The organism is Ancylobacter vacuolatus (assembly GCF_030813595.1).
In the GTDB taxonomy this organism is placed as follows: domain Bacteria; phylum Pseudomonadota; class Alphaproteobacteria; order Rhizobiales; family Xanthobacteraceae; genus Ancylobacter; species Ancylobacter vacuolatus.
In genome coordinates this window covers 172,710-223,259 of record NZ_JAUSUH010000009.1, presented here as the reverse complement: position 1 = coordinate 223,259, position 50,550 = coordinate 172,710, and the positions used below count along the sequence as shown (strand labels likewise).

At 68.8% G+C, this 50,550-nt stretch carries 49 protein-coding genes and 1 pseudogene (1 of these 50 cut by a window edge); 30 read left to right on the top strand and 20 right to left on the bottom strand.

All coding sequences use genetic code 11. The features are described from left to right. From J2S76_RS18180 to J2S76_RS18150, 7 genes and pseudogenes are all read right to left on the bottom strand, one after another. Positions 1-302: pseudogene (locus J2S76_RS18180) on the bottom strand (carbohydrate ABC transporter substrate-binding protein); the annotation flags it as partial. Positions 303-359: 57 nt separating this feature from the next. Then, a complete protein-coding gene (locus tag J2S76_RS18175; RefSeq protein WP_018388772.1) occupies positions 360-677 on the bottom strand; it encodes a DUF2160 domain-containing protein in 318 nt (105 codons plus the stop codon). Between the two features lie 11 nt (positions 678-688). Then, a complete protein-coding gene (locus tag J2S76_RS18170) occupies positions 689-1,510 on the bottom strand; it encodes a carbohydrate ABC transporter permease (RefSeq protein WP_131833585.1) in 822 nt (273 codons plus the stop codon). Continuing rightward, positions 1,507-2,409 carry a carbohydrate ABC transporter permease gene (locus J2S76_RS18165; RefSeq protein WP_307062707.1) on the bottom strand — a complete coding sequence of 301 codons (903 nt, stop codon included), beginning with the start codon at positions 2,407-2,409 and terminating at the stop codon, positions 1,507-1,509. Before J2S76_RS18165 ends, J2S76_RS18170 begins: the two co-directional genes overlap by 4 nt. Next, positions 2,409-3,512 (bottom strand): ABC transporter ATP-binding protein, encoded by a 1,104-nt coding sequence (locus J2S76_RS18160; RefSeq protein ID WP_307062705.1) that lies wholly within the window; start codon positions 3,510-3,512, stop codon positions 2,409-2,411. The genes J2S76_RS18165 and J2S76_RS18160 overlap by 1 nt, the downstream gene beginning before the upstream one ends. Positions 3,513-3,523: 11 nt before the next feature. Continuing rightward, positions 3,524-4,633, bottom strand: coding sequence for an ABC transporter ATP-binding protein (locus tag J2S76_RS18155; RefSeq protein WP_307062703.1), 1,110 nt, complete (start codon positions 4,631-4,633; stop codon positions 3,524-3,526). Then, positions 4,630-6,180 carry a glycerol-3-phosphate dehydrogenase gene (locus J2S76_RS18150; RefSeq protein ID WP_307062702.1) on the bottom strand — a complete coding sequence of 517 codons (1,551 nt, stop codon included), beginning with the start codon at positions 6,178-6,180 and terminating at the stop codon, positions 4,630-4,632. The genes J2S76_RS18155 and J2S76_RS18150 overlap by 4 nt, the downstream gene beginning before the upstream one ends. A 462-nt stretch (positions 6,181-6,642) precedes the next feature. On the opposite strand from J2S76_RS18150, the gene J2S76_RS18145 reads away from it, so the two are divergent. The 25 genes from J2S76_RS18145 (at position 6,643) to J2S76_RS18025 (ending at position 32,915) form a co-directional block, all read left to right on the top strand. Beyond that, positions 6,643-7,965, top strand: a complete 1,323-nt coding sequence (locus J2S76_RS18145; protein WP_307062700.1) for an ABC transporter substrate-binding protein — start codon at positions 6,643-6,645, stop codon at positions 7,963-7,965. A gap of 344 nt (positions 7,966-8,309) precedes the next feature. Further along, a complete protein-coding gene (locus J2S76_RS18140) occupies positions 8,310-9,278 on the top strand; it encodes a carbohydrate ABC transporter permease (protein WP_307062697.1) in 969 nt (322 codons plus the stop codon). After that, positions 9,275-10,243, top strand: a complete 969-nt coding sequence (locus tag J2S76_RS18135) for a carbohydrate ABC transporter permease (protein WP_307062695.1) — start codon at positions 9,275-9,277, stop codon at positions 10,241-10,243. The genes J2S76_RS18140 and J2S76_RS18135 overlap by 4 nt, the downstream gene beginning before the upstream one ends. Continuing rightward, positions 10,240-10,461 carry a hypothetical protein gene (locus J2S76_RS18130; protein WP_307062693.1) on the top strand — a complete coding sequence of 74 codons (222 nt, stop codon included), beginning with the start codon at positions 10,240-10,242 and terminating at the stop codon, positions 10,459-10,461. Before J2S76_RS18135 ends, J2S76_RS18130 begins: the two co-directional genes overlap by 4 nt. Before the next feature lie 4 nt (positions 10,462-10,465). Next, on the top strand, positions 10,466-11,578 hold the full coding sequence (locus tag J2S76_RS18125) for an ABC transporter ATP-binding protein (RefSeq protein WP_307062691.1): 1,113 nt from the start codon (positions 10,466-10,468) through the stop codon (positions 11,576-11,578). Then, positions 11,571-12,587 (top strand): ABC transporter ATP-binding protein, encoded by a 1,017-nt coding sequence (locus tag J2S76_RS18120; protein WP_307062689.1) that lies wholly within the window; start codon positions 11,571-11,573, stop codon positions 12,585-12,587. The genes J2S76_RS18125 and J2S76_RS18120 overlap by 8 nt, the downstream gene beginning before the upstream one ends. A gap of 64 nt (positions 12,588-12,651) precedes the next feature. Further along, the gene (locus tag J2S76_RS18115) at positions 12,652-14,286 is read left to right on the top strand and encodes a dihydroxyacetone kinase subunit DhaK (RefSeq protein WP_307062687.1); all 1,635 of its coding nucleotides are present in this window, start codon (positions 12,652-12,654) and stop codon (positions 14,284-14,286) included. 5 nt (positions 14,287-14,291) lie between these two features. Beyond that, positions 14,292-14,906: a dihydroxyacetone kinase subunit DhaL gene (gene dhaL / locus J2S76_RS18110; protein WP_307062685.1), complete on the top strand. Its 615-nt coding sequence runs from the start codon at positions 14,292-14,294 to the stop codon at positions 14,904-14,906. Further along, a complete protein-coding gene (gene dhaM / locus J2S76_RS18105; RefSeq protein WP_307062682.1) occupies positions 14,903-15,304 on the top strand; it encodes a dihydroxyacetone kinase phosphoryl donor subunit DhaM in 402 nt (133 codons plus the stop codon). The genes dhaL and dhaM overlap by 4 nt, the downstream gene beginning before the upstream one ends. Further along, positions 15,304-15,651, top strand: coding sequence for an HPr family phosphocarrier protein (locus J2S76_RS18100; RefSeq protein WP_307062680.1), 348 nt, complete (start codon positions 15,304-15,306; stop codon positions 15,649-15,651). The genes dhaM and J2S76_RS18100 overlap by 1 nt, the downstream gene beginning before the upstream one ends. Then, positions 15,635-17,362 carry a putative PEP-binding protein gene (locus J2S76_RS18095; protein ID WP_307062679.1) on the top strand — a complete coding sequence of 576 codons (1,728 nt, stop codon included), beginning with the start codon at positions 15,635-15,637 and terminating at the stop codon, positions 17,360-17,362. The genes J2S76_RS18100 and J2S76_RS18095 overlap by 17 nt, the downstream gene beginning before the upstream one ends. Before the next feature lie 2 nt (positions 17,363-17,364). Further along, positions 17,365-17,775, top strand: coding sequence for a hypothetical protein (locus tag J2S76_RS18090; protein ID WP_307062677.1), 411 nt, complete (start codon positions 17,365-17,367; stop codon positions 17,773-17,775). 108 nt (positions 17,776-17,883) lie between these two features. After that, a complete protein-coding gene (locus J2S76_RS18085) occupies positions 17,884-18,873 on the top strand; it encodes a dihydroxyacetone kinase subunit DhaK (RefSeq protein ID WP_307062675.1) in 990 nt (329 codons plus the stop codon). A 97-nt stretch (positions 18,874-18,970) separates the two neighbouring features. Then, positions 18,971-21,121, top strand: a complete 2,151-nt coding sequence (locus J2S76_RS18080) for an FUSC family protein (RefSeq protein WP_307062672.1) — start codon at positions 18,971-18,973, stop codon at positions 21,119-21,121. Further along, a complete protein-coding gene (locus J2S76_RS18075) occupies positions 21,121-21,354 on the top strand; it encodes a DUF1656 domain-containing protein (protein WP_307062670.1) in 234 nt (77 codons plus the stop codon). The genes J2S76_RS18080 and J2S76_RS18075 overlap by 1 nt, the downstream gene beginning before the upstream one ends. Next, positions 21,351-22,217, top strand: coding sequence for an efflux RND transporter periplasmic adaptor subunit (locus J2S76_RS18070; RefSeq protein WP_307062668.1), 867 nt, complete (start codon positions 21,351-21,353; stop codon positions 22,215-22,217). Before J2S76_RS18075 ends, J2S76_RS18070 begins: the two co-directional genes overlap by 4 nt. 75 nt (positions 22,218-22,292) lie before the next feature. Then, positions 22,293-23,009 carry an FCD domain-containing protein gene (locus tag J2S76_RS18065; protein ID WP_307062666.1) on the top strand — a complete coding sequence of 239 codons (717 nt, stop codon included), beginning with the start codon at positions 22,293-22,295 and terminating at the stop codon, positions 23,007-23,009. Between the two features lie 641 nt (positions 23,010-23,650). After that, positions 23,651-24,673, top strand: a complete 1,023-nt coding sequence (locus J2S76_RS18060; RefSeq protein WP_307062664.1) for a Bug family tripartite tricarboxylate transporter substrate binding protein — start codon at positions 23,651-23,653, stop codon at positions 24,671-24,673. Between the two features lie 191 nt (positions 24,674-24,864). Then, the gene (locus J2S76_RS18055; RefSeq protein WP_307062663.1) at positions 24,865-25,374 is read left to right on the top strand and encodes a tripartite tricarboxylate transporter TctB family protein; all 510 of its coding nucleotides are present in this window, start codon (positions 24,865-24,867) and stop codon (positions 25,372-25,374) included. A gap of 27 nt (positions 25,375-25,401) precedes the next feature. Then, entirely contained in the window at positions 25,402-26,931 is a 1,530-nt protein-coding gene (locus J2S76_RS18050) for a tripartite tricarboxylate transporter permease (protein ID WP_307062661.1), read from the top strand. Between the two features lie 77 nt (positions 26,932-27,008). Then, the gene (locus J2S76_RS18045; RefSeq protein WP_307062659.1) at positions 27,009-28,232 is read left to right on the top strand and encodes an iron-containing alcohol dehydrogenase; all 1,224 of its coding nucleotides are present in this window, start codon (positions 27,009-27,011) and stop codon (positions 28,230-28,232) included. A 15-nt stretch (positions 28,233-28,247) separates the two neighbouring features. After that, complete coding sequence (locus J2S76_RS18040; protein WP_307062657.1) at positions 28,248-29,759, top strand: NAD-dependent succinate-semialdehyde dehydrogenase; 1,512 nt, start codon at positions 28,248-28,250, stop codon at positions 29,757-29,759. 168 nt (positions 29,760-29,927) lie between these two features. After that, positions 29,928-30,713: a GntR family transcriptional regulator gene (locus J2S76_RS18035; protein ID WP_307062655.1), complete on the top strand. Its 786-nt coding sequence runs from the start codon at positions 29,928-29,930 to the stop codon at positions 30,711-30,713. Positions 30,714-30,945: 232 nt separating this feature from the next. Then, the gene (locus J2S76_RS18030) at positions 30,946-32,133 is read left to right on the top strand and encodes a CaiB/BaiF CoA transferase family protein (protein WP_307062653.1); all 1,188 of its coding nucleotides are present in this window, start codon (positions 30,946-30,948) and stop codon (positions 32,131-32,133) included. After that, on the top strand, positions 32,133-32,915 hold the full coding sequence (locus J2S76_RS18025; protein WP_307062651.1) for an enoyl-CoA hydratase: 783 nt from the start codon (positions 32,133-32,135) through the stop codon (positions 32,913-32,915). Before J2S76_RS18030 ends, J2S76_RS18025 begins: the two co-directional genes overlap by 1 nt. Positions 32,916-32,927: 12 nt before the next feature. Here the strand turns inward: J2S76_RS18025 and J2S76_RS18020 are convergent, their stop codons facing one another. Then, on the bottom strand, positions 32,928-33,638 hold the full coding sequence (locus J2S76_RS18020; protein ID WP_307062649.1) for a GntR family transcriptional regulator: 711 nt from the start codon (positions 33,636-33,638) through the stop codon (positions 32,928-32,930). Positions 33,639-33,928: 290 nt separating this feature from the next. On the opposite strand from J2S76_RS18020, the gene J2S76_RS18015 reads away from it, so the two are divergent. Genes J2S76_RS18015 through denD form a run of 3 tightly spaced genes read left to right on the top strand, consistent with a single transcriptional unit; the run spans position 33,929 to position 37,385 of the window. Continuing rightward, positions 33,929-35,335: an NAD(P)H-dependent oxidoreductase gene (locus J2S76_RS18015; protein WP_307062647.1), complete on the top strand. Its 1,407-nt coding sequence runs from the start codon at positions 33,929-33,931 to the stop codon at positions 35,333-35,335. A gap of 28 nt (positions 35,336-35,363) precedes the next feature. Beyond that, a complete protein-coding gene (locus J2S76_RS18010; protein ID WP_307062644.1) occupies positions 35,364-36,371 on the top strand; it encodes a 4-hydroxythreonine-4-phosphate dehydrogenase PdxA in 1,008 nt (335 codons plus the stop codon). A 33-nt stretch (positions 36,372-36,404) separates the two neighbouring features. After that, entirely contained in the window at positions 36,405-37,385 is a 981-nt protein-coding gene (denD, locus tag J2S76_RS18005) for a D-erythronate dehydrogenase (protein WP_307062642.1), read from the top strand. Positions 37,386-37,415: 30 nt separating this feature from the next. On the opposite strand, the gene J2S76_RS18000 is transcribed toward denD, so the two are convergent. From J2S76_RS18000 to J2S76_RS17975, 6 genes are all read right to left on the bottom strand, one after another. After that, on the bottom strand, positions 37,416-38,741 hold the full coding sequence (locus J2S76_RS18000) for a hypothetical protein (RefSeq protein WP_307062640.1): 1,326 nt from the start codon (positions 38,739-38,741) through the stop codon (positions 37,416-37,418). Between the two features lie 203 nt (positions 38,742-38,944). Next, the gene (locus J2S76_RS17995; RefSeq protein ID WP_307062638.1) at positions 38,945-39,103 is read right to left on the bottom strand and encodes a hypothetical protein; all 159 of its coding nucleotides are present in this window, start codon (positions 39,101-39,103) and stop codon (positions 38,945-38,947) included. Positions 39,104-39,247: 144 nt separating this feature from the next. After that, complete coding sequence (locus tag J2S76_RS17990; RefSeq protein ID WP_307062636.1) at positions 39,248-39,439, bottom strand: hypothetical protein; 192 nt, start codon at positions 39,437-39,439, stop codon at positions 39,248-39,250. Positions 39,440-39,508: 69 nt separating this feature from the next. After that, the gene (locus J2S76_RS17985; RefSeq protein ID WP_307062634.1) at positions 39,509-39,691 is read right to left on the bottom strand and encodes a hypothetical protein; all 183 of its coding nucleotides are present in this window, start codon (positions 39,689-39,691) and stop codon (positions 39,509-39,511) included. A 66-nt stretch (positions 39,692-39,757) separates the two neighbouring features. Next, positions 39,758-39,934, bottom strand: coding sequence for a hypothetical protein (locus tag J2S76_RS17980; RefSeq protein ID WP_307062632.1), 177 nt, complete (start codon positions 39,932-39,934; stop codon positions 39,758-39,760). Positions 39,935-40,019: 85 nt separating this feature from the next. Continuing rightward, positions 40,020-40,169 carry a hypothetical protein gene (locus J2S76_RS17975; RefSeq protein WP_307062631.1) on the bottom strand — a complete coding sequence of 50 codons (150 nt, stop codon included), beginning with the start codon at positions 40,167-40,169 and terminating at the stop codon, positions 40,020-40,022. Positions 40,170-40,452: 283 nt separating this feature from the next. Here J2S76_RS17975 and J2S76_RS17970 point away from each other — a divergent pair, with 283 nt between their 5' ends. Further along, positions 40,453-41,523 (top strand): nucleotidyltransferase family protein, encoded by a 1,071-nt coding sequence (locus J2S76_RS17970; RefSeq protein ID WP_307062629.1) that lies wholly within the window; start codon positions 40,453-40,455, stop codon positions 41,521-41,523. A 127-nt stretch (positions 41,524-41,650) separates the two neighbouring features. Next, positions 41,651-42,892: an ArsB/NhaD family transporter gene (locus tag J2S76_RS17965; protein ID WP_307062627.1), complete on the top strand. Its 1,242-nt coding sequence runs from the start codon at positions 41,651-41,653 to the stop codon at positions 42,890-42,892. Between the two features lie 46 nt (positions 42,893-42,938). Here the strand turns inward: J2S76_RS17965 and J2S76_RS17960 are convergent, their stop codons facing one another. The 6 genes from J2S76_RS17960 to J2S76_RS17935 form a co-directional block, all read right to left on the bottom strand. After that, positions 42,939-45,305 carry a Tex family protein gene (locus tag J2S76_RS17960; RefSeq protein WP_307062625.1) on the bottom strand — a complete coding sequence of 789 codons (2,367 nt, stop codon included), beginning with the start codon at positions 45,303-45,305 and terminating at the stop codon, positions 42,939-42,941. A gap of 108 nt (positions 45,306-45,413) precedes the next feature. After that, positions 45,414-47,132 (bottom strand): nitrilase-related carbon-nitrogen hydrolase, encoded by a 1,719-nt coding sequence (locus J2S76_RS17955; RefSeq protein ID WP_307062623.1) that lies wholly within the window; start codon positions 47,130-47,132, stop codon positions 45,414-45,416. Between the two features lie 140 nt (positions 47,133-47,272). Further along, positions 47,273-48,265, bottom strand: a complete 993-nt coding sequence (locus tag J2S76_RS17950; RefSeq protein WP_307062621.1) for an acetamidase/formamidase family protein — start codon at positions 48,263-48,265, stop codon at positions 47,273-47,275. Positions 48,266-48,297: 32 nt separating this feature from the next. Further along, entirely contained in the window at positions 48,298-49,011 is a 714-nt protein-coding gene (locus J2S76_RS17945; RefSeq protein WP_307062619.1) for an ABC transporter ATP-binding protein, read from the bottom strand. Beyond that, positions 49,004-49,759, bottom strand: coding sequence for an ABC transporter ATP-binding protein (locus J2S76_RS17940; protein WP_307062617.1), 756 nt, complete (start codon positions 49,757-49,759; stop codon positions 49,004-49,006). Before J2S76_RS17940 ends, J2S76_RS17945 begins: the two co-directional genes overlap by 8 nt. Continuing rightward, positions 49,759-50,550, bottom strand: the 3' portion of a protein-coding gene (locus J2S76_RS17935; protein WP_307062616.1) for a branched-chain amino acid ABC transporter permease. The gene runs 285 nt beyond the window's last position; the window shows 792 of its 1,077 coding nt (coding positions 286-1,077); its start codon lies beyond the right edge, outside the window — the gene reads right to left on this strand; its stop codon occupies positions 49,759-49,761. Before J2S76_RS17935 ends, J2S76_RS17940 begins: the two co-directional genes overlap by 1 nt.

Here is a 50,550-nt window from a genome sequence, read left to right as displayed (position 1 = left end):
TGGGTGAGCTTGATCCCGGTGATCTCCGAGAACGCCTTGGCGAGAACCTTGGCCTCGTATTCATGCGTGGTGATGGTTTCGGAGACGACGTTGATCTCCATGCCCTTGAACGGTTCGGCAGCCTTGATGAACCATTCCATCTCCCGCATCTGCTCGTCCTTGGAGAGCGTGGAGGGCTGGAATTCGCTGTCGATCCACTTCTTGGCGGCAGCCTCGTCCGCGCGGACGGGTGCGGCGAAGGCAATCAGCGCCATGGCGCTGGCGGCCAGCAGAAGCCGGCCTCGGCTCTTAGACGGCAACATGGGTCTTTCCTCCCGTTTCTTCCCAGAATTCCGCGGCTTGTTGCCGCTTAGGCGAATTCACACGAGGCGGAACACCGCCAGCGCGTAGACAAGGCAGAGCGCGAGCGCCCAGCCGAGATTGGGTCCCACCAGGGCAAGCCAGGCGAGATTGATGAAGGCGCTGCCGAGCAGCGTGATGAACAGCCGGTCGCCGCGCGTGGTGGGAATGCCCAGCACGCCGACGCGGGCACGCTCGGGCCGCCAAAGCGCCAGCACGGTAAAGATGGCGAGCAGGCCGGCGATGACGGCGAAGAACGCCGCCGTCGGCCAGGTCCACGCCATCCAGGCGGTGTTCTCGGCGAGGGTTTCCAGGAACGGGGCGGGGGCGTTTTCCATGGCGTCCTCCCTCACACCCGCCCGAGGGCGAAGCCCTTGGCGATGTAGTTGCGCACGAACCAGATCACCAGCGCGCCGGGAATGATGGTCAGCACGCCGGCGGCGGCGAGCAGACCCCAGTCCATGCCAGCGGCGGAGACGGTGCGCGTCATCGTCACCGCGATCGGCTTGGCGTTGGTGGCGGTGAGGGTGCGGGCCAGCAGCAGTTCTACCCAGGAAAACATGAAGCAGAAGAAGGCGGCCACGCCGATGCCGCTCGCGATCAGCGGCATGAAGATCTTGATGAAGAAGCGCGGGAAGGAATAGCCGTCGATCGCCGCCGTCTCGTCGATCTCGCGCGGCACGCCGGACATGAAGCCTTCCAGGATCCACACCGCCAGCGGCACGTTGAACAGGCAGTGCGCGAGCGCCACGGCCCAGGGGGTGTCGAACAGGCCGATGGCGGAATAGAGGTTGAAGAAGGGCAGGGCGAACACCGCCGGCGGCGCCATCCGGTTGGACAGCAGCCAGAAGAACAGGTGCTTCTCGCCGACGAAGCTGTAGCGCGAGAACGCATAGGCCGCCGGCAGCGCCAGCGTGATCGAGATGATGGTGTTCAGCGCCACATAGGTCAGCGAGTTGATGTAGCCCGAATACCAGCTCGAATCGGTGAATATCTTGATGTAGTGCTCGAAAGTGATCTCGTTCGGCCACAGCGAGACCGTCGTGTTGATCTCGAAATTGGTCTTCAGGCTCATATTGACGAGCCAGTAGATTGGCAGGATCAGGAAGGCGAGGTAGAGCGCCATGACGAAGGCGCCGGCGCGCGAGGAGGGCTGCGAGGTCGAGCTCATGCCGGGTTCTCCTCGTGCCGGCGCTCGGTGCCGGCGTTCGTCATCACCGTATAGAACACCCAGCACAGGGCGAGCACGATGAGGTTGTAGACTAGGCTCATTGCCGCCGCCTTGCCGAGGTCGAACTGGCCCAGCGCGATCTTCACGAGGTCGATGGAAAGGAAGGTGGTGGCGTTGCCGGGGCCGCCGCCGGTGAGCACGAAGGGCTCGGTGTAGATCATGAAACTGTCCATGAAGCGCAGCAGCACGGCGATCAGCAGCACCCGCTTCATCTTCGGCAGCTGGATGGTGGTGAAGATCGCCCAGCGCGAGGCGCCGTCGATGCGGGCCGCCTGATAGTAGGCGTCGGGAATGGACTTCAGGCCGGCATAGCACAGCAGCGCGACCAGGCTGGTCCAGTGCCAGACATCCATCACCACGATGGTGATCCAGGCAGCCAGCGGGTCGCCCGTATAATTATAGTCGATGCCGAGCGCGTTGATCGCCCAGCCGCCGAGGCCGATATCGGCGCGGGCGAAGACCTGCCAGATGGTGCCGACCACGTTCCACGGGATCAGCAGCGGCAGCGCCATGATGACCAGCGTCGCGGCGACCTTCCAGCCGTCGCGCGGCATGGACAGCGCGACCAGGATGCCGAGCGGCACCTCGATGGCGAGGATGATGGCGGAGAACAGCAGGTTGCGCCACAGCGCGTCGAGGAAGCGCCCGCCAAGCTCGGTCGTGGGGTCCAGAAGTTCCTGGAACCAGCCAAGGCCGTTCCAGAAGAACTGGTTATTGCCGAAGGTGTCCTGAACCGAATAGTTCACCACCGTCATGATCGGCAGGATGGCCGAGAAGGCGACGATGAGGAACACCGGGGCGACCAACAGCCAGGCGGCATTGTTGACGGGCTTGTCCATCACGCGTCTCCCTCGCGGCCGGCGGCTTCGCCGGGCACCAGCACGCCATCGGCATAGATGTGGATCTGCCGGGGATCGAGGGTGAGGCCGGCGCTGTCACCATCGAGCGACAAGTCCTCTGGCACCATGGCGGCGGCGGGATTGCCAGAAATCTCGATGCGGGCGATGCGGGCGCGCCCGATATCCTCGATGCGCGTCACCTTCACCGGCAGGCCGGTGCCGGGCGCGGCGAGCGTGGCGAATTCCGGCCGCACGCCGAGTTCGATCCGCTCCCCCGCCGGTAGGGCGGCATAGCCGCGATCGAGCGCAATGGCGACATCGCCCACATGCGCCGTGCGCCCCGCGACCCTTGCCGGCAGCACGTTCATGCCCGGCGAGCCAATAAAATGGCCGACGAATGTGTGGGCCGGCCGCTCGAACAGCTCTTCCGGCGTGCCGGTCTGCACCACGGCGCCGTCATGCATCACCACCACCGTATCGGCGAAGGTCAGCGCCTCGGTCTGGTCGTGCGTCACATAGATCATCGTCAGGTCGAGCGCGCGGTGCAGTTCCTTCAGCGAGGAGCGCAGCTGCCATTTCAGATGCGGGTCGATGACGGTCAGCGGCTCGTCGAACAGGATGGCGGCGACATCCTCGCGCACCAGTCCGCGCCCCAGCGAGATCTTCTGCTTGGCGTCGGCCGTGAGGTTCGAGGCCTTGCGGTCCAGCACCGAGGTGAGGTCCAGCCGGCTGGCGATTTCCTCGACGCGGCGAGCGATGGCCTCGCGCGGCATCTTCCGGTTCTTCAGCGGGAAGGCGAGGTTCTCGCGCACGGTCATCGTGTCGTAGACGACCGGGAACTGGAACACCTGCGCGATGTTGCGCGCCTCGGTCGGCAGCCGCGTGACGTCGCGGTCGTCGAACAGGATGCGCCCGCGCGTCGGGATCACCAGGCCGGAGATGATGTTGAGCAGCGTGGTCTTTCCGCAGCCGGAAGGGCCGAGCAGCGCATAGGCGCCACCCTGCCGCCAGACATGGTTGATTTCCTTGAGCGCATAATCCTGCGGGCCGCGCGGATCGGGCCGGTAGGCATGGGCGAGACCGTCGAGCGTGATGCTGGCCATGGTGCTCTCCCTCAGGCGGCCGCGGCGTCGCGGGTGGGCGCGATGGCCTGTCCGTCGGCGCCAAACAGCAGGATATGGCGGGGGTCGATCAGCACCTCCACCGGCGCATCGGGCTCCAGCCGCCGCACGCCGGCAACGAGAGCGGTGAGGCGCTCCTGGCCCATATCCATGTGCAGGAAGCTCTCCGAGCCGGTGACCTCGGTCACGGCGATGGTGGCGCCCAGCCGGATGAGGCCGTTTCCGGTGATGCGCTCGGCGGTGGCGATATCCTCCACCCCCAGATGGTGGGCGCGCACGCCGATCGTGTAGACGCCGTTCGGCACCTGCGCGAGGGGGCCGCTGGCCGGCAGCACGGTGCCGTTCTCCATCAGCACCGTATGGCCCTGCTTGGTCACGCGCAGCGCGTTGAGCGGAGGGTCGGAGAATACCCGTGCGGTGGCGAGATTGGCCGGCCCGCGATAGACTTGGGCGGTCGGGCCGAACTGCGTCACGGCACCCTCCAGCAGCGTGGCGGTGTGGCCGCCCAGCAGCAGGGCCTCGGTCGGCTCGGTGGTGGCGTAGACGAACACAGCGCCGGTGGAGGCGAAGATGCGCGGCAGTTCTTCCCGCAGTTCCTCGCGCAGCTTGTAGTCGAGATTGGCCAGAGGCTCGTCGAGCAAAACGAGATCGGCGCGCTTCACCAGCGCACGGGCGATGGCGGTGCGCTGCTGCTGGCCGCCCGACAATGCAAGCGGGGTGCGCTGCAGATAGGGGTCGAGCTTCAGCAGCTTCGCCGCGCTGAGAACACGCGCCTCGATTTCCGCCCGCGGCAGGCCGGCCACGCGCAGCGGCGAGGCGATGTTCTCATACACCGTCAGCGAGGGGTAGTTGATGAACTGCTGGTAGACCATGGCGACGCTGCGCTTCTTCACCGACAGGCCGGTGACGTCGCGTCCCTCCATCCGCACGCGGCCGGAAGTGGGAGCGTCGAGCCCGGCCATCAGCCGCATGAGGCTGGTCTTGCCGGCAAGGGTGGCGCCGAGCAGCACATTGAGGCTGCCACGCTCCAGCCGCAGCGAAACGTCCTTGATGAAGGGTACGCCGCGCACGCGCAGCGAGACGTGATCGAGTTCGAGCGTCATTGCGCAACTCCCCGCAGCGAGGCCGGCGATGCGCCATGCAGGGCGCTCTCGGCCATGAAGGCGTCGAGCGCGGCGGTTTCCTCGGGCGAGAAGCGCAGGCCGAGCTTGGAACGCCGCCATAGCACATCCTCGGCGGTGCGGGCCCATTCCTCGCGCATCAGATAGCGCACTTCTGCCTCGGTGAGGTCGGCGCCGAATATGCGGCCGAGATCGTGCGCGGAGCGGGCGCCGTCGAGGATACGCATGGCGCGCGTGCCATAGGCGACAACCAGGCGCCGGGCGAGATGCTCGTCGAGCCAGGGATGGGCGCGCAACAGCTGGGCGACCACGCGCGGCTGGTCGTGGACGCCGAAATCGCCGCCCGGCAGGGGTGCGGTGCCGGTCCACGAGGCCTTGGAGGCGCCCGGCAGGAAGGGCGCCAGCTTCTGCATCGCGTGCTCGGCCAGGCGACGATAGGTGGTGATCTTGCCGCCGAACACGGACAGGACCGGCACGCGGCCGTCCTTTTCGTCCAGTTCGAGCACGTAGTCGCGGGTGGCTTCCTGCGCCTTGGAGGCGCCGTCGTCATAAAGCGGGCGCACGCCGGAATAGGTCCACACCACGTCGCCCGGCGTCACCGGCTGGCGGAAATACTCGCTCGCGGCGGCGCAGAGATAGGCAATCTCCTCCTCGCTCGCCACGGGCGGGCTCGGCGTGCGGCCGAAGTCGCGGTCCGTGGTGCCGATCAGGGTGAAATCCTGCTCATAGGGAATGGCGAAGATGATGCGCCCATCCGCATTCTGGAAGATATAGGCGCGGTCATGCTCGTAAAGCCGGGGCACGACGATATGGCTGCCCTGCACGAGGCGGACATTAGCCGGCGAGTTGGCGCGCAGCACATGCGCCAGCACCTCATGCACCCAGGGGCCGGCGGCATTGACCAGCACGCGCGCATTGACGACGCGGCGCGTTCCGTCCTCGTCGAACTCGATGCGCCAGTGCTCGGCCTCGCGGCTCGCCGAAATGACGCGCGTGCCGCGGCGGATGTCGGCGCCGCGCTCGGCGGCATCAAGCGCGTTCAGAACGACGAGGCGGCTGTCCTCGACCCAGCAGTCGGAATATTCGAACGCCCGCCGATAGCCCTCGCGCAGCGGCCGGCCGGCGGGATCGCGGGTCAGGTCCAGCGAGCGGGTGGCCGGCAGCAGCTTGCGCCCGCCGAGGTGATCATAGAGGAACAGGCCGAGGCGCAGCAGCCAGGCGGGGCGCAGGCCCGCATGGTGCGGCAGCACGAAGCGTAGCGGGCGAATGATGTGCGGGGCGATGGCCCACAGCACTTCGCGCTCGGCAAGGGCCTCATGCACGAGCCGAAACTCGTATTGTTCGAGATAGCGCAGCCCGCCATGGATCAGTTTGGTCGAGGCGGAGGAGGTGGCGCCGGCGAAATCGCCCTGTTCCAGGAGCACGACCGACACGCCTCGGCCGGCGGCGTCGCGGGCGATGCCGCAACCATTCACCCCCCCGCCGATGATCGCAAGGTCGTAACTCTCGTCCAACGTGCGAGCGTTCAAGGCGCGTCTCCCGGTGCGCTTCTTTAGGTCAGCAGCGCTTTCGTTTTTATGTTCATATTGACGCTATACGAAACCATTTTGGGCCGCAATAGCGCAAAATCGAAAGAAGTGAACCTTCGTTTAGGTGCAATGCAGCAATATCATGGCTTTTCTGGCATGCCAGCCGCCCTTTTCTTGCGGCGGTCAGGGCTCCGCGGCGCGCGGCGGGAGGGTCAACATGAAATCCTCTCCGCCCCAAGCCCATCAGGGCAGGCTTTCCCTTGAGTTGCGAGGCCTGTTCCCTGCCGGCGAGAATGGATCCTAGCGGTTGCAGCGCACCGCCGCACTGCAGCAACGAATTGCTCTTGTCATGTTGAGCAAAGCGAGCAAAGCTAAACATAAAGCTAAATCGTGCCGGCGCGCAGCGCGCCCGGCGTGAGCCTTGAAAGGGGCAGAAAGCCCCTCGTTCTCTGGGAGGAGAGCATGCTGAAGAAGTGGATACCCCTTCTCGGGGCGACGGCCGTTTGCGCGCTGATGTCCGTGCCGCAGGCGGCGAAGGCCGAACAGCTCACCCTGTGCTGGGCGGCCTGGGACCCGGCCAATGCGCTGGTCGAGCTCTCCAAAGACTTCACCACCAAGACCGGCATCGACATGAAGTTCGAGTTCGTCCCGTGGACGAGCTATGCCGACCGCTTCCTCAACGAGCTCAACTCGCGCGGCAAGCTGTGCGACCTCATCATCGGCGACAGCCAGTGGGTCGGCGGCGCGGCGGAGAACGGCCATTATGTGAAGCTGAACGACTTCTTCGCGAAGGAAGGCATCAAGATGGATGACTTCGTTCCCGCGACCGTCGTTGGCTACTCCGAATGGCCCAAGAACACGCCAAACTACTGGGCGCTGCCGGCGATGGGCGACGTCGTGGGCTGGACCTACCGTAAGGACTGGTTCCAGCGGCCGGAGATCCAGAAGGAATTCAAGGCAAAGTACGGCTGGGATCTCGACGCGCCGAAGACCTATGACCAGCTCAAGCAGATCGCCGAATTCTTCCAGAAGCGGCAGATCGACGGCAAGACCGTCTATGGCGCCTCGATCTACACCGAGCGTGGCTCGGAAGGCATCACCATGGGCGTGACCAACGTCCTCTATGATTGGGGCTTCATGTATGACAACCCCAAGAAGCCCTACGACATGCAGGGCTATGTGAACTCGCCGGACGCGGTGAAGGGCCTCGAATTCTACAAGTCGCTTTATGATTGCTGCACGCCGCCGGGCGCCTCCAACGTCTACATGGTAGAATCGGCCGACGCCTTCAAATCCGGTCAGGTGGCGATGCAGATGAACTTCGCCTTCACCTGGCCCGGCCTCTACAAGGACGAAAAGGTCGGCGGCGACCGTATCGGCTTCTTCCCCAACCCGGCGGAGAAGTACCATTTCGCCCAGCTCGGCGGGCAAGGCATTTCGGTCGTGTCCTATTCCGACAAGCGCGACGCGGCGCTGCAATACATCAAGTGGTTCGCCCAGCCGCAGGTGCAGGCCAAGTGGTGGCAGCTCGGCGGCTATTCCTGCCTAAAGGCGGTGGTCGATGCCCCCGACTTCAAGACCAGCCAGCCCTACGCGCCCGCCTTCCTCGAATCGATGGCGATCGTGAAGGATTTCTGGGCCGAGCCCTCCTATGCCGAGCTGCTGCAGGCGATGCAGAAGCGGGTGCATGACTATGTCGTTGCCGGCAAGGGCACGGCGAAGGAAGCGCTCGATGGTCTGGAGAAAGACTGGACCGAGATCTTCAAGGAAGACGGCAAGATCTGACGCCGCCTCTCAACGGGCATCGGCTTGGGGCCAGTGTGCTTCGAGGCGCGGGGCGTGCCCGCTCCGCGTCATGCAAGACGCGCAGGCGCAGAGCTGCATCCTTCTGAGGCGCGCGGGAAGCGGCCTCGAAGGACGCAGGAGCCCTCCGCGCTCCTTCCCGCCAGAGCGCGATCCGATCAGACTGAACTCATCTGATCGGTAAATCGCCCTCTCACTGCAAGAGTGAGAACGCGCTATCCGATCCGCTTGCGATGCACGCGGATCGGCGCGGGCTCCAGACAGCGACCCGGCCGCTTGCCTGCCGGACCGGGGCGCCCTTCTCGCTGACCAAATCGGATGCGGCCGTGACCATTTCCAACCCTTCTCTTGCCGACAAGGCCGCCGAGGCGGCTGCGCGGGCGACGCCGGACGGCGTGGTGGTGCGGGTGCGGGCGCTGTCGGACCGGGCAATCGCCTGGCTCTTCATCGCACCCACCATCGTCCTGCTGCTGGCGATCAACATCTTCCCGCTGTTCTGGGCGATCTACCTGTCCTTCACGAATTTCCGCGCCAACCGGCCCAATGCCGAGGTCAAGAATGTCGGGCTCGGCAATTACTCGCGGGTGCTGAACGACCCCGACATCTGGGCGTCGATGCAGACCACGGCGCATTTCGTCTTCTGGACCATCCTTTTGCAAACGGTGATCGGCTTCGCGCTCGCCTATCTCATCGACCGAAAGTTTCGCGGCCATGCGTTCTGGACGACGCTCATCCTCATTCCGATGATGCTGTCGCCGGCGGTGGTCGGCAATTTCTGGCGCTTCCTCTATGAGCCGCAGATCGGCCTGTTCGCCTATGCTGTCTCGTTCCTGACCGGCATCCCCACCTCCGATATCCAGATGCTCGGCAGTGTGAACCTGGCGCCCTGGGCGATCATCATCGTCGATACCTGGATGTGGACGCCCTATGTGATGCTGATCTGCCTCGCCGGGCTGCGTTCCATCCCCGACTACATCTACGAGGCGGCGGAGGTCGACCGCGCCTCGAACTGGCGGCAGTTCTGGTCGATCACCGTGCCGATGGCGCTGCCCTTCATCATGCTGGCGGTGCTGTTCCGCGGCATCGAGAACTTCAAGATGTTCGACATGGTGAACCTGCTCACCGGTGGCGGACCCGGCTCGACCACCGAGGTCGCCTCGATCACGCTGAAGCGTGACGCCTTCGAGGCCTGGGCGACCGGTCGCTCCTCGGCCTTCGCCATCGTGCTGTTCGTCGCGGTGTTCGGCCTTGCCAACATCTACGTCAAGGCGCTCAACAGGGTGAAGCAGCGATGAGCCCGGCCAAGACAACCACCGTCAACACCGCCCATTCCGTCGTCGAGCCGAGCTCCCGCTCCAAGCGCATCGCCGCGACGCTGGTGATCGTCTACGCGCTCGTCACCATGCTTCCGCTCGTATGGATCTTCCTCACCTCGATCAAATCGCCGCCGGATTCGATCTCCTATCCTCCGAAGATCCTCTTCACCCCGTCGATCGAGGGCTATTGCAACCTGTTCACCACCCGCACGCGGCAGACGCCGGAATACATCGCCTCGCTGCCTGCGCCCGACGGGGTGTGCGACGCCGTCACAAGGCAGCGCAACATGGTGATCGCGGGACCTTCCAACTTCCTGCCGCGTTTCACCAATTCGCTGATCATCGCCTTCGGCTCGACCTTCCTCGCCGTGGGGCTCGGTACGCTGGCGGCCTATGGTTTCTCGCGCTTCAAGGTGCCGCTGGCTGACGATCTGCTGTTCTTCATCCTGTCCACCCGGATGATGCCGCCCATCGCCGTCGCCATCCCGATCTACCTGATGTACCGCCAGCTCGGCCTGTCGGACACCGCGCTCGGCATGATGCTGCTCTACACGGCGGTGAACGTCTCGCTCGCCGTCTGGCTGCTCAAGGGCTTCATCGACGAGATCCCGCGCGAATATGAGGAGGCGGCGATGATCGACGGCTATTCGCGTCTGCAGGCATTCCGCAAGGTGGTGCTGCCGCAGGCGACCACCGGCATAGCGGCGACCGCCATCTTCTGCCTGATCTTCGCCTGGAACGAATACGCCTTTGCCTCGCTGCTCACCTCAGGCAGCGCCCAGACGGCGCCGCCCTTCATCCCCACCATCATCGGCGAGGGCGGGCAGGACTGGCCGGCGGTGGCGGCGGGCACCACGATCTTCCTGGTGCCGATCCTCGTCTTCACCATCCTGCTGCGCAAACAGCTCCTGCGCGGCATCACCTTCGGGGCGGTGCGCAAATGAGCGATCCCCTCCTCACTCCGCAAAGCCCGGCTCTGCCGCCGCGCCGCCGCCCCTTCTTCCTGCGGCGCGGACCGATGGAGGCGGTGGCCGTAACGGTAATCGGCCTCGGCTTCCTCATGCTGTTCCAGCCCTTCGCGCTGGTGCTCTACACCTATTCCCTCGTCACCCTTCTCGCCGGCACGTTCATGTTCATGATCGTGTCCAAATTCCCGGAGTAGGCGCATGGCCGAGATCAGGGTCGAGCATCTGCGCAAGGCGTTCGGCGAGTTCGTCGCTGTGCAGGATTCGAGCTTCACCGTCGAGGATGGCGAGTTCCTCGCCTTGCTGGGCCCTTCGGGCTGCGGCAAGACCACCACGCTGCGGATGATCGCCGGGCTGGAGCTGCCGACCGGCGGCGCCATCCGCCTCGCTGGCGAGGACGTGACCTACAAGCGCGCCAGCGAGCGCGACATCGCCTTCGTGTTCCAGCTCTTCGCCCTCTACCCGCACATGAATGTGCGCAAGAACATCGGCTTCCCGCTGCTCGCCCAGGGGGTGCCGAAGGCGGAGATCAAGGCGCGGGTGGAGGAGACGGCGCGGCTGCTGCAGATCGATCACATCCTCGACCGCCCGGTGTCGGGCCTGGCGGGCGGCGACCGCCAGCGCGTGGCGCTCGGCCGGGCGATCGTGCGCCGGCCGATGTGCTTCCTGATGGACGAGCCGCTCGGCACGCTCGATGCCGAGTTCCGCGAGGTGATGGTGCGCGAGCTGCGCGAGCTGCACAACCGCATCCATGCCACCACGGTCTATGTCACCCACGACCAGATCGAAGCCATGGCGATGGCCGACAAGATCGCGGTGATGAATCATGGCGTCATCGAGCAGTTCGGCACGCCGCAGGAAATCTATGACCGCCCGGCTTCCATGTATGTCGCCGACTTCATCGGTTCGCCGCCGATGAACTTCATCCGCTTTTCCGCCGGCCTGCCAAAGGGCGCGCGCGCGGCCCACATCGGCACGGCCGAGGTGGAGATGCCCGAACTGCGCCGGGATGTGGCGCCCGGCGAACTGGCGCTGGGTGTGCGGCCCGAGCATGTCCGCTTCTCGGACGCTTCGCCGCTGCGCGGGGCGATCTATGGCAGCGAATATCTCGGCACCAACCAGATCGTGACGGTCGAGATCGAGGGCGGGCTGGTGCGTGCCCGCCTGCCGGCCGAGCACAGCTACGCCATCGGCGAGCCGGTCGGCCTCACCTTCAAGAGCGAGCGGCTGTCGCTGTTCGACGCCGGCTCCGGCCGGGTGATCCCTTCCGTCCTGCACGAGGGCGCGTTGCGCCAGGAGGCCCGTCATGGCTGACGTGACGCTCAAGGGCATCACCAAGAGCTTCGGCAAGGGCGGGGCCAAGCGCGCCGTCGATGGCATCGACCTCGCCATCGCCGATGGGGAGTTCGTGGTTCTTCTAGGCCCCACCGGCGCTGGAAAGACCACCACGCTCCGCCTCATCGCCGGGCTGGAGACGCCCGATGCCGGCATGGTCAGCATTGGCGGGCGGCCGATGGCGGGCCTCGCCCCGGCCAGCCGCGACGTCGCCTTCGTGTTCCAGCAATACTCCCTCTACCCGCACCTCACCGTGTACGAGAATCTGGCCTTTCCGCTGCGCTCCCCGGCGCGGCGCATGGAGGCTGCCGCCATCGACGCGCGGGTGCGGGAGGTGGCGAAGATGGTCCGCATCGACCACAAATTGGAAAACCGCTCCACCCGCCTCTCCGGCGGCGAGATGCAGCGCGTCGCCATCGGCCGGGCGCTGGTGCGCCGGCCCTCCATCTATCTCATGGACGAGCCGCTCTCCTCGCTCGACGCCAAGCTGCGCGGCGAACTGCGGCTGGAGCTGAAGCGCATCCAGAAGGAGTTGGGCGCGACACTGCTCTATGTCACCCACGACCAGATCGAGGCGATGACCATGGCGGACCGCATCGGCATCCTCGCCGAGGGCCGGCTGGTGCAGATCGGCACGCCGCGCGAGATCTATGCCGACCCGGCCAATCTCCACGTCGCCGCCCGGCTCGGCCAACCGCATATCAATCTGCTGCCGGTCGGCCTGCTGCCGGATGTGCCGGCGCCGCCGGGAACGAAGACGATCGGCGCGCGTACCGAGCACATCGCCCTGGCGCGGGAGGAGGGTGGCAATGCGCGGGTCGACTGGATCGAGCATCTCGGCGACCAGAACCACCTGCACATCAAGCTGGACGAGCAGAAGCTGGTGACGCTCGCCGACCCCGACATGGCGGTGTCTCCCGGCGACCGGATCAGCCTGTCATTGCGGAACCCGCTCTATTTCGGGCAGGACGGCCAGCGGCTTGTATAGCGGACATGCGTGAGAACGAACGGTCACGCGCCTGATGTCGCGTCGAACGGATGGGAAGGCAGCCATGAAACATTTCTTCAACCGGCGGGACAGCATCGTTACCGAGGCGCTGGACGGTCTCCTGCGCACGACGCCGCCTGGCCGGCTGGCGCGGCTCGACACCTATCCCGACATCAAGGTTGTGCTGCGCGCCGACTGGGACAAGTCGAAGGTCGCCGTGGTTTCCGGCGGCGGCGCTGGGCACGAGCCCTCGCATGCCGGCTTCGTCGGCAAGGGGCTGCTGACCGCCGCCGTCTCGGGCGAAATCTTCGCCTCGCCCAGCGTCGAGGCGGTGCTCACCGCCATCCGCGCCGTGACGGGCGAGCCGGGCTGCCTGCTGGTGGTGAAGAACTACACCGGCGACCGGCTGAATTTCGGCCTCGCCGCCGAGCGTGCCCGTGCCGAGGGTTATCGGGTCGAGATGGCGATCGTCGCCGACGACATCGCGCTGCCCGACATCCCCCAGCCGCGCGGCGTCGCCGGCACGTTGTTCGTGCACAAGATCGCCGGCCATCTCGCGGAGACGGGCGCCGACCTCGCAACAGTCGCCGGGGCGGCCCGCGCGGCGGCGGCCGATATTGCCTCGCTCGGCGTGTCGCTGTCCTCCTGCTCGATCCCCGGCCAGCCCTTCGAGGCGCGGCTCGGCGCGCAGGAGGGCGAGCTCGGTCTCGGCATTCATGGCGAGCCCGGGGTGGAGCGTATTCCGCTGCAGCCGGCCGGCGAGATCGTCGCGCTGATGAGCGGGCGCCTTGCCGCCCGGCTCGACCCCGCCGCCGACTACGCGCTGCTGATCAACAATCTCGGCGCCGTGCCGCCTCTGGAGATGAGCCTGATCGCCGAGGCGCTACTGGGGTCGGAACTCGGGCGCGGGGTGAAGCTGGTCATCGGCCCGGCGGCGCTGATGACGGCGCTGAACATGAACGGCTTTTCGCTTTCCTATCTCCGGCTCGACGCCGCGCGCGAAGCGGCGCTGACCGCCCCGGCCGAGCCGCTCGCCTGGCGCCCGGCGGTCGCGCCTGGCGGGGTCGAGGTGTGGTCCGCGCCTTCCGCGCCGCGCGACGAGGTGTCGGCCGCCAGCGCCGACGCGGCGGCGGAAGCCGTCATCCGCACTGCCTGCGCCACGCTGATCGGGCTGGAGGAGGAACTGAACCGGCTCGACGCCCGCGCCGGCGATGGCGACACGGGGTCGACGGTCGCCACCGGCGCCCGCGCCGTTGACGCCCGCCTCTCCGGCCTGCCTCTCGCCGATCCTGCCGCCACGCTCAAGGCCATCGGCGCCGAACTCGGCACCGCCATGGGCGGGTCGAGCGGCGTGCTGCTCTCCATCTTCTTCACCGCCGCCGCACAGGCGCGGGGGGACGGGGCGAGGCTGCCGGAGGCTCTGCTCGCCGGGCTGGAACGTATGGTGTTCTATGGCGGCGCCGCGCTGGGTGACCGCACCATGATCGATGCGCTCGATCCCGCCCTGAGGGCGCTCGCGACCGTTGATCTCGCGGCTGCCGCCGCCGCGGCCTCGTCAGGGGCTGAGGCGACAAAAGCCATGGTGCAGGCGCGGGCCGGGCGGGCGGCCTATGTCGCCGCGCGTGATCTGGAGGGTTCGCCCGATCCCGGTGCGGTGGCGGTGGCCAAGGTGTTTGCGGCGCTGGTGGAGCGGGGCTGAGGCCGATGAGGCTTAATGCCGCCGATCTCACGGCCCTCATCGGCCTGTGTCGTGAGCAGATCGAGCAGCATTGCGAGCGTCTCGGCCGGCTCGACAGCGCCATCGGCGATGGCGACCATGGCGCCAATATGCGGCGCGGGCTGGAGGCGGTGTATCGCGAGCGCGACGCCATTTCCGCCCTGCCGCTGCCGGCGGCGCTGGAGCGCATCGGGCTGGTGCTGGTCATGAGCATCGGCGGCGCCGCCGGGCCGCTCTATGGCACGCTGCTGATGGAGCTCGGGCGCGGCCTTGCCGTCGGGGAGGAAGAGGCCGATTTCGCCGCCATCCTCGCCCAGGCGGTCGCGGCGGTGGCGCGGCGGGGCCGTTCCGGGCCGGGCGACAAGACGCTGCTGGATGTGCTCTACCCCGTGCAGGCGGAGATCGCGGGACATGCCGCGCCGCTGCGCATTGCCGAATGCGCCCGCAATGCCGCGCAGGCGACCGAGATGATGCTGGCGCGGCGCGGCCGGGCGTCCTATCTCGGCGCACGTTCGATCGGCCATGAAGACCCCGGCGCGTCGAGCTGCGCCCTGCTCACGAGGGCTATCTGTCTGTATTTCAAGGAGAACGCGCCCTCATGACGCCCGCGCGCATCGCCAATGTGGGGATCGTGATCGTCTCGCACTCGCCTTTGGTGGCGCAGGGCGCCGCCGATATGGTGCGCCAGATGGTCGGCGACTGCGTGCCGCTCGCCTGGACCGGTGGCAATGTCGAGGGCGGGTTGGGCACCCATGTAGCCGGTATCCTGATGGCGATCGAGGTGGCATGGTCCGAGGCCGGCGTGGCTGTCTTCGTCGATCTCGGCGGGGCGGAAACCAATAGCGAGATGGCGGTGGAGATGCTCGGGCCGGCGCGTGCGGCCAAGGTCGCCATCTGCAACGCGCCGCTGGTGGAGGGCGCGGTGGTCGCGGCGGCCGAAGCTTCTGGCGGCTCCACATTGGCGCGGGTGGTGGCGACGGCGGAAGAGTTGTCCGCGTGATGGCCGAGCCCGCTCCCCTCATCGGGCGGCCTTCCGCCCCTCGCTGCCAGGCGGAAGTCGAGGTCACGCATGGGGTTGGGCTGCATGCGCGGCCCTCGGTCGCCTTCACCCGCCTGGCCAAATCCTTCCCCTGCACGATCGAGGTGGCGGTGGATGGATCGGGCGACTGGCTGAACGGAAAGAGCATCGTCAAGATCATCGGCGCCCGCATAAGACGCGGAACTAGAATGAGAATTCGCGCTGAGGGCGCGCGGGCGGAGGAGGCGGTCGCGGCGCTGAGCGGGCTGGTGCGGCGCAATTTCGACGAGGATCGCAAGCCGGGGCGGGCCGATGGTCGTCCCGCGTGAGTTTCGCGGCCATCCCGCCTCGCCCGGTCGGGCGGTCGGCCCGGTGCACCGGGCGGGCGAGCCGCCGGCGCCGTCCGGCCGCGCCGGCAGCGCGGCCGAGGCGCGCGCGGCGCTGAAAAATGCTGTGAACAGAGCGGTTTACGAACTGCGCCAGCTCTCGGCCGGGGCCAACGCGGAGAGCGCCGGCATCCTCGATTTCCAGATCGAACTGCTGCTCGATGGCGAGCTTCTCGCCCCGGCTCTGGCCCGCATCGACCGCGGCGAGGGGGCGGCGCTGGCCTTCGCCGCGGCACTGAACGACCAGATCGAAGCGATGGCCAGTGAGTGCAGTGAGAGCGCCAGTCGGTGCAGTGAGGCCAAACAGGACGAGGGGGCCGAGGTCGATCCCTTCGCCCTGCGCGCGGTCGACCTGATGGACCTGCAGCACCGCGTGCTCGACGCGCTGGCCGGGCGCACCCGTGCCGATTTTCCAGCGGGCGCGGTCTATGTCGGGCGCGACATGCCGCCCAGCGTCTTTCTCGCCCATGACTGGTCGAGCGGCGGCGCCATCGCGCTGGGCGCCGGCAGCACGGCAAGCCATGTCGCCCTGCTGGCGCGGGCGCGCGGCGTGCCGATGGTGGTCGGCCTCGGGGCGCTGCCGGGCGAGACGGGGGAGGCGCTGCTGGTGGACGGCACGCAGGGGCTGGCCTGCCTTAACCCCGACCCACGGCTTTTGCCCGAGGCAGGGCTTTTGCCCGATCCACACCCTGACGCGACGCCCCGCGCCGTCGCCCCCGCCCTGCACGCCGCCCCCGGCGCGGCGCCGTTCCCCGCCGCTGCCGGCGGGAGCGAAACGCCGCTGCTGCTCGCCAATCTCGACACGCTGGCCGATCTCGACACGCTCGATCCCGCCGAGGTGGACGGGGTCGGGCTGGTGCGGACCGAATTTGTGCTCACCAGCGCGGCCGAGGCGCTGAGCGAGGAGCGGCATCTGACGGTCTACCGCCGCCTCCTCGACGCGCTCGCCGGCAAGCCGGTGACGCTGCGCATGCTCGATCTCGGCGGCGACAAGGCGCTGGCGGGCCTCAACGAGGGCGACCCGGCCGGCATGCTCGGCCTGCGCGGGGTGCGCTTCCTGCTCGCCCATCCCGATCTCGCCCGCATCCAGGCCCGCGCGCTGATCCGCGCGGCGGCGCATGGGCCGGTCAGCGTGCTGCTGCCGATGGTGACGCTGCCGGCGGAACTGGCGGCGATGGCGGCGCTGTTCGACGAGGAGACGGCGCGGCTGGCGCGGCAGGGAATCGAGGGCCGACGCCCGCCGCTCGGCATCATGGTGGAGGTGCCGGCCGCCGCGCTGACGCTCGACCTGTTCGGGCAGGCGGCCTTCTTTTCCGTGGGCAGCAACGATTTGATGCAGTATCTCGCAGCGGCGGCGCGCGACAATCCTGCCGTGGCGCCGCTCTATGCGGGAGCGGAGACGGCGATGTTCCGGCTGCTGGACCAGATCTGCACCGCCGCCCGCGTGCTCGGCCGCCCGGTGTCGCTGTGCGGCGATCTCGCCGCCGAACCGGCGGCGGCCGGACGCCTGCGCGCGCTCGGCCTGCACGGGCTTTCCGTCGCCCCGAGGCGGCTTCCCGCCCTGCGCGCGGCGCTGGGCACGAGGCTGGGCGCGACCTTGCCACCGGCGGCGCCGGGCGCCGGCTCCCCCGATTCCGCGCCAGGGCAGGCCTAGGCATGGCGCGCGAGACCAGCGACGAGGCGGTGATCGCCTATAAAACCCTGCTCGCCGGCATTCTCGACAACCGGCCCTCCGGCACGCGCCAGCGGCTGGCGGCGGCGCTGGGCAAGCACCGCAGCTTCGTGACCCAGGTCACCAGCCCGAGCTACGACACGCCGCTGCCGGCCCGGCATCTGCCGACCATCCTGCGGGTGTGCCATTTCAGCCCGGCCGAGCAGGAGCGCTTTCTCGCCGCCTATGAGGCCGCCCATCCCGGCCGACTGCCCGAGGTCGGCGGCGCCTCGGCGATGCGGACCCTGGCGCTGATGGTGCCGGATTTCGGCGACGAGAAGAAGAACCGCAGCTTTGACGATGCCCTCGCCGACTTCGTGGCTAAGATGGCGACGCTGGTGAATGGAGGCGATTGAATGCACGCGAGGAACAGCGGCGCCCCCACCCCCGGCCGGCGGGGCTGAGCCGATGCGGCGGAGGGGGCGGCGTATGGCGCGGGAGAAGGCGCGTTCGGGGGCGGTCGGATGACGCGATTCCTCCACGCCGCCGATACGGCGGCGGCCCAGAGCCTCGCCGGTTTCGTCGCCGCGCATGAGGACCTTGTCGCCTTTGGCGTTGAGGGCAAATTCGTGCGCCGCCGCGTTCTCACGCCCGGCAAGGTGGCGGTGATTTCAGGCGGCGGGGCCGGGCATGAGCCGCTTCATTGCGGCTTCATCGGCGCCGGCATGCTGGATGCCGCCTGCACCGGCCATGTCTTCACCTCGCCGACCCCGGACCAGATCCTCGCCGCCATGGACGAGACCGACACCGGCGCCGGCTGCCTTCTGGTGGTGAAGAACTATGATGGCGACGTGATGAATTTCGAGATGGCGGCGGAAATGGCCGCCGGCCGCCACCGCATCGAGACGGTGATCGTCGAGGACGATGCCGCCTATGGCCCTTCCGTGCGCAGCCGGGGACGGCGCGGGGTCGCCGGCACGGTGGTGGTGGAAAAGCTGCTCGGCGCGGCGGCGGAGCGGGGCGACGACCTCGCCGGGCTGAAGGCGCTGGGCGAGGGGCTTTCCGGCCGGGTGCGCAGCATGGGCGTCGCCCTGCGCGGCGTCAGCCTTCCCGACACGGGCCGCGAGACCTTCGCGCTGGGGCCGGACGAGATGGAGATCGGCGTTGGCATTCATGGCGAGCCGGGGCTCTACCGCACCGGGCGCGCCGGGCCGGAGGAAATCGTGCGCCTGCTGTGCGAGCCGGTGCTGGCGCAGCTTTCCCCGCTGGCGGACGCCTGCCCGCTGCTGATCGTCAACGGCTTTGGCGGCACCCCGCCGATCGAGCTGCACCTTGCCCACAACCTGATCCGCACCTTTCTGCGCCCGCACGGCATCGTGCCGGCGCGGGCGCTGGTCGGCACCTTCGTCACCTCGCTCGACATGGCGGGGCTCTCGGTGACGCTGGCCCTGCTGACGCCGGCGGAGTTCGCCCTCTGGTGCGCGCCGGTGGCGACGCCGACCCTGGTCTGGTGAGGCCGGACCGGGGGGACGCCATTGCGTGGCGGGGCGGGCTGTTGATAATGGGGCCGCGCCGGGTGCCCGGCTTTTTCTCCCGCCGCCACGGAGCGCCATGAGCACGGCCGGCACCGCCTTCCCGACCTTCTGGAAGAGCGTTCGCAAGGCGGTTCCGGTCGATCTCGGCTGGCGTAATGTCGCCTTCTCGCTGCGCACCGCCGCCGCTGCGGTGATGGCGCTTGCCGCCGCCTATTGGCTGGAGCTGCAGGACCCGCAATGGGCGGCGCTCACCGTCTATCTTCTGGCGCAGCCGACCGCCGGCGCCGCGGTGGCCAAGGGCGCCTATCGCGTCGTCGGCACGCTGGGCGGGGCGGCGGCGGGGCTGGCAATTCTCGGCCTGTGGTCGCAGGCGCCGCTGCCGCTGGTGGGTTCCTTCGCGCTCTGGCTCGGCCTGTGCTTCACCCTGGCGGCGCAGCGGCGCAACTATGCCGCCTACAGCTTCCTGCTCGCCGGCTACACCGCGCTGCTGGTCGGGCTGGAAGGGGCGTTCGCGCCGACCGGGGCCTGGCAGATCGCTTTCGACCGCACGGCCGAGATCATCATCGGCATCGCCTGCGTCACGGCGGTGAGCGTGCTGGTGTTTCCGGTCTATGCCGGCGACGTGCTGCGCGGCCAGCTGGCGACGCTGTTCGGCCGGCTCTGCCATTACGGCGCGGTGGCGCTGCAGCCGCGCACCCCGCTCGCCACCTTCGCGGCGCTGCGCCGGGAGATGGTGGCGGGGGTGGTGACGTTCGACGCGCTGCGCTCCTACACCGTGTTCGAGGCGCCTGACATGCGCGCCAGCGACGAGGGGCTGCGCCGCATGACGCGCGAGTTCCTGCGCGTGCTGGCGGTGGCGCGCGGGCTCTATGTGCGGCTCGACGATTTCCAGGTGGAAGGGGCGGGCGTGGTGGCGGACCGCCTGCGCCCGGCGATGGCGGAGGTCGCGGCGCGGCTGGAGCGGCTCGCCGGCGACCCTGCCGCCTTTGCCGATCCGCGCCGGGTGCGGTCCGATCTGCTCGCCGCCCGGGTCGCGCTCAACACCACCCGCGCCGCGCTGGAGGCGATGGCCGGGCGCGTGCCCTTCGTGCCGCTGGCGGATGGGGTGCTGATCCTGCGGCGGGCGGGGGATTTGCTGCACGGGCTCTCCATGGTGATGGTGAGCGAGGCGGCGAGCCTGCGCCCGGCGCGCCGCGCCGCCCGCGCGCCGCTGAAGCCGGCGGGGCCTTCCCCGGAGCAGCGGCGGGAGGCTTGGCTCGCCGGGCTGCGCGCCGGGCTGGTCCTCGCGCTGATGTGCGGCTTCTGGGCGGCGACGGAGTGGACCGACGGCTTCAACGCCGCCTCGGGCCTCGCCGTGCTGCTGTTCTTCTCGGTCAACCAGGACCGGCCCGGGCCGCTCGGCTTCGCCTTCCTGCTGTGGACCGCGCTCGGCATGGCGGCGGCCTTTGTCGCCATGGTGCTGGTTCTGCCGCGCATCGAGGGCTTCGAGGCGCTGGCGCTGTTTCTCATGCTGGCCCTGTTGCCGGCCGGGCTGATGGCGGGGACGCCGCAGCTGGCCTGGCCGGGCATCGCCTTTGGCGGCTTCTTCGTCGCCGAGATCGGCACCGGCAACGTGTTCCTGCCTGATGAGGCCGGGTTCTTCAACGCGGCGCTGTCGACCCTGTTCGGCATGGGGCTGGCCCTGGTGCTGCTCAACCTCGTGCCGGTGACCTCGCGCGCCTCGCGCCGGCGGCTCTGGAGCGAGACGCTGGGAGTGCGGCTGCCGGAGGCGGCGCGGGGTGTGCGCCATGAACGGGTGATCCTGCGCGAGATCGTCGGGGCGCTGGCCGATCTCTTGCCGCGCCTCGCGCTCGACCGGCCGGGCGAGGACGAGTTCCTGCGCGGCACGCTGGGCGCGGCCTCGACGGCGCTGGAACTCGGCCGCCTGCGCCGGCTGCTGGCGGCGCCCGATCTGGCGGAGGGCACGCGCGCGCTGGTTGCCGGCTTCCTCGACCGCTTCGCCGCCCAGCTGGAGGCGTTGCCCGCCGCCGGCCGGGCGCTGCCGGCCCGTGTCGGCGCGGCGGAGGCGGAGGCGCGCGCGGCGGCGGCGGCGCTGGCCGGGCTCGATCTGCCGCCCGGCTCGCCGGCGGCGGGGCTGAATCTGCGCGCCGGGGCGTCGCTGCGCTTCATCGTCGACCGCTTCGACATCGACCGGGCGTTCTTCCTGCACGCCTTCGGGGAGGGATGATGGACACCGCCCTGCCATTCCTGACCCCGGCGGCGTTCGGGATCTATTTTCCCCCCGCGCTGCTCTGGGCGCTGGTGGCGCTGGCACCCTATCTGCTGCTGCGCCGGGGCCTGGCACGGGCCGGGTTCTATCGCTTTGTCTGGCACAAGCCGCTGTTCGACGCGGCGCTCTACATCATCCTGTTCGGCGTGGTCATCTTCCTGCTGCCGGCGCTGGGGGAGGTTCTGCGATGACTATCGGCTCCGTGCTGCGCGTGGGGGTGACGCTGCTGGCCACAGTGGCGGCGGTCTTCGTCGGCTGGCGGCTGTGGCTCTACTACACCGTCTCGCCCTGGACCCGCGACGCGCGGGTGCTGGCGCAGGTGGTGGAGATCGCGCCCGATGTCTCCGGCCTCGTCGACACGGTGAATGTGCGCGACAACCAGCTGGTGCAGAAGGGCGACGTGCTGTTCGTTATCGACCAGCAGCGCTTTACCGCAGCCTTCAAGCAGGCGCAGGCGGATGTCGCGCTGAAGCAGCAGGCGCTGGACTATGCCCGCGACACGGCGGCCCGCGACGCCAATCTGGAGCGTGCCGACACGGCGGCGATCTCCGCCCAGACGGTCGAGCTCACCGCCTCCACCGCCGCCGAGGCGCAGGCGGAACTCGATGCCGCGCAGGCGGCGCTGACCACGGCGCAGATCAATCTCGACCGCTCGCGCGTGCGGGCGCCGACCGATGGCTACATCACCAATTTCAATGTCGATGCCGGCGACTATGCCCGTGTCGGCGAGGGCATGCTGGCGCTGGTCGACAGCCATTCCTTCTATGTCTACGCCTATTTCATGGAGACCAAGCTGCCCGCGATCCGCGACGGCGACCCGGCCCGGGTGGAGCTGATGGCCGGCGGCGTGGTGATCGACGGCGTGGTCGAGGGGCTGAGCCGCGCCATCGCCATTCCCGGCGAGGGGCTGCTGGCGCAGGTGAACCCCAATTTCGACTGGATCCGCCTTGCCCAGCGCATTCCGGTGCGGATCAAGCTCGGCCCGCTGCCGCCCGGCGTGCGGCTGGTGTCGGGCCTCTCCGCCACGGTCGTTGTGCAGCCGAAGATGCGGTAAGACCGTAGGAGGGCATCTTGCGGTTGACAGTTCGGCCGGGCCGGTGATCCTTTCATACCAGCCAGGGGAGTTGCCGTGCTCGATATCGAACCGATCCGCCGCCGTCGCATCTATGAGGATGTGGCCGAACGCCTGCAGCAGCTGATGCTCGACGGCACGCTGGGCGAGGGCGATGTGCTGCCCTCCGAGCGCGAGCTGATGGAGCAGTTCAAGGTCGGGCGGCCGGCGATCCGCGAGGCGCTGATGTCGCTGCAGAAGGCGGGGCTGGTGTCGATCGCCAATGGCGAGCGGGCGCGGGTGGTGCGGCCGGACCCGAAGCACTTCATCCAGGAATTGTCGGCCTCGGTGCGCTCCTATCTCGCCCATCCCGCCGGGATGCGGCATTTCCAGAATGCGCGCCTGCATCTGGAGATGGCGCTGACCCGCCATGCCGCGCGCGAGGCTCGCCCGGCCGACATCGCCCGCATCGGCGACGCGCTCACCCGCAATCGGCGCGACCTTGGCGACATGGCGGCGTTCGAGGCCTCCGACATCGCCTTTCACTATGAGATCGTGCTGGTTTCGCAGAATCCGCTGTTCGACGGCGTCCACCGCGCGGTGGTGCAATGGCTGTCCGAGCAGCGCAGCGTGACGCTGAAGATCGCGCAGGCGAAGGAGATGGCGCTGGCCTTCCATGAGCGCATCTATGAGGCCATTGCCGGGCACGATCCCGACGCGGCGGAAGCGGCGATGCGCGCCCATCTGGAATCGGTGGCGGCGCTCTATTGGGACCGCGACCGCCCGGCCGGCTGAGCCGGCGGCGGCGCATTCGCCGAGCCTCCTGTTTCCGCCACCTATTGACCTATCATACCAGCTCCGCTTAGCATCGCTTCCGGATCGCGAGGCCTGCCGCTTGCGCGGCGGGGCTCGCGCCGTCGCGGCGGCTTGGCCGCGCTGGCCGTGGGCGTGCGACATCGCCCCGGCAAAGAGCGTGAATGCGGCGGGCGAAGGGCCGGCATGCGAGGCCGGCTCAGGCCGGACGCGCGCCGGGACGTGCCTTTGGCGACGCCTGAACCCGTCCAAGGTCGCCCTTCCGCGGAGGAGTTGAACGTTTAGCTGCGGCGCCAGACAAAAGAAGCTTGATCTTTGGCTCTTACAATATCATAGATGATATATGATTTAGTGCGCTGGCGGGTTTGCCACCCCGCGACCGGGCCTTCCTCCGGCGGCGCGCCCAAGGCTGGCTGGCTCAAGGCTGGCCTTCCCGTTCCCACGCCCCCTCGCGCGCGGACGGCCGATCCTTCCCTTGACGCGGCGCGGCCCTCTCCGCCGCCGGGTGCGAGGCAACAGCAACAAGAAGGCCGCCGGCACAGGCGCGCCCGTCACATCGCAATGATTGCCCGGAGGCGGGCGGCGAGAGGCCGCGATGCCGAGGGCAACTGGGAGGAAACGACATGCAGATCACTTCGCTCCGCAAGAGCGTTCTCACCGCCTCGGCGCTCGCCGTCGGCCTCACCGGCGCCACGGCGGCGCTGGCCGAATGGAAGCCGAACCGTCCTGTCGAGCTGGTGGTCTCCGCCGGCCCGGGCGGCGGCTCCGACATCTTCACCCGCGTGGTGCAGGCGGCGCTGACCAAGAACAAGCTGGTCGAAACCCCGCTGATCGTCGTCAACAAGCCGGGCGGTTCCGGCTCCGAGGCGTTCAACTACGCCGAGGACAATGTCGGCAGCCCCTACAAGGTCTATTTCGGCACCCAGGACGCCTATGTGCTGCCGCTCGGCACCAAGGTGAACTACGCGATGAAGGACCTGACGCCTGTCGCGTCCATGGTGTTCGATGTGTTCATCCTGTGGTCGAACCCGAAGGCCTCGGGCATCAACACCGCGCAGGAATTCGTCGCCAAGGCGAAGGAGAATCCCGGCAAGGTCCGCGTCGCCGGCGCCAAGGCCAAGGACGCCGACGAGACCGTGGTGACGCTGGTCGAGCGCGCCGCCGGCATCGACCTCGCCTATATCCCCTACAAGTCTGGCAGCGAAGCGGCGATCCAGGTCGCCGGCGGCCATATCGAGGCCAACACCAATAATCCGAGCGAGAGCCTGGAGCAGTGGAAGGCCGGCAACCAGAAGCCGCTCTGCGTCTTCACCTCCGCCCGCCTCACCGACAAGACCGTGGTGGCCGACGGCATGAGCTGGGCCGACATCCCGACCTGCGTCGAGGCGGGGATCGACGTGAAGGACTTCGTGCAGCCGCGCACCGTGTGGATGGCCGCCGACGTGCCGCCCGAGGCGGTCGCCTACTACACCGACCTGATGAAGAAGGCGATGGATACGCCTGAATTCAAGGACTACACGACCCGCAACGTCCAGATCACCAAGTTCATGGCCGGCGACGAGCTGAAGGCTTTCCTCGCCGAGCAGACCAAGAACTACGAGAAGATCTACGCCGACAATAACTGGCTGCTGCCCGCCAGCCAGTGAACCGCTGTGCCGGCCTGGGCCGGCGCCAGTGATGCACGCGCCGGCCTGGGCCGGCGCCAGTGACGCCACGCGCCGGGTGCGCCCGGCGCGAGTGACGGACCAGACGGGCGCCGGTTGCGGCCGGTGCCGGGGTGGGGCGAGACGGGGCGTCGACGTGTGTCGGCGCCCCGGGCTCCCGCGGAGAGTAGGCGATGGAAATTTCCCGCAAGACCATGGAAGTGGCGACGGCTGTCGTGACCGGCGGCGTCGGGGCACTGATCTGCTACGGCTCGACGGAGAACGGCATTGGCTGGGGGCCGGGCGGGCCCGAGCCCGGCTATTTCCCCTTCGGCATTGGCTGCCTGATCGTGCTCGGCAGCCTCGCCACCCTGGTGCAGACCTTCTGGAAACATGCCGGAGCGCACCCTGCCGGCGCCGGTGCCGTGCCGGAGGAGCCGTTCATCGACGGCACGCGGCTGCGCCTCCTGGTGGCCTTCGTGCTGCCGATCGTGGCGATGACGGCGATCTCGGCCTGGCTCGGCCTCTATATCGGCATGGGCCTGTACATCTTCTACACGATGCGCGTTTCCGCCGGCTTCCGCACCCTGACCAGCCTGGCGGCGGCGCTGCTGGTGATCGCGGTCAATTTCGTCGTGTTCGAGAAGCTGTTCATGGTCCCGCTGCTCAAGGGACCCATCCTCGAATATTTCGGCATCTACTGAAAAAGAAAAGCGGACTGAGGAAGCGTCATGGGCAATTTCGGGCAATTGATGGACGGGTTCGTCGTCGCCCTCACCGTGCATCACGTGATGATCATGGTGATCGGCGTCCTGCTCGGCCTCGTCGTCGGCGTGCTGCCGGGGCTGGGCGCGCCGAACGGCGTGTCGCTGCTGCTGCCGCTGACCTTCACCATGGACCCGATCGCGGCGATCATCCTGCTCACCTCGATGTATTGGGGCGCGCTGTTCGGCGGGTCCACCACCTCGATCCTGTTCAACATTCCCGGCGAGCCCTCCTCCGTCGCCACCACCTTTGACGGCCACCCGATGGCCAAGCGCGGCGAGGCGGTGCGGGCGCTCACCCTGGCCTTCGGCTCGGCCGGCTTCGGCGCCATGGTCGGCGTGGTGGTGATCACGCTGCTGTCCGGCTGGGTGGCGAATTTCGCGCTGCAGTTCGGGTCGCCGGAATATTTCGCCGTCTATTTCATGGCCTTTGCCAGCTTCATCGGCATGGCGGGCGGCTCGCCCTTCAAGACGCTGGTCTGCATCATGCTGGGCCTCGCCGTCGGCACGGTGGGCATGGACACGATCTCCGGCGAGGGGCGGCTGACCTTCGGCATCACCCAGCTCACCAACGGCATTTCCTTCCTCATCGTCGTCATCGGCCTGTTCGGCATCGGCGAATTGCTGCTCACCATCGACGAGGGCTACAAGTTCGACGGGGTGAAGGCCAAGCTCAGCCTGCGGGTGATCCTGCGCACCCTGGCCGAGCTGCCGCGCTACTGGGTGACGCTGCTGCGCAGCGCGCTGATCGGCTGCTGGATGGGCATCACCCCGGGCGGGCCGACCGCCGCCTCCTTCATGAGCTACGCGCTCGGCCGCCGTTTCTCCCGTCGCGGCAAGTATTTCGGCAAGGGCGAGCCCGAGGGCATCGTCGCCCCGGAGACCGCCGACCATTCCGCCGGCTCCTGCGCCCTGCTGCCGATGCTGGCGCTCGGCGTGCCGGGTTCGGCGACGGCGGCGGTCATGATGGGCGGCCTGATGATCTGGGGCCTCTCGCCCGGTCCCATGCTGTTCACCACCCGGCCGGACTTCGTCTGGGGGCTCATCGCCTCGATGTATCTGGGCAATGTCATCGCCGTGGTGCTGGTGCTCGCCACCGTGCCGATCTTCGCCTGGATCCTGCGCGCGCCCTTCACCGTGGTCGGGCCGCTCATCGCCATCGTCTGCCTGATCGGCGCCTATACCGTCTCCAACCACATGTTCGACATCTGGGTGGCGCTGGCCTTCGGCCTCGTCGGCTATGTGTTCAAGAAGCTCGACTACCCGCTCGCCCCCTTCGTGCTGGCGGTGGTGCTGGGCGACAAGGCGGAGGACGCCTTCCGCCAGTCCATGCTGTCCTCCGGTGGCTCGCTCAGCGTGTTCTTCGAGGGCTCGCTGGTCGCCACCATGATGGGGATCGGCATTCTCCTGCTGTCGCTGCCGCTGCTGCAGATCATCTTCGCCGCGCTGTTCCGGCGCGGGGACAGCACCGACGCCGGCCAGACCTCCCGACCCTAAGCCTCGCCGAGATGCGGCGGTCCGGCCGGCGCATGTTCCAAGAGGTATTAAGTAACCCTTAGCCAGTGAGAGCCGCGATGTTCGGAGCCCTGCGCCTGCCCCACACCATCCTCTTCGGCGGCGGCCAACGCCATGTCATCGGCGCGGCGGCCGCCCGCATCGGCACCCGCACGCTGGTGTGCACCGACGCCCGGCTGGCGCAGCTGCCAGTCTTCGCCGACCTGCTGAAGGATCTGGAGGCCCATGGCGTGGAAGCGCGGGTGTTCGACCGCACCATCGCCGACCTGCCGATCGAATCGATCACCGACTGCGTCGCCGGCATCGGCGACTTCAAGCCGGACAGCATCATCGGCATTGGCGGCGGCAGCTGCATCGACATGGCGAAGGTGGTCTCGGTGCTGCTCACCCATGGCGGCGAGGTCAGCGCCTATTATGGCGAGTTCGCCGTGCCCGGCCCGGTGCTGCCGCTGATCGCGGTGCCGACCACGGCGGGCACCGGCTCGGAAGTCACCCCCGTGGCAGTGATCCTCGACAGCGGGCGCGGCAGCAAGATCGGCATTGCCAGCCCCTACATCATCCCGCACATGGCGGTGTGCGACCCCGAACTGACCATGACCTGCCCGAAGGGGCTCACCGCCTGCTCCGGCGCCGATGCGCTCGCCCATGCGGTGGAAGGCTTCACCAGCAAGACCCGCCCGGCCGAGCCGATGCTGACCGAGCAGCATGTGTTCATCGGCAAGAACCTGCTTTCCGACCATTTCGCCAAGCTCGCCGTGGTGAATGTGTTCCGCTATCTCGCCCGCGCCTGCGCGGACGGCAGCGATGTCGAGGCGCGCGAGGGGCTGATGCTGGCCTCGCTCGCCGCCGGCTGCGCCTTCGGCACCTCGGGCACGGCGGCGGCGCATGCGCTGCAATACCCGGTGGGCAACATCACCCACACCTCGCATGGCGACGGGGTGGGGACGCTGCTGCCCTTCGTCATGCAGTTCAACCGTTCCGCCAACCCGGAAGCCTTTGCCGAGCTGGCCGATGTGGTCGGCCTCGGTCATGCGAGCATGGGCGTGGAGGCGCGCTCGCAGCTCTTCATCGACGAGGTGGCGAAGCTGTTCGCGGAAATCGGCATTCCGCGCTCGCTGGAGGCGCTCGGCCTTGGTGCCGACCACCAGCAGGACGTGGCCGCCGGCGCGCTCAAGGCGGAGCGGCTGGTGAAGAACAACCCGCGCCCGCTCGACCTTGCCGCCATGCTGAACATCACCCAGGCCGCCTTTTCAGGCGAACGCGCCGCGCTGCGCGACCTCTGACACGGGATACAAGCGATGACCCTCACCACTTCAGGCGCGACGGTCCAGGCGGCCGGCAGCACCTATCTCGTTCCCGGCTTCGAGGCGGCGGCCTTCCCGGTGCCGACCGATCTTCTGGTCGGCGAGGGCTGGGTGCCCGGTTCGGGCGGCCAGCGCATCGACATTCTCGACCCGGCGACGGGCGGGGTGCTGACCTCGGTCGCCGATGCCACCATCGCCGACGGCATGGCGGCGCTGGACGCTGCCGAAGCGGCCGCCGCCGGCTGGGCCGCGACCCCGCCGCGGGCCCGCGCGGTGATCCTGCAGCGCTGCTTCCAGGCCATTGTCGACAATGTCGACTGGCTGGCGCAGCTGATCGCGCTGGAGAATGGCAAGGCGCTGCCGGACGCGCGCGGCGAGGTGCTCTATGCCGCCGAGTTCTTCCGCTGGTATGCGGAGGAGGCGGTGCGCATCAATGGCGACATCTCCGTCGCCCCGGCCGGCGGCAACCGCATCATGGTGCAGTACCAGCCGATCGGCGTCTCGCTGCTGATCACGCCGTGGAACTTCCCCGCCGCCATGGCCACCCGCAAGATCGCCCCGGCGCTGGCGGCGGGCTGCACCTGCATTCTCAAGCCGGCGGAAGAGACGCCGCTGACCGCGCTGGCGGTGGGCGAGATCCTGCGCCAGGCCGGCGTGCCGGCGGGCGTGGTCAACATCATCAACACCTCCGACCCCGCCGGCGTGTGCAGCGCTATTCTGCGCGACCGGCGCACCCGCAAGCTGTCCTTCACCGGCTCCACCGAGGTCGGGCGCATCCTGCTGCGCGAGGCCTCCTACAACGTCATCAACTGCTCGATGGAACTGGGCGGCAACGCGCCGTTCCTGGTGCTTGACGACGCCGATCTCGACGCCGCCATCGACGGCGCGATGATCGCCAAGATGCGCAATGCCGGCGAGGCCTGCACCGCCGCCAACCGCTTCTATGTCCAGGCCGGCATCTACCCCGCCTTCGTGGAGAAGCTGGTGGCGAAGATGGGCGCGCTGAAGATGGGCGCCGGCACCGACGCCGCCAGCCAGTGCGGCGCCATGATCAACCGCGCCGCCATCGACAAGATCGAGACGCTGGTGAACGACGCGGTGGCCAAGGGCGCCAGCGTGCGCCTCGGCGGCAAGACGCCCGAGGGGGCGGGGTTCTTCTATCCCCCCTCTGTGCTCGCCGATGTGTCGCTCGATGCCGACCTGCTGCGCGAGGAGATCTTCGGCCCGGTGGCGGCGGTGGTGAAGTTCACCGATGTCGAGGACGCGGTGCGGATGGCCAACGACACCGAATATGGCCTCGCCGCCTATGTCTACACCGAGAACATGAAGCGCGGCCTGCAGCTGGCCGAGCGGCTGGACTACGGCATGGTGGCGCTCAATCGCGGCCTTGTCTCCGATCCGGCCGCCCCGTTCGGCGGCGTCAAGCAGAGCGGGCTCGGGCGCGAGGGCGGCCATCACGGCCTGCTGGAGTTCACCGAGGCCAAGTATATCGCGGTCAACTGGTGAAGGCCCTCCGGGCGGGCGGCCCCCACGGAGCCCGCCGCCCGCCCGGAGGCAGCCGCGTGAGGGCGTGGCGCGTGAGGGCGTGGCACGTGAGGGCGTGGCCAGCTGCCGGCTTGGTTGGAATGATGAAAACCTATATCTTATATCATCCGGGGTTTGGGTTCGATTCTCATGGCTGCCAACAATCAGGAGCCGCTGTCCTTCGCGCGGCTGGTCACACTCGACGAACGGCGGCCGGCCTATCCGCAATCGCTGGTGGAGCTGGCCTACGAGCAGCTGCTCTCCATGCTGGTGACGATGAAGATCGCCCCCGGCGCGCATATCGGCATCGAGGCGCTGGCCCGGCAGCTGGACATTTCCCAGACCCCGATCCGCGAGGCGCTGACGCTGCTGGAGGCGCAGAAGCTCGCCTACAAGATTCCCAATGTCGGCTTCCGCGCCGCCGAATTGCTGACCCGGCGGGAAGTGCACGACCTGTTCGAGCTGCGCCTGCTGATCGAGCCGGCGGCGGCGGCGTTCGCGGCGCAGAAGGCGGAGGATGGCGCGCTGGCGCGGCTCGCCGGCCTCGCCGGGGAGATGTCCGACGCGCAGACCGGCAACGAGCTGGCCTATGCCCAGTTCGCCGAGGGCGACGCCAAGCTGCACCATCTGGTGGCGGCGGCGAGCGGCAACCGCTTCATCGCCGAGACGGTGGAGGGGCTGCACGCCCATCTCCACATCTTCCGCTTCCTGTTCAAGACCAACGCCACCACCAAGGCGCTGCAGGAGCACGAGGCGATCATCGCCGCGTTGCTGGCGCGCGACCCGGTGGCGGCCGAGCGGGCGATGCGGGCGCATCTGGAAGCCTCGCGCGCGCGGATGAACGTGGTGCTGGAGGAGCAGGAACGCCTCGCCGCGGCGCAGACGCCGCCCGCGCCCGACGGGCCGACCCGGCGCGGGCGTTCGCGCCGGCGCTGAGGCGGGCCTTCACGGCGACACTCTCCGGCGCGGCGGGTTTGACAGTCCCTCGCCGCGCCGATAAATCATATAGGATATATGAGCGCCACGCTGCCGGCCGCCGCCGCGCGCGGCGCGATGCCGGCCCCGATGCCCGCCTCATGAGGCGTTGGCGGCACCCAATAACAGGCCGTTCGGCGACAGGCGCCGCCAAGGCGCGGGCCGAGGACACTCGAAACGGGAGGAATTTCTGATGGCGCTGCCCCTGCAAGGCATTCGCGTGCTCGACATCTCGCAGGTGATGGCGGGGCCCTTCTGCTGCATGCTGCTGGCGGATATGGGCGCCGATGTCATCAAGATCGAGCCGCCCGGCACGGGTGACTCCACCCGCCATTCCATGGGCTTCCGGCTGAAAGGCAGTGACAGCCCGGGCTTCCTGGCGCTCAACCGCAACAAGCGCTCGATCACGCTGGACCTGAAGTCGCCGGAAGACCGCGAGGTGCTCTACGCGCTGGTCAAAACCGCCGACGTGCTGGTGGAGAATGCCCGCCCCGGCGTCGCCGGCCGGCTCGGCATGGACTACCCGACCTTGAGGGCGATCAACCCGCGCCTGGTCTATGCCAGCATTTCCGGCTTCGGCCAGACCGGGCCGTGGTCGCAGCGGCCGGGCTTCGATTTGATCGCGCAGGCGGTGTCCGGCATTCTCAGCTCCAATGGCTTCCCGGATATGGAGCCGGCAAAGAACTCGATCGCCGTGGCCGATCTCGGCGCCGGCCTGTTCAGCGCCTATGCCATTCTCAGCGCGGTGATCGGCCGGCAGACGAGCGGCGAGGGCCAGCATATCGACGCCTCGCTGTTCGAGGCGGCGCTGGCGCTCTCGATCTGGGAGACCACCGAATTGTGGGGCACCGGCAAGTCCCCCACCCCGATCGGCTCGGCCAACCGCATGTCGGCGCCCTATCAGGCGGTGGAAGCCTCCGATGGCTGGTTCGTCATCGGTGCCGCCAATCAGGGCCTGTGGCTCACCTTCCTCAAGGTGCTCGGCCGCACGGAGCTGCAGGACGACCCGCGCTTTGCCACCAACGCGGCGCGGGTGACCAACCGGCTGCAGCTGATGGAAGAGCTGGCGCCGACCTTCCTCACCCGCACCCGCGAGGAGTGGATCGACGCGCTGACGCAGGCCGGCGTTCCCACCGCGCCGATCCTCGACTATGGCGAGGCGGTCACGAGCGAGCAGGCGGTGGCCCGCGAGATGGTGCAGATGGTGCCGCACCCGGTGGAGGGCGAATTCCGCGCGCTCGGCTTCCCGGTGAAGATGAGCGCGACGCCGCAGGAAATCCGCCTGCCGCCGCCGCTGCTGGACGAGCATGGCGCCGACATCCGCCGCGAGCTGGTGGAGAAGGGCCTGCTCAAGCCGTCGACCACCAAGGAGACCGTGTGATGAGCGCCCCGCGCATCGATTTCGACCGTGAGGGCGACGTCGCCTTCGTCCGTTTCAACAACCCCGAGGCGCATAATGCGCTGACCACCGACATGTGGCTCGGCCTGCGCGATGCGGCGCTGCGGATCGCGGAGGATTCCTCGATCCGGGCGGCGGTGTTCCGCGGCGTCGGCGGCAAGGCCTTCGTCTCCGGCACCGACATTTCAGGCTTCACCAAGTTCGCCAGCGGCGCTGACGGCATCGCCTATGAGCACCGCATCGACGAATGCATGGCGGCGGTGGACGCCATTCCGGTGACGACCTTCGCCGTGGTCGATGGCTGGGCGGTGGGCGGCGGGCTCAACATCGCTTCCGCCTGCGATTTCCGCCTCGCCACACCGGGCGCGCGCTTCGGCTCGCCGATCGGCCGCACGCTGGGCAATTGCCTCTCCGCCCTCTCCATGGCGCGGATCGGCGGCGCGGCCGGCGTCGGCATCGCCAAGCGGATGGTGCTGCTGGGCGAGATCATCACCGCGCAGGAAATGCTCGATAAGGGCTTCCTGCTGAAGATCGTCGAGCCGGCGGCGATGGATGCCGAGATCGCGGCGCTGGCCGCCCGCGCGGCGGAAAACGCGCCGCTAACCACGCGCGCCAGCAAGGAGACGATCCGCCTGTTGGCTCTGGGCACGCTGCCGGATATCGAGGCGATCGTCGAGGAGGTCTATGGCAGCGCCGATTTCCGCCGGGGCGTCGAGAATTTTCTCGCCAAGACCAAGACGGTGCCAAACTGGACCGGCAGCTGAGCGCGGCCGCGCTTACAGATCCGGCTGCAGCTCGTTCTCCAGCACGCGGCGGGTGACGCGCCAGCCATTGAGGTGGTGGGCGCGCAGCAATTCGCGCAGCAGCGGGCCCTGCCGCTGCTGCAGCGCCAGCAGAATCTGCTCATGCTCCATGACAGCGCGGCTCCAGCGCGCGCTCACCCGGTTGCCGGCGAAGCGATAGAGCCGCACCCGCGCGCTCTCCGTGCGGTAGACCCGCGACAAAGCGGGATTGTCGGCGCAGTCGACGATGTTCTGGTGGATGTCCTGGTTGACGCGGAAATAGCCGACCAGATCGCCCGCGCGCTGGCAGGCGACCATGCGGGCGTGCAGCCGGGCCACTTCGGCGAACTGCTCGTCCGTGCCGCGCGCGCAGGCCAGCTCCGCCGCCACGCTTTCCAGCCCGGCGAGCAGCTCCATCGCCATGTCGACATCGGCCGGGGAGAGCTCGACCACCTGCGCGCCGCGATTGGGCACGATGGCGAGGAGCCCCTCGGTTTCCAGAATCTTGAACGCCTCGCGCAGCGGCGTGCGGGTGACGCCCAGACCCTCGGTCAGGCTGCGCTCGGACAGCCGCTCGCCCGGCGGCAATTCGCCGGAGAGGATGCGCTCGCGGATGCGCTCGGCGACATGGGCGGCGCTGCGCCCGCGCAGGCTGCGGGCCTCCGGGGCAGGCTCTGGGGTGGCGACGTCGGGCGCGTATTGCATGCAAACATCGTCGCACATTCGGCGATCTTGGTCCAGACGGGTTGATTTTTGCGGGTGATTGCATGCAATATGGGTCGCGAGTTCACGAAGGCCCGTGCAAGAGGCGCCGGAACGCGAGGAAATGCCGAGGGCGAGGCGCCGCTGCTGCGGGCGCCGTCCTGCGCTTGCATGCATCCGGGCCCCGACGGCGCGGACGCAGCGCGCGTTCCTCGCCGTCCCCCGGCGCCGCCGCGCGGGCCGACCGTGACCAAGGCACTCGACCAAGGCACTGCGACACCAAAGGCAAGCCCATGAACTACCATCGTTATTTCGCCGCCGATCGGGGCCCGGTCGAGACCTGCGTCGTCGGCACCGGCGGCTTCGGCCGGAGTTTTCTCGCGCAGGGCCTGCGGGTGCCGATGATGCGCTGCCGGGTCGCCGTCGACCGCGAGGCGGAGGTTGCCGCCCGCGCGCTGGCCTCGGTCGGCATCGACCCGGCCCGCATTCATGTCTGCACCACGCCGGAGGAGGCGCAGGCGGCTTTCGCGGCGGGGGATTTCGTCGCGGCGGGCGATCTCGCCACCGTGCTGGGCCTGCCCATCGAGGTGGTGGTGGAGGCGACCGGCCATCCCGAGGCCGGCGCCCGCCATGCGCGTTTGACCCTTGAGGCCGGCAAGCATCTCGCCGTGGTGTCAAAAGAGCTCGACAGCGTGGTCGGCCCGGGCCTTGCCCGCCTGGCGGCCACGCGTGGCGTGGTGGCGACGCCGGTGGATGGCGACCAGCCGAGCCTGCTGATCGGCCTCGTCACCTGGGCGCAGACGTTGGGCTTCGAGATCGTCGCCGCCGGCAAGTCGAGCGAATATGACTTCGTGTTCGACGCCGCTACCGATGAGCTGACCAGCAATGGTCGCTCCATTGCCGCCCCCGGCATGGCCGCGCATCTCACCATCGGCACCCGCCCGGCCGCCGAGATCGTCGCGGCGCGGGCGGAGGTCGCCGCCATGCTGCCGCAGCGCGCGGTGCCTGACCTGTGCGAATTGCTCATCGTCGGCAATGCCACCGGATTTTTGCCGGACCGGCCGGAGCTGCACGCCCCGATCGCCCGCATCAGCGAGGTGCCGGACCTGCTCGCCGGCCGCCATGAGGGCGGCCTGCTCGCCGGCGAAAAGCGGATCGACGTGTTCCATTGCCTGCGCGCGCCGCATGAGCCGAGCTTTGCCGGCGGCGTGTTCGTGGTGGTGCGCTGCACCGACCGTGAGACCTGGGACATGCTGGCGGAGAAGGGCCATGTCGTCTCCCGCTCCGGCGCCACCGCGATGCTGTATCTGCCGCGCCATCTGCTCGGCGCCGAGGCGGCGACCACCATATTGGAGGCGGCGCTGCTCGGCGCTTCCAGCGGCGGCATGGACCCGCGCCCGCATCTCGACCTCGTCGCCCGCGCCACCCAGCCCCTGCCGGCCGGCGGCGTGCTCGCCATGGGCGGGCATCACCACACGATCGAGGGCACAACGGCGGAGCTGGTGCCAGCAAGGGCGCTGACGCCGGACGCGCCGGCCCCGTTCTACCTCGCCGCCAACCGCACCCTCGTCCGGCCGGTGGCGGCCGGGCAGCTGATCACCATGGCCGACATCGCGGTGGAAGCGGGCTCCGAATTGCTGGCGCTGCGCCGCCTGCAGGATTCGGCGTTCTTCGGCACGCCCGCTCCCGCGGTGGCTTGACCCTTTGCCGACATCCCAGGAGACACCCATGATCCCCCGCATCGCTATCGCCCCGGGCGACCCCGCCGGCATTGGCGCCGAACTCGTCGTCCGCCTGCTCGCCCATGCGCCGAACCGCGCTGCCGCCGACATTCTCCTCGTCGCCGACCGCGACGAGCTGGAAGAAGCCATGCGGATCTGCGGCGCCCGCTTCGACTATGCGCTGGCGTCGGACCCTGAGCGCCCGGAATTCACCCCCGGCGTGCCTGTCCTGGTGGATTATCGCGGCCGGGGCGAAGCGCCGTTCGAGCGCGCCGTCTCCACCGCCAATGGCGGGCGCTACGCCATGGACACGCTGCGCCGCGCCATCGAGTACACCACGGCCGGCGTGACCGATGCGGTGTGCTTCGCCCCGCTGAACAAGCATTCGCTGCATCTGGGCGGGCTCGGCCATCCCGACGAGACCCACTGGTTTGCCGAGATGCTGCAGCCCAACGGCCCCTATGGCGAACTGAACGCGCTGGACGGGCTGTGGACCAGCCGCGTTACCAGCCATGTGCCGCTGAAGGATGTGGCGGGGCTGCTGACCGAGGAACGGATCGTCGGCGCGATCCGGCTCATTCACTCGACGCTGGTGCGGGTGGGCGTGAGTGCGCCGCGCATCGCTTTGTGCGGGCTCAACCCACATGCCGGCGACAATGGCAGCTTCGGTCGCGAGGAGATCGACGTCATCGCCCCGGCCATGGAGGCGGCGCGGGCGCAGGGGCTGCCGGTGCTCGGCCTGTTCCCCGCCGATACGCTGTTCCTGAAGAAGGACGAGCTCGACGCCATCGTCACCATGTATCACGACCAGGGGCAGATCGCGATGAAGCTGATGGGCTTCTCGCGCGGCGTCACCGTGCATGGCGGCATGCCGATCCCGATCGCGACGCCCGCCCATGGCACCGCTTTCGATCGCTATGGCAAGGGCGAGGCCGGCTGGGGCGCCATTCAGGCGGCGTTCGATGTCGCCTGCCGCATGGCGCGGGCGCGCCGGGACGCGGCGCCGGCCGCCTGATAAAACCGAGGCGTCCTGAACGGAGACCGGTCGATGAAGATCCTGATCCTCGGTGCCGCCGGCATGCTCGGCCGCAAACTGCTCGCCCGCCTTGCCGTGGAAGGGCTCGGCGGGGCGCCGGTGACGACCGCCGTGCTGCACGACGTGGTCGACCCCGCGCCTGCGTCGCCGCTGCCCTTCGCGGTGGAGTGCCACACCGGCGACTATGCCGCCCCCGGTGCCGCCGCGGCGCTGGTGGCGGGGCGGCCGGAGGTGATCTTCCACCTCGCCTCCATCGTCTCCGGCGAGGCGGAGGCGCGGTTCGAGGAGGGCTACCGGGTCAATCTCGACGGCACGCGGGCGCTTTTCGAGGCGATCCGCGCGCTGCCGGACTATCGGCCGCGCGTGGTCTTCGCCTCCTCGCTCGCCGTGTTCGGCGCGCCGTGCCCGGAGGTGGTCGACGACGATTATCTCTGCGCGCCCTCCTCCTCCTATGGCGTGCAGAAGGCGATGGTGGAGCTGCTGCTGGCCGATTACAGCCGGCGGGGCTTCATCGACGGGCTGGCGCTGCGCCTGCCCACCGTGTGCGTGCGCCCCGGCCGGCCGAATGCGGCGCTGTCGGGATTCCTCTCCTCGATCATGCGCGAGCCGCTGAAGGGTGAGGAAGCCGTGCTGCCGGTGGAGGAGGCGATGCGGGTGTGGATCGCCTCGCCGCGCGCCGCCGTGTCCTATCTCCTCCATGCCGCCAGCCTCGACACCGCCCCGCTCAGTGCCCGCCGCAGCCTCAACATGCCGGGCGTCTCGGTCACGGTGGGCGAGCAGATCGCGGCGCTGCGCGCGCGGGCGGGGGAGCGCGTGGCCGGGCTGATCCGCCACGCGCCCGATGCCACCGTGGCGCGCGTGGTCGGCAGCTGGCCGCAGCGCTTCGATGCGGCACGGGCGCGCGGGCTCGGTTTTGTCGGCGACGTGGATTTCGCGGCGATCCTCGACGCCTATATCGAGGAGGAGCTGGGCGGGCGCCTGCCGGCGCTGTGATGCGCCGGCCGGCCGGGTCTCAGGCCGGTCTCAGGCGCTCTGGCCCGCCACCAGCCGGCGCAGCACGGCTTCCATCTCGACGAGGTCGCTATAGACGATGGCGTAGCGCGGCAGCCGTTCCAGCGTGTCGAAGAAGGCGTCGAATTCGGCGGCGTCGGCCTCTTCGGCGAGATCGAACTCCGCTTCCATCAGTGCGAGCAGCGCCTGCGCGGGCGAGAGCGCCGAAACCCGCGTCGGCGAGCCCGCCTTGAAGCGGGGGAAAATGAAGCAGCGGACATGGTTCTCGCCCCCCCCGGGTCCGATGTGCTGCTCGGACGGCACCGGCAGATAGCGCCCGCGCTTCTCGCCGACGCCGATCAGCGGCAGCGCCGCCAGCTGCGGGTGGAAGGGCAGCAGGGTGGGAGTGCTCCCCGGTTTGACATTGATCGCGCCGGGGCAGGGCAGCACCACCGCCTCGCCGTCACGAAAGCCGAGGGCGAGGGAATCATCGGTGCCGAAGCGCCAGCCGCGCGTGACCAGATAGGCGGAAAGCGTGCTCTTGCCGGCGCCGGACACGCCGGCCATCACCACCGCGCCAGCCGTTGTGGCGAGCGCCGCGCCGTGGACGAAGACGGAAGGGTGCGGCGCGCGATAGACGAGATCGAGCAGCCAGAGCCGCACCTTGCCGACCGCCACCGCCACCTTCTCGGTGGACAGGCGGCGCGGGCCGGCGCGCAGCAGGAAACCGTCCGGCGTCACCACCAGGTCGATGGTGGCGAGAGGGGGATGACGTTCCGGGGCGGGATCGAGAAAGCCGCCGAAGAAGCCGACCATGCGCCGCCCGCTCGCCAGCCGGGCGGCGAAGCCATCGGGATCGGACGGGTCGTCGAAAACCGACAGGTCGTCCAGCGCCGCCGCCCCGCCGGGGCCGTCCGGCCCTCCGCCGCCGATGAACAAGCGGAACGCGACGGATGAGCCGGCCAGCCGGACCTGGTAACTGTCAATCAGACGCTCGTCGCCGGCCGGGGCGAGGCCAGCCGCGCGCGCCTCGTCCAGCCGGGGCGTCCTCGCGTCCCGCAACCGCACCTGCCCGGCGCCGTCGCTCTCGATCCAGCCGAAAGCCTCCCATGCAGTGAGGCAATCGCGCAGATCCTGCGCGCCGAGCCCGGAGGCCTCGCCGAGGGCGGTGGGGGTGAGGAAGGCGCCAGGCAAAGTGAGGAACAGCCGGGCGGCTGAGGCATTGAGCGCGTGCGCCATGTCGCGGTCCTTGTCGAAGACAAAGAGCACGTCGTCCAGCACGCGGAAATAGAAGCGCGGCTCGGCACTGCGGGTACCGGCGTCGGTGCCGGTCGTCTCGGGGAAAGCGATGTCCGTCATGGCGAGCCGTCACCAGGCAAGTTGCAGCCTCGGGCGCCCGGCGCCTGTGGCACTGAAGTGTCCGCTGACAAGGCGGCGGGTTCTGGAGCCATCTTGCGGCGCCTTCCGCTCTGGCAGGACATCAACCGGTCAGCATAAAGCGCTGGAGAGACTGTTGCCCGTCTGAGAAGAAGAGGGCGATCAGATCAGATCGGGCCGCGCCGCTAGCTGTCCGCCGCCGCGCGCTTGATCGACATCAGGCTGAGCGTCACCGGCACGCCATAGGCCGCGACCGTGCCGAGCTTGCGCAGCGCGGCGCGCCGGCGTTCATCGGCTATCGGCGCGGGCGTCTTGATGGGGCGGGCGTCTTCTTCGGCGGACATTGGTTACTCCGAACGATCGGTCGCCGCCTCCCGAGGCGGAACACCCATCTGTAAAGCGGCCCCTAAGGCAGGCGTCACTGTAGCACCCTTTCCAATTCGGGAGCCGCCGGGACGTTGGGCGCCCCGGCGCCGAAGGCGAAGCGATCAACAGGCGCGGGCGGAACGGGTCATCGCCATCAGGCTCACCGTGGCGGGCACCGCGTAGACGGCCGTGCGGCCGAGCTTCGCCAGCGCCGCGCGCCGGCGGCTGTCGACCGTCTCGCCGGGCTGCGGAGCGGAGACCGGGAGGGTCGCCGTGGCCGGTGCATCATCGGCAACGTCGTCAGAACGGGTCATGCGGGGTTTCCCGGAAGCGGTGGGGCGAGGGCGAGGCGGAAGGCGGCGCCGGGTTCCCGGGGCCGCCGGTCAATTGCAGGCGCGGGCCGAGCGGCTCATCGCCATCAGGCTCACCGTGGCGGGTACCGCATAGGCGGCCGTCTTGCCCAGCTTCGCCAGCGCCGCGCGCCGGCGGCTGTCGACGGGCTCGTGCGGCGCCGGGTTTGCCGACGGGGCCTGCGTCTCGGGGTGGCTGTCGTCAGAGTGTGTCATGCGCGGTCGTTCCGAAGGGGTGGTGAAAAGCGGGGCAGAATTGTGTTGTCAGCGATGCTGGGGCGGTCAGCTTGCCCGGGCGGACCGGGACATCATCATCAGGCCCACCGTGGTGGGAACGCTGTAGGCGGCGACCCGGCCGAGCCTGACCAGTGCCGCGCGCCGGCGCAGCTCAGCCCCTTCCAGCGCAGGGCGGGTAGCGGGAGCGTCCCGCTCGGTCGTCGATTCGCGATCAGTCGCCATGGCGCCCCCTCGTCTCGCTGAGCCAAGGCCGATGCACGCGCGGCCAAGACTGGAGGGGTAAAAATGCACCTCCGCCGACCGCGCGTCAACTGAGGGCGACGGCCCGGCCCATCGTCATCACCGCCAGCGTCGCCGGCAGGGCATAGGCAGCGCCCCGGCCGAGGCGGCGCAAGGCGTCGCGGCGACGCTCATCCGTGGCGGGCGTCTTTTCCGGCTCGGGCAGGGAGGGGGGCATGGTCGTCTCGTCGGTGAGGGGAAGGGGACGGAGAGGCAAAGGGCCGCCACGCGCGTGCCCGAGGCATTCCCCATCTGCGATTTCGATCAAGAGTAGTTTCAATTTACGGCTAAAGGTCCTATGGCACCAGCGTATTATGTGGCACGTGCTGCTGCTGCGCATGGCTTATGTGTACTCCTGCCGCGCGCGCGTGCTTGCCCGGTCCGCGGGCTTCCATAGCGTTGGCCGGGGTGTCGCAGGCCGACGACGGCCACCTGCCACCAGCGCCAGTCGAGGGGTCGCCATGCCGAGCCGTAACTCCGCCCTTCAAGGCCTGCGCCTGCTCTGCGCCCTCGTCTCGCCCTTCTCCACCCGCGAATCGCTGCTGGCGGACTGGCCGGAGACGCCGCCCTGGCAGGCGCTCCTCGCCCAGGCCGACAAGCACCGCCTCATTCCCGTTCTGTCCGTCGCGCTCGCCCGTCACGGGCTCGTCGACCGGGTCGATCCGGAACTGGCCGAGCTGCTCGCGGCGGTGGCGGCGTGGAACACCGAGCGCAATGAGGGCTTCCGGCGGCAGATGCGGACGCTGAGCGCGGCGCTCAACGCGGCAGGGCTCCAGCCGGTCTGGCTCAAGGGGGCGCTCACGCTGCTGCCGCCACAGGGCCCGGCCGCCGGGCGCCAGATGATGGACCTCGACGTCTGGTTGCCGGAAGAGAGTGCGCAGCGCGGGGCGATGGCGGTGCTCCGGAGCCTCGGCTACGTCTCGGACGGGCCGGTGGAGAGCCAGAGGCATTACCCGCCCTTCTTCCATCCCGACGAGATGGCGCGGGTGGAGCTACACCACAGCGTCGTGGCGCCTTATGAAACCCTGCTGTCCGACGATGAGGCGGCGCAGGGCGTGGAATGGCTGGACTGGGAGGGGCTGCGGATCGGCCGGCTCGACCCGCTGGCGCGGCTGCTGTGCTCGCTGCCGCAATGCACCGACCCCGACGGGTGGTGGCTGGGCATTGCCGAAACCCCGCTGGTGAAGGCCCTCGATCTCGTCCAGCGTGTCCATGATGATTTTGCCGGCACCGTGCCTGCCGCCTTTGTCGCGCGGGTGAGGCAGGCCGGATGGGAACGGTCGGTGCGGGGCCTGCTCACCGTCACCGAGGCCTATTTCGGCCTACCCAACCCATTGCCGGCCGAGCCGACGCATTTGCGGAGGCTGGAGCGCTTCGCAGGGTCTCCGCGCTGGCACTACACGGTGCGGGCGGCGCAGTCCTTCTTCAGCCATGGCGGGCGGCGGATCCTGCGGGCGCCCTGGCAGGTGCCGGCCATGGCGGCGGTCTATGCAAAGCGGCTGATCACGCCGGACGCGCCGCGCGAGCGCTGAGCGCAGGCGGCGGGTGCCGGACGCCGGACGTCTTGCCCTCGCGCGCCCCGTTGCCTAAGCGTTGGCGTTCACGCATCGCCGCCTCCGGCGATCCGCGCCCTCCGCCGCGCCGGGAACCGCGACCGCCATGGCCCTGACCCTTCTCATCTTCCTTCTCGTCTATGTCGCCATGGGATTCGGCAAGCTGCCGGGCTTCATGGTGGACCGCACCGGCGCCGCACTGGTGGGGGCGCTGGCGGTGATGGTGGCCGGCGGCATCAGCCCGAAGGCGGCATGGGATTCGATCGACTATGCCAGCGTCGGCATGCTGTTCGGGCTGATGGTGGTGTCGTCCGCCTTCGTCGTCTCCGGCTTCTATGCCTGGACCGCCGAGCGCGTGGCGCTGCTGCCGGTGAGCGCGCCGGTGCTGCTGGCGGTGCTGGTCGGCGTCGGCGGCGGGCTCTCGGCGCTGCTGACCAATGATGTGGTGGTGGTGGCGATGACGCCGCTGCTGGTGTCGCTGACCCTGGCGCGCGGGCTCAACCCGGTGCCGTTTCTGCTGGCCTTCTGCTTCGCCGCCAATACCGGCTCGGCCGGCACGCTGATCGGCTCGCCGCAGAACATGATCGCCGCCCAGCAGCTCGGCCTGTCCTTCAACGGCTTTCTCGCCATTGCCGGCCTGCCGGCGCTGGCCTCGCTGCCGCTGGTGTGGGGGATCGTGGCGCTGATCTATCGCGGCCGCTGGACGCTGCCGCAGGGCACCGGGCCGCGGGCGCTGGACGCGGCGCCGCCTCCGGTGCCGCTCAACCGGGTGGAGACGGCGAAGGCGGGGGTGGTGACGCTCCTCGTGGTGGCGGCCTTCATCTTCAGCGACTGGCCGCGCGAATTGATCGCGGTCGGCGCCGCCGGCGTGCTGCTGATCAACCGGCAGATCGCCTCGCGCGACCTGCTCGCCCATGTCGATGGCGACCTGCTGCTGCTGATCATGGGGCTGTTCGTGGTCAATGCGGCGATGGCGGCCACCGGCCTGCCGCAGGAACTGCTGGGCGGGCTGCGCGCCACCGGGCTGAACCTCGACGATCCGCTGGCGCTCTATCTCGTGGGTGGCGCGCTGAGCAATATCGTCGGCAACAACCCCGCCGTGATGCTGCTCATTCCCTTTCTCACCCCCGGCGCGGATGCCGAGGCGCTGGGCGCGGCGCTGGCGCTGGGCACCGGCTTTTCCAGCAACCTCATCGTGTTCGGCAGCCTCGCCGGCATCATCGTGGTGGAACAGGCGGCGGCCTGCGGGGTGAAGATTTCCTTCGGCGAGTTCGCCCGCGCCGGCGTGCCGGTCACCCTCGCCTGCATGGCGATGGCGGCCGGCTGGATCGCGCTGATCGCCGCCTGAGCGGCAAGGCGGTGCCTCACCGCCGCCTGAGCGGCAAGGCGGTGCCTCACCGCCGCTTGAAGGCGTCCATCAGTGCCGCGCCGAGGGCGCCCTGCGGCGCCTTTTGCGGCTCGCGGGCCGGCGGGCGGGAATTGGGCGTGCGCGGGGGCTGCGGCGCCTCGCGGGGCTGGTTCGCGCGGCTCTCGCCCGGGCCACGCTGGGGCGCGGAAGCCCCGGCGTCGCGGCGCATGGAGAGCGAGATGCGCTTGCGCTTGATGTCGATCTCCAGCACCCGCACCTTCACTACATCGCCGACTTTCACCACCTCATGCGCGTCCTTGATGAAGCGGTCGGCGAGCTGGGAGACATGCACCAGCCCGTCCTGATGCACGCCGATATCCACAAAGGCGCCGAAAGCGGCGACGTTGGTGACCGTGCCCTCCAGCTCCATGCCGGGCTTGAGGTCCTTCATGTCGTCGATGCCGTCGGCGAAGGTGGCGGTCTTGAAGGCCGGGCGCGGGTCGCGGCCGGGCTTGTCGAGCTCGGCGATGATGTCGCGCACCGTGGGCAGGCCGAAACGCTCATCGACGAAGGCGGCGGGGTTGAGGCCGGACAGCGCCGCGCTGTCGCCCATCAGGCTGCGCAGGTCGCGCCCGCAGGCGCTAACGATCTTGCGGGCCACGCCATAGGCTTCCGGGTGCACGGCGGAGGCGTCGAGCGGCTCATTGCCGTCGCGGATGCGCAAAAATCCCGCGCATTGCTCGAAGGTGCGCGGCCCGAGCCGGGCGACATCCTTCAGCTGCTTGCGGCTGGCGAAGGGACCGTTGGCGTCGCGATGGGCGACGACGGCCTCGGCGAGCGCGGTGCCGAGCCCCGACACCCGCGCCAGCAGCGAGGCGGAGGCGGTGTTGAGATCGACGCCGACCGCGTTCACCGCATCCTCCACCACCGCGTCGAGCGCACGGGCGAGGTGATACTGGTCGACATCGTGCTGGTACTGGCCGACGCCGATCGACTTCGGGTCGATCTTGACGAGTTCCGCCAGCGGGTCCTGCAGCCGGCGGGCGATGGAGACGGCGCCGCGCAGCGACACGTCGAGGCCGGGAAATTCCGCCGCCGCCAGCGCCGAGGCGGAATAGACCGAGGCGCCGGCTTCCGACACCACCACCTTGAGCGGCTTGGAGCCGGTCTCGGAGGCGGGGAGGGCGGCCAGCAGCTCGGCCACCAGCTTCTCGGTCTCGCGGCTGCCCGTGCCATTGCCGATGGCGATGAGATCGACGCCATGCGCGCGGATGAGGCGGGCCAATTCGGCCTGCGTGCCGCGCACATCGTTCTTCGGCTGGAAGGGATAGACGGTCGAGGTCGCGAGCAGCTTGCCGGTGCCGTCCACGACAGCCACCTTGACGCCGGTGCGGATGCCGGGATCGAGCCCCATCGTGGTGCGCGAGCCGGCCGGGGCGGTGAGCAGCAGGTCCTTGAGGTTGCGGGCGAAGACGTCGATCGCCTCCTTCTCCGCGCGCATCCGCAGCTCGGTCATCAGGTCGAGCGAGAGGTGCAGCGAGAGCTTGACCCGCCAGGTCCAGCCGGCGACCTCCATCAGCCAGGCATCGCCGGGCAGCTTGTCGCCGATGGCGTAGGCCTCGGCGATCATCCGCACCACCGGCTTCAGCGGGCGGGGGTCGTCCATGTCGACCTCGATCTCCAGCGCCAGCACATCCTCGTTGCGCCCGCGCAGCATGGCGAGGGCGCGGTGGCTGGGGGCGTTGGCCCAGCGCTCGACATGGTCGAAATAGTCGGAGAACTTGGCGCCTTCCTCCTGCTTGCCCTCGACCACGCGGGCGCGGAGATTGGCGTTCTGCCGCAGGTGCCCGCGCAGCCGGCCCAGCAACTCGGCATTCTGCGCGAATTGCTCGGCGACGATGTCGCGCGCGCCTTCCAGCGCCGCCTTCACATCCGCCACTTCTTCCGTGAGAAAGGCGGCTGCCAGCTCGGCCGGCACGGCGGCGCGCTGGGCCAGAATGGCGTCGGCCAGCGGCCCGAGGCCACGCTCGCGGGCGATCTCCGCCCGGTTGCGGCGCTTGGGCTTGAAGGGGAGGTAGATGTCCTCCAGCTCCGCCTTGGTGACGGCAGCGGCGAGCGAGGCTTCCAGCTCCGGGGTCAGCTTTTCCTGCTGGCGGATGGACTCGAGAATGGCGGTGCGCCGGGCTTCCAGCTCGCGCAGATAGATCAGCCGCTCGCCGAGCAGGCGCAGCTGGGTGTCGTCCAGCCCGCCGGTCGCTTCCTTGCGGTAGCGCGCGATGAAGGGGACGGTGGCGCCCTCGTCGAGCAGGGCGATGGCGGCTTCCGCCTGCTGCGGGCGCGCGCCGATCTCCTGCGCGATCGTCTGCGCGATCTGGCGGGCGATGGCGGCGGCGAGGGTGCTTTTATCGGTCATGCGGAACACGGAATCGCTTGAGAGGAAGGCGAGACCATATTCACTCACGCGGGCGAAGGCCACGCCGCACGACCCGTGCGGCGTGGCTTGTGGATGAGGCGCGGGCCTTCAGCCGATCAGCGGCACATAGTGATGGGGCAGGCGCATCGTCACCAGATCCTTCCGCCGCACCACATTTGTGGGGTAGGGCGTATCGAGATTGGTGGTGTCGATCTCCGCGGTGACGACCCCTTCGCCGGCCCCGAGAATGGCCTCGCGGCGGGGGAACTCGAAGGTATCCGGCCCAAACACGCCGCTCTTGCCGCCATAGCCGGAGGCTTCATCCAGCACATTGGCGAAGGCGAGATGGACATTGTTCTCGCCGGCGCGCGCCCGCATCAAATGCCAGTGATGCGGATCGGCGCCGGTTGGGATCGGGTAGTTCTGGGCGATCGCCGTGCCGGCATGGGCTGAGGTGAGCGCCCCGCGCAGCGCCGCCGGACAAAGGATGAGGTCGCAGCCGCGCAGCGCCAGCACGCGCCCGGCCTCGGGGAAGGCGGCGTCATGGCCGATGATGAGGCCGATGCGGCCGAACTTGGTGTCGAACACGCCCCATTCATCGCCCGGGCTCGCCCAATTATGGTCGGAGGCGTCGAGATGGGTCTTGCGGTAGCGCCCGATCACCCCCTGCGGCCCCACCAGCACGGCGCTGTTATAGAGGCTGCCGCCCTCCTCCTCGGCGAGGCCGGCGGCGAGGTGCAGGCCGTGGCGGGTGGCGATGGCGATGAGGCGCGCCACCGCCTCGCCCTCCACCGGCACGGCGGCCGGCGCGTCGAGCCCGGTGATCGCGCGCTCGGGGAAGACGACGAGTTCCGCCCGGTCGGCCTTCGCGGCCTTGGCCAGCTCCTCGATCCGGTCGAGATTGGCGTTTACGTCGCCGGTGGGGGCGAACTGCGCCACCGCCACCTGCGAGCGCCTTCCCTTGGGCAGCGGGCGGTGGCCATAGAGGCTGAAGAAGTCCAGCGGGTTCCAAGCGAAGGTGGTGGTCGGCAGCTCCATATAGAGTTCCGGCCGGCGCTGCTCGAACACCGGTTCGCCGAGCATGCGGCGGGCGCGGGCGCGCTCCAGGTCGATCTCGACGCAGGCGACGCCGTCGCCGGTATCGATCACCGCCTCGATGGCGCCGTCCGGACCGATGACGCAGCTGCCGCCGGAGAACTGCACGGTGCGCTCCAGCCCCCAGCGGTTGGATTCGATGAGGTAGCAGCTGTTCTCCACCGCGCGGGTGATCCAGTAGGGCGCGGGGGTACGCTCGGCCAGCCAGTTGGAGATGTGGCAGATGATGTCGGCGCCGCCGAGCCCGACCAGGCGCGCGGTCTCGACAAAATGGATGTCCATGCACACGAGCAGGGCGATGCGGCCGAGCGGCGTGTCGAAAACGGCGTGGCCCCGATCGCCCGGCGCCGACCATTTCGGCTCGGCGATATAGGGGTGGGTCTTGCGGTGGGTGCCGACCACGCCCTCCGGCCCGATGAGCACGGCGGAATTGTAATAGAGGTTGGTGGCGGGATCGACCTCCGGCATGCCGATGACGATGTGGCAGCCCTTTTCGCGGGCAAGCGCCGCGAAGCGCTCCGTGGTCGGGCCGGGGATCGGCTCGACGAAGGGCGCGACCTCGGCGCGGTCGAACCAGCAATAGCCCGTCGTGCCCATTTCCGGGGTGACGATCAGTTTCGCGCCGTCCTGCGCGGCCTCCGTGACCAGCGCTTCGAGGCGGGCGAGGTTGCGCTCCTTCTCGAACATGGTCGGCTCGAACTGGACGGTTGCGACCTTCAGCGTCGTGGTCATGGCAGGTCTCCGGGCAAGGAGGAGCGTTCGGCGCCCGGCCGGTTGCGGCGGCGGGCCCGGGAATGTCGCTCGGATGGCGGGTGTTTCGGTGTCAGGCCGTCATGGCCGGGGCTGTCCCGGCCATGACGGTGGGGCCGGGCTCAGGCCGTGAGGTAGGACTTCAGGATCGAGGCGCCCATCGTGTATTTCGGGTCCACCATGTTGCCGAGCCGCACGCGGCCGCACTGGGTGAGCAGCATGTAGGCCTCGATCTCGTCGAAGCCGTAGTCGGACGCCATCCAGCGGATGAGGTCGCGATAGGCCATGCGGGTGGCGTCTTCCATCGGCCGGGTCGAGCCGATGGACATGATGAACTCTTCCGTCTCCAGCCGCGGCGTGTGGATGGTCCAGCCCTTGATCAGGTCGATCTGGATGGTGGTGACGGTGGGGTGCTCCAAAGCGACGCCGCACAATTCGCCATCGCCCTGGGTGGCGTGGCAGTCGCCGAGATAGAGCAGGCCGCCGGCAATGTTCACCGGGAGATAGATGACCGCGCCGATGCCGACATCCGGCAGGTCCATGTTGCCGCCGTAATAATCCGGCTGCAGCGAGGTGATGGCCTCGATCTCCGGCGAGGTGCCGATGGTGCCGATGAAGGGCACATAGGGCAGGGTGATCTTGTCGCTCCACTTGGTGCCGGTTTCGGCATCCACGTGCAGCTTCTTCACCTTGACCGGCAGCGGCGCGTTCAGCATCGCCGTGTCCTTGGTCGGCACCAGCCCGCCGAAATCGGGCATGATCAGCGTGGTGCCCACCGGCTGCGGGCCGCGCGGCACGATGTTCTTGATGTAGACCGCGAGCGTGTCGCCCTTTTCCGCGCCATTGACGAAGATCGGGCCGTTCTGCGGGTTGAGATAGGGGAAGTTCAGGATTTCGAGCGGGTTGTCGGTCTCGTGCTTGATCGCCCCCTCGAAGGCGTCATGCGTCTCCGCCGCCACGACAGCGCCGGGGTCGACCCGCAGCACCGGGTCGACATAGGGGCCGTAGACATAGTGGTACTTGCCCTGCTCCGCCTCGGTGAGGGAGTGGGTGGCGCCCGCCTGGCCTTTGGCGAGGCCTTTGCGTGCCATGAGGGAATTCTCGAGCCAGGACATGATGTTCTCCTTGGGAATTGCTGGCTGTCCGTTCAGACGGCGAGGTGACGGCGCATGGCCTCGCCATCGGCGAGCCCCTCGCGCGTGAGTTCGGCGACGACGCGGCCCTTGTCCATGACATAGCAGCGCTGGGCCATCGCCCGGATCATGTCGATGTTCTGCTCGACCAGCACGACGGTGACGCCGGTATCCTTGTTCAGCTGCACCATGATGCGGGCGATGTCCTGCACGATGTTGGGCTGGATGCCCTCGGAGGGCTCGTCGAGCAGGATGAGCTGCGGATTGGCCACCAGCACCCGGCCGATGGCGAGCTGCTGCTGCTGGCCGCCGGACAGGGTGCCGGCGCGCTGGCTCCAGCGCTCGCGCAGGATGGGGAAATAGCCGAGCACGCGCTCGCGGTCCGCCTCGGTGACGCGCCCCGTGCGCATGCCGCCGACCGCGATGTTCTCGCCCACCGTGAGGCGGGGGAACACGTCGCGGCCCTGCGGCACATAGCCGATGCCGAGCCGCGCCCGCCTGAAGGCGGAGAGATGTTCCACCGGCTTGTCGCCGAAGACGATGGAGCCTTCCATCGCCGGCACGAGGCCGATCAGGCTCTTCATCAGCGTGGACTTGCCCACCCCGTTGCGGCCGATCACGGCGACGATCTCGCCCTGGCGCACCTCGATATCGAGGCCCTGCAGCACCGGCTTGCCGCCATAGCCGGCGCGCAGGCCAAGGGTGGAGAGCATGACTTCCTTACGCATGGGGGCCTCCCGCCGGCTCGTGAGCGGTTTCATGTGCCGTGGTCTGGCCGAGATAGATGGCGGCGACGTCCTCATTGGCGACGATCTCGTCGATCGAGCCTTGCGCGAACACCTTGCCCAGATGCAGCACCGTGACCTGCTGCGCCACCTGGCGGACAAAGGCCATGTCGTGCTCCACCGCCAGCACGGTCATGCCCTGCGCATTGAGCCGCTTGACCATTTCGCCGGTGGCATGGGTTTCCTCCGGCGACATGCCGGCGGTGGGCTCGTCGAGCAGCAGCAGGCGCGGCTTGAGGCTGACCGCCATGCCGATTTCCAGCCACTGCTTCTGGCCGTGCGAGAGATTGCCGGCCAGACGCTTCGCGTCGGCGGTGAGGTTGAGGAAGGCGAGCAGCTTGTCGATCTCCTCGCCCAGCGCCGCCGGCGGGTAATGGTGCTGCATCGCGATTTCGAGGTTCTGCCGCACGCTGAGCGCCTTGAAGATGCCGGGCACCTGGAACTTCACGCTCATGCCGCGACGGATGCGCTGGAACGGCTTGAGGCTGGTGATGTCCTCGCCGCCGAACAGGATGGCGCCGCTGCTCGGCAGATGCTCGCCGAGGATCAGCCGGAACAGGGTCGACTTGCCGGCGCCGTTCGGCCCGATGAGGCAGTGCACCTCGCCGGCCTGAAGCGTCAGGTCGACATTGTTAGTGACGTGCAGCCCGCCGAAGCGCTTGTTGAGGCCTATCGTCTGGAGCATCGGCATCAGGCGTCTCCCGGCTGGCCGTTGGAGGCGCGTTTGGAGAAGGGGCGGGCAAGGAGCCGCGCCAGCGCATAGATGAGGCCGCGCGGCGCCAGCAGCACGGTGAGCACCAGCATGACGCCCATCACCACAAGCGCATATTGGCTGCCATGGATGGTGAGCGCCTGGAACACGGCGAGCACGGTGATGGTGCCGACCAGCGTCGTGGTGAGGTCCGAGCGCCCGCCGACCGCGACCCAGACGATGGGCAGGGCGGCGGCGGTCATGCCCATGGAGGAGGGCGTGATGTACTGGCCCCAGCTGGTGTAGAGCACGCCCGAGAGACCCGCGAGCGCCGCGCCGATGACGAAGGTGCCGAGCTGGTATTTACGGATGTCGTAGCCCAGCATTTCCGCCCGCTCCGGGTTCTCGCGGATGGCGACGAGCACATTGCCGAAGGGCGAGTTCACCAGGATGCGCAGGCCCAGATACACCAGCACCAGCATGCCGAGCACGACGTAATAAAGCTGCACGTCGGGGAACAGCACGATGTCGCCGCCGGGCCAGGGCACGGTGAGCGGGGGCATGTTGCTCATGCCGTTGAAGCCGTTCAGCCGGGCGGCGCCGATCTTCCATTCCGGGCCCGCCGTCTGCGCCATGAAGCGCTCCAGCACCAGCGTCACCGACAGCGTCACGATGCCGAGGAACACGCCGGAGATGCGGCCGAAGAACAGGAAGTAGCCCAGCAATGCCGCGAACAGCGCGGCGATTGCCACCGCGAACAGCAGCGCGACGAAGGTGAAGCCATAGGCGGC

What these genes read in the sequence shown, in the direction of transcription:
- J2S76_RS18165 (WP_307062707.1), bottom strand. Translation starts at nt 2,409, where the DNA reads ATGGACAAGCCCGTCAACAATGCCGCCTGGCTGTTGGTCGCCCCGGTG.
- J2S76_RS18135 (WP_307062695.1), top strand. Translation starts at nt 9,275, where the DNA reads ATGAGCCCGGCCAAGACAACCACCGTCAACACCGCCCATTCCGTCGTC.
- J2S76_RS17970 (WP_307062629.1), top strand. Translation starts at nt 40,453, where the DNA reads ATGCCGAGCCGTAACTCCGCCCTTCAAGGCCTGCGCCTGCTCTGCGCC.
- J2S76_RS18070 (WP_307062668.1), top strand. Translation starts at nt 21,351, where the DNA reads ATGACTATCGGCTCCGTGCTGCGCGTGGGGGTGACGCTGCTGGCCACA.
- dhaL (WP_307062685.1), top strand. Translation starts at nt 14,292, where the DNA reads ATGAGGCTTAATGCCGCCGATCTCACGGCCCTCATCGGCCTGTGTCGT.
- J2S76_RS17980 (WP_307062632.1), bottom strand. Translation starts at nt 39,934, where the DNA reads ATGGCGACTGATCGCGAATCGACGACCGAGCGGGACGCTCCCGCTACC.
- J2S76_RS17945 (WP_307062619.1), bottom strand. Translation starts at nt 49,011, where the DNA reads ATGCGTAAGGAAGTCATGCTCTCCACCCTTGGCCTGCGCGCCGGCTAT.
- J2S76_RS18010 (WP_307062644.1), top strand. Translation starts at nt 35,364, where the DNA reads ATGATCCCCCGCATCGCTATCGCCCCGGGCGACCCCGCCGGCATTGGC.
- J2S76_RS18100 (WP_307062680.1), top strand. Translation starts at nt 15,304, where the DNA reads ATGGCCGAGCCCGCTCCCCTCATCGGGCGGCCTTCCGCCCCTCGCTGC.
- J2S76_RS18090 (WP_307062677.1), top strand. Translation starts at nt 17,365, where the DNA reads ATGGCGCGCGAGACCAGCGACGAGGCGGTGATCGCCTATAAAACCCTG.
- J2S76_RS18085 (WP_307062675.1), top strand. Translation starts at nt 17,884, where the DNA reads ATGACGCGATTCCTCCACGCCGCCGATACGGCGGCGGCCCAGAGCCTC.
- J2S76_RS18075 (WP_307062670.1), top strand. Translation starts at nt 21,121, where the DNA reads ATGGACACCGCCCTGCCATTCCTGACCCCGGCGGCGTTCGGGATCTAT.
- J2S76_RS18145 (WP_307062700.1), top strand. Translation starts at nt 6,643, where the DNA reads ATGCTGAAGAAGTGGATACCCCTTCTCGGGGCGACGGCCGTTTGCGCG.
- J2S76_RS18160 (WP_307062705.1), bottom strand. Translation starts at nt 3,512, where the DNA reads ATGGCCAGCATCACGCTCGACGGTCTCGCCCATGCCTACCGGCCCGAT.
- J2S76_RS18095 (WP_307062679.1), top strand. Translation starts at nt 15,635, where the DNA reads ATGGTCGTCCCGCGTGAGTTTCGCGGCCATCCCGCCTCGCCCGGTCGG.
- J2S76_RS18125 (WP_307062691.1), top strand. Translation starts at nt 10,466, where the DNA reads ATGGCCGAGATCAGGGTCGAGCATCTGCGCAAGGCGTTCGGCGAGTTC.
- J2S76_RS18045 (WP_307062659.1), top strand. Translation starts at nt 27,009, where the DNA reads ATGTTCGGAGCCCTGCGCCTGCCCCACACCATCCTCTTCGGCGGCGGC.
- J2S76_RS18035 (WP_307062655.1), top strand. Translation starts at nt 29,928, where the DNA reads ATGGCTGCCAACAATCAGGAGCCGCTGTCCTTCGCGCGGCTGGTCACA.
- J2S76_RS17955 (WP_307062623.1), bottom strand. Translation starts at nt 47,132, where the DNA reads ATGACCACGACGCTGAAGGTCGCAACCGTCCAGTTCGAGCCGACCATG.
- J2S76_RS18020 (WP_307062649.1), bottom strand. Translation starts at nt 33,638, where the DNA reads ATGCAATACGCGCCCGACGTCGCCACCCCAGAGCCTGCCCCGGAGGCC.
- J2S76_RS18015 (WP_307062647.1), top strand. Translation starts at nt 33,929, where the DNA reads ATGAACTACCATCGTTATTTCGCCGCCGATCGGGGCCCGGTCGAGACC.
- denD (WP_307062642.1), top strand. Translation starts at nt 36,405, where the DNA reads ATGAAGATCCTGATCCTCGGTGCCGCCGGCATGCTCGGCCGCAAACTG.
- J2S76_RS17985 (WP_307062634.1), bottom strand. Translation starts at nt 39,691, where the DNA reads ATGACACACTCTGACGACAGCCACCCCGAGACGCAGGCCCCGTCGGCA.
- J2S76_RS18120 (WP_307062689.1), top strand. Translation starts at nt 11,571, where the DNA reads ATGGCTGACGTGACGCTCAAGGGCATCACCAAGAGCTTCGGCAAGGGC.
- J2S76_RS18175 (WP_018388772.1), bottom strand. Translation starts at nt 677, where the DNA reads ATGGAAAACGCCCCCGCCCCGTTCCTGGAAACCCTCGCCGAGAACACC.
- J2S76_RS17965 (WP_307062627.1), top strand. Translation starts at nt 41,651, where the DNA reads ATGGCCCTGACCCTTCTCATCTTCCTTCTCGTCTATGTCGCCATGGGA.
- J2S76_RS17960 (WP_307062625.1), bottom strand. Translation starts at nt 45,305, where the DNA reads ATGACCGATAAAAGCACCCTCGCCGCCGCCATCGCCCGCCAGATCGCG.
- J2S76_RS17975 (WP_307062631.1), bottom strand. Translation starts at nt 40,169, where the DNA reads ATGCCCCCCTCCCTGCCCGAGCCGGAAAAGACGCCCGCCACGGATGAG.
- dhaM (WP_307062682.1), top strand. Translation starts at nt 14,903, where the DNA reads ATGACGCCCGCGCGCATCGCCAATGTGGGGATCGTGATCGTCTCGCAC.
- J2S76_RS18170 (WP_131833585.1), bottom strand. Translation starts at nt 1,510, where the DNA reads ATGAGCTCGACCTCGCAGCCCTCCTCGCGCGCCGGCGCCTTCGTCATG.
- J2S76_RS18155 (WP_307062703.1), bottom strand. Translation starts at nt 4,633, where the DNA reads ATGACGCTCGAACTCGATCACGTCTCGCTGCGCGTGCGCGGCGTACCC.
- J2S76_RS18080 (WP_307062672.1), top strand. Translation starts at nt 18,971, where the DNA reads ATGAGCACGGCCGGCACCGCCTTCCCGACCTTCTGGAAGAGCGTTCGC.
- J2S76_RS17990 (WP_307062636.1), bottom strand. Translation starts at nt 39,439, where the DNA reads ATGACCCGTTCTGACGACGTTGCCGATGATGCACCGGCCACGGCGACC.
- J2S76_RS17950 (WP_307062621.1), bottom strand. Translation starts at nt 48,265, where the DNA reads ATGTCCTGGCTCGAGAATTCCCTCATGGCACGCAAAGGCCTCGCCAAA.
- J2S76_RS18050 (WP_307062661.1), top strand. Translation starts at nt 25,402, where the DNA reads ATGGGCAATTTCGGGCAATTGATGGACGGGTTCGTCGTCGCCCTCACC.
- J2S76_RS18130 (WP_307062693.1), top strand. Translation starts at nt 10,240, where the DNA reads ATGAGCGATCCCCTCCTCACTCCGCAAAGCCCGGCTCTGCCGCCGCGC.
- J2S76_RS17995 (WP_307062638.1), bottom strand. Translation starts at nt 39,103, where the DNA reads ATGTCCGCCGAAGAAGACGCCCGCCCCATCAAGACGCCCGCGCCGATA.
- J2S76_RS18025 (WP_307062651.1), top strand. Translation starts at nt 32,133, where the DNA reads ATGAGCGCCCCGCGCATCGATTTCGACCGTGAGGGCGACGTCGCCTTC.
- J2S76_RS17940 (WP_307062617.1), bottom strand. Translation starts at nt 49,759, where the DNA reads ATGCCGATGCTCCAGACGATAGGCCTCAACAAGCGCTTCGGCGGGCTG.
- J2S76_RS18040 (WP_307062657.1), top strand. Translation starts at nt 28,248, where the DNA reads ATGACCCTCACCACTTCAGGCGCGACGGTCCAGGCGGCCGGCAGCACC.
- J2S76_RS18055 (WP_307062663.1), top strand. Translation starts at nt 24,865, where the DNA reads ATGGAAATTTCCCGCAAGACCATGGAAGTGGCGACGGCTGTCGTGACC.
- J2S76_RS18115 (WP_307062687.1), top strand. Translation starts at nt 12,652, where the DNA reads ATGAAACATTTCTTCAACCGGCGGGACAGCATCGTTACCGAGGCGCTG.
- J2S76_RS18000 (WP_307062640.1), bottom strand. Translation starts at nt 38,741, where the DNA reads ATGACGGACATCGCTTTCCCCGAGACGACCGGCACCGACGCCGGTACC.
- J2S76_RS18060 (WP_307062664.1), top strand. Translation starts at nt 23,651, where the DNA reads ATGCAGATCACTTCGCTCCGCAAGAGCGTTCTCACCGCCTCGGCGCTC.
- J2S76_RS18030 (WP_307062653.1), top strand. Translation starts at nt 30,946, where the DNA reads ATGGCGCTGCCCCTGCAAGGCATTCGCGTGCTCGACATCTCGCAGGTG.